This is a genomic window from Microcoleus sp. Pol8_D6 (assembly GCF_036700965.1).
Classification (GTDB): Bacteria; Cyanobacteriota; Cyanobacteriia; order Cyanobacteriales; family Microcoleaceae; genus Microcoleus.
This window is the reverse complement of sequence record NZ_JAUBPW010000019.1, coordinates 1-57,671: the sequence shown is the minus strand read 5'-3', so window position 1 is coordinate 57,671 and position 57,671 is coordinate 1. Positions and strand designations below refer to the sequence as shown.

Genomic DNA, 57,671 nt, shown 5'->3' with positions numbered 1-57,671 from the left:
CACTTCCCGCAATGTCGCTTCTGCTTCCACCTGCGCCCGCGCAACTTGCAGTGATGCTGTCAAGAATACCTGCCACTCGTCGTCATTTTGAGGCAGCCTTTCCTGTTGCTGGCAAATCGTTTCAACAACCGCTTCCACAGCAATTTTTGCCCCAACTTCTGCGAGTGCTGCGGAGCCCGCACCATCGGCAACCGCTGCCGCTAAAACACCGTTTGGCAAGAGACGCCAGCAGTGGGCATCTTGACAAGGCTGCGATCTTTTTTCGTGGCTCGTACCTATCACCGATGCCGCTACAACTTGCCAATTAAAGGATGAATTCTGCATTAATAACTCTTTAACTCAAAACTTCGTAAATTCACAACTATGCAAAGTCTGGACGGGTTTATTTATCCCTAATTAGGTAGGGCGATGCACACCACACCTTACTAACTATGTAGGGCTATGCACACCGCACTTACCGCTGGTCACTTACTAATGACCAATGATCAATGAGCAATGACTAATACCTAAACAGTTCCCCATCCGGGTGGTGGCAATGCTACTTGTTCATCAATTTTTGAGTGAGAAACTCTCTGCATACTAGCCGAAAGCCAGATGAACATCTCTCTAAAGTCTAGTCCTCTCAATTTTACAGGCGTGCGCTCGACAATTTGCGCCAGACGGGTGATATTAGCACCTTCCACTCCGACTGCAAAAAATGCCACGCGCTTATTAATTTCTTCCTCTTTAATCCGCTGTGCTGCTATTTCCACAACATCGTCTGATTCACCTTGAGGTTCGCCGTCGGTAATCATAAATACCCACGGGCGGTAGTAGGTAATGCCGTTGTTGCGGTATTCGGATTTGCGGGCCGCAATGGTATCTAATGCTAGCTGAATCCCTGCGCCCATGTGGGTTTGTCCTTGAGCTGTCAGCAGTGGCGTCTCGAACTGGTCGGCGGTCACGAAGTCTTGCACGACCTTGATATGATTGTCAAATGAAATAATCGCGACTTCGACTCGCTTTTTAGCTAGTTCGTCTTTAATTAGGTCATTCCTAAAAATTTCCAGCCCCTCATTCAAGGCATCTATGGGTGCGCCTTGCATGGAGCCGGAGGTGTCCAGCAGGAGGACGCAGGGACAGCGCGGCTCTGGGTTTTCGGCAAATTCTACGGCTTCGTCTAGTCTCATGGTTCGGGGTTGACCTGGGAGTGGCTCGATTTCTAGGTTTGTTACTTTACTGTATCAAGTCAGTAACAAAATTAAGTGCAAATTGCTAGGGCGATCGCATTTTACCATTTACCTGAATCGATTTTTGATTTTTGATTGTATATTTTAGATTTGAGAATAGGATGTCTGCCGTCAAAAAAATAAATTTCTTCCTGCCTGTGGTAATATAGACTAATAGTATTACTGCAAAATAAGGATAAATCTTATGATTGCAACAGTTACACAGAAATTAACCTTTGACCAATTCCTTGTAGAATGTCCAGAAGATGGACGCTATGAACTGGTAAATAGAGAAATTGTAGAGATGAATGCGACAAGAAATCATGATGATATTGCTGATTTTACGTCTGACTCATTTAAAGATCAAGTTAAACGGCTAAGTTTAAATTATGTAGTCAACAATACCGCCGTTATCAGAACTGTAAGTAAAGCCGGCATCGAACAAGGGCGGAGACCTGATGTCAGCGTAATCGATCGCGATTTGTGGCGATCGAACCGTTCGGCTTATGCTGCATTGCGGGAACCAATTCAACTGGCAGTGGAAGTAACATCAACAAATTGGGAGGACGATGATATAGACAAATTGGACGAGTATCGGCGCCTCGGAGTTCCTGAGTATTGGATTGTTGATTATTTAGCAATTGGCAGCAGGGAATTTCTGGGAAATCCCAAAGTACCAACTGTATTTGTCCACCTTTTGGATGCAGAGGGCAACTATCAAAGAAGCGCGTTTAAAGGCAGCGAACGAATTGTGTCCCGGACTTTTTCCGAATTAACGCTGACAGCAGAAGAGGTGATGAATGTTTAACTTCCGTTAATCCAGCTAGCCAGACTATTCTACATAAAAAATCACTGAAAATATGAAATCTGTTTCTGAAAAAAAACTTTCCGATCAAAAAGCTATTAGTCCTTGGAGTTACAAACCTTGGTGGTGTCAGCCTTGGTCGATTCTTTTAACTGGTACTAGCCTGATTAGCGGTAGTTGGTTTTTATTGAAAACTGTTTGGATAACTGTTTTAGTCGCGATTCCTTTATTAGCTTGGATGGGTTTTTTCTTGTTAGTTTGGCCGAGGTTAATGCTGTCTAGCGGAGTTTGGGATTCCGATGCAGATTAGGTTTTGGTGGTGCACACCCTACGTTTAGGTTTTGGTGGTGTGCACCCTATGTTGTGGGTAAGGTGCGCGGTGCACACCCTACCTTTGAGTGTTTCGCAGTCTAGGTTTGCGGGTAATAGTCTTGAATTGCTTTTACTTCCATCGGGTGGGATTTGAGCGATCGAATTCCCGCTGCTGTCGCTTTGGCACCGGCTATTGTGGTAATAATCGGGATTTTGTAAGTCAAAGCTGTGCGGCGGATAAAGATGCCGTCGGCGCGGGATTCTTCGCCGGAAGGCGTGGTGATAATTAGTTGAATTTTCTCATTCTTGATCGAATCCAACAAATTAGGCCGCCCTTCGTGCAGTTTCAATTCCAAATCTACCTGTAAACCTTGCTCTTGCAAAACTTTGCGTGTTCCGTGAGTTGCGACTACTCTGAAACCCAATTCTAAGAATTCCTTGACAACGGGTACAACTGCTAGTTTGTCCCGATCGCGCATCGAAACCAGCACAGTTCCCAACAGCGGCATCATTTGTCCAGTACCTAATTGAGCTTTGGCAAAGGCTTTGCCAAAATCGGTGTCAATTCCCATGACTTCGCCGGTCGATCGCATTTCTGGCCCTAACAAGGTATCAGTTCCTGGGAACTTAGCAAAGGGCAATACAGCTTCTTTTACCGAAACATGAGTGGGTATAATCTCTTCAGTAAAACCCAAAGCTTCTAGAGTTTTACCAGACATGACTCGCGAGGCTATTTTTGCTAAGGGAACTCCGATCGCCTTGGAGACAAAAGGTACTGTTCGAGAAGCTCGCGGATTAGCTTCCAAAATGAAAACTTGTTCCCCTTGAACAGCAAATTGAATATTCATCAACCCGATTACTTTCAGGGATTTTGCTAATTCTACAGTCCAGCGGCGGATTGTTGCCAAAGCTGCGTCAGAAAGCGTTTGGTAAGGGATAGAACAAGCAGAGTCGCCGGAGTGGATTCCCGCTTCCTCGATGTGCTCCATAATACCGCCAATAGTCACATTGCCAGTTGCATCGGCGATCGCATCTACATCAACTTCGATCGCGTTCTCCAAGAACTTATCAATTAAAATCGGATGATCGGGTTCTACTAGCACGGCATAGGTCATGTAACGTTCCAATTCCGTATCGGAATAAACAATTTCCATGGCTCGCCCACCTAACACGTAACTTGGCCGCACCACTACCGGATAACCGATCCGCTGAGCTACTATTAAAGCATCCTCAAAACTGCGCGCCAAACCGTTAGCAGCTTGCTGAATATCCAATTCCCGCAGAATCTTTTCAAATCGCTCCCTGTCTTCAGCAGTATCAATTGAATCCGGCGAAGTTCCCCAGATTTTTGTTTGTACATCGGGGTGATTTTCGAGAGCTTTTTGTAAAGGAAGCGCCAACTTCAGCGGGGTTTGTCCGCCAAATTGAATAATTATTCCCTCTGGATTTTCGGCTTCGATGATGTTGAGAACATCTTCTTTTGTTAGCGGTTCAAAATACAGGCGATCGCTCGTATCATAATCCGTCGAAACCGTCTCCGGGTTCGAGTTGACCATAATTGTCTCAAAGCCGTCTTCTCCTAGGGAATAAGAAGCGTGACAGCAGCAGTAATCAAACTCAATTCCCTGTCCGATCCGGTTCGGCCCGCCACCTAAAATCATCACTTTTCGTTTGGTAGAAGGCAAAACTTCCGACTCCGGCGCGAGACTGTGACCTACAGGCGAAACTTTCTTTTCTTCATCGCCCAATTCCCAAATTGCCGCTCCCGCTTCGTAGGTGGAATAATAATACGGTGTAAACGCTTCAAATTCAGCGGCACAGGTATCGACTGTTTTGTAAACCGGAATTACGCCTAACTGTTTGCGGTAAGCGCGGACTTGATCTTCCGATGTTTTGGTGGCGTAAGCAATTTGGCGATCGCTAAAACCCGACTGCTTTACTTCAAACATTGTCTCTTTTGTCAACTGTTCCAACCGCGTTCGTTTCAAGAACTTCTCAGTTTCCAGCAATTCCTGCATTTTATCCAAAAACCAAGGGTCGATTGCTGTGAACTCGAAGATATCTTCCACCGACATTCCCATCATCATCGCGTGGCGAACTGTAAAAATGCGATCGGGATTTGGCGTCCGCAATCCGGCGCGAATTTGTTCCAAACTCGGCAACTTTTCCGGTTTGTCGCACCCGAAACCTGCGCGGCCTGTTTCCAATCCCCGCAGGGCTTTTTGGAAGGATTCATTGAAGCTGCGCCCGATCGCCATTACCTCGCCAACAGACTTCATTTGCGTTGTCAAAGTTGGTTCTGAACCGGGGAACTTTTCAAAGGCAAATCGGGGAATCTTCGTCACCACGTAGTCAATTGTCGGTTCAAAAGACGCCGGAGTTTTCTTGGTAATATCGTTGGAAATTTCGTCTAGGCTGTAACCTACCGCTAATTTTGCCGCCATTTTTGCAATGGGGAAACCAGTTGCTTTCGAGGCCAAGGCGGAGGAACGGGAAACCCGAGGATTCATTTCAATAACGATGAAATCTCCGTTGACAGGATTGACGGCAAATTGAATATTGGAACCGCCGGTTTCAACTCCGATTTCGCGGATAATTTTCACCGAAGCATCCCGCAGGCGCTGATATTCTTTGTCTGTGAGAGTTTGCGCCGGGGCGACGGTGATAGAATCGCCGGTGTGGACGCCCATCGGGTCGAGATTCTCGATAGAACAAATAATCACCACATTATCTGCCAAATCCCGCATTACTTCGAGTTCGTACTCTTTCCAACCAATCAAAGATTGTTCGATCAAAATTTGCGATACTGGACTGGCATCAATCCCGCCTTGTGCCATTTCTTCAAACTCTTCTTGATTGTAAGAAATGCCGCCTCCCGTGCCGCCCATTGTAAAAGCAGGACGAATAATTAACGGATAACTGCCGATTTGGTGACCAATTGCTTTGGCTTCGTCTAGAGTGTTGGCAATTCCCGAAGGGCAAACTGCGACCCCAATTCGCGCCATCGCTTCCTTAAATAATAGCCGATCTTCTGCCATTTCAATTGCTGGCAACTTAGCACCAATCAACTCGACGTTGTATTTTTCTAAGACGCCATTTTTAGCGACGGCAACTGCTAAATTTAGCGCAGTTTGACCGCCCATTGTCGGTAAAATTGCTTGAGGTCTTTCTTTAGCGATGATTTGTTCGAGGATGGCTGGCGTTAGAGGTTCGATGTAAATGCGATCGGCAGTTTCCGGATCGGTCATAATCGTTGCAGGGTTGGAATTCACCAACACTACTTCAAAACCTTCTTCTCGCAAAGCTTTGCAAGCTTGTGTTCCTGAATAGTCAAATTCGCACGCTTGACCGATAACAATTGGGCCGGAACCAATGAGAAGAATTTTTTTTAAGTCTTGACGACGGGGCATAGGTTCGTAATTAGTAATTGGACAAGGTGGAGGATTAATTTGATATTTTGCATCAGTCTTAGAAACAGGCTTTCTAAGCTGTTCCCCCCAAAGCTTACTCAAAATAGTGCAAGTTTTGTTGTTAATTTGAAATTGTGCACCATTATCAGCATTTTGGAAGCACAACCTCGCAACTCCGGCTGACAGACACCCCCAGCTAACCCGAAATATTGATGAGAAAAGGGTGCAGTCGATCGGTAAATCAAGACTATTTTAAGTGTTGCGGTCAAATCGTGTTCTAAAATACACAATCCCTGTATTCCGCCGGATTAATCATTGTAGACACACTCCAAGAACCCTTCTTCGTGTCAACTTAACGTCTAACCCAATCACAGACTGTTGTTTGAGTATTAAATCTAGATCCCCCCTAGCCCCCCTTAAGAAGGGGGGGACAAGATTCTTCTCAAAGTCCCCCTTCTTAAGGGGGATTTAGGGGGATCTAGACTGGGTTAAAAGCGAGATTTATCAATGGTTTCAGGCGATTGTTGACACCAATGGGTTCTTGGAGTGTCCCTAGCGTATTTCAGCCTATTGTTAAGCTTTGCGCAATCGGCGAATGAGTACGCTTATAACTTGTCCGGGCTTTGCACCTAGCTGTGGTGGGCTCCAATCCCCGACGGCGGCAAATCCCAGTCGGTACAAGGTGTGGATGATGTCTAACACGGCTGCGCGGGAACCGACAACCGTTATCCGCACGACTTCCTGTTCCGATACTGCTGAGTCGTCATTTGGACGCGCGGACAAGTTATGGTCAGGTACGAATTCCCGTGACATAATATGGTCTCCTGGTTTTTGGTTTTCTAGGAAAACCCAAAAACCCAGCCGCCCCGCACGTTAACACAGAGCAGGGCGGATACAGAGAGTGTTAAAATTCTCCATTAGCCTCCAGACTGCTGCTATCAGTTTGGCGGTTAGCTGTCCATTGCTGTTGGTAGCAGCTTTGGGCAGTGCAACTAGATTTTTGAGCGACGCGGGCTGCTTCCTCTTTGAGGAAAGCAGCCTTAATTTCACAGCGTACCCACAGATCGGGACCGCCGTCAATCGATTTAAGATTTTGGATTTTAGATTGAGATTTTCCTCCAACAACTCTCGCACTCTCCCCCCCTCCCACTCTCCCCCTCTCCCTCAATCCAACCTACTAGATGAGGGAATGCGCCGAGGAAGAGGTAAAATATGGAATCGTTCCAAAAGCTTAAAATCAAAAATCTAAAATACAGATATGCCTAGAACACAAGTGCGAATATTCCGTGCACCTGCTGCTTGATGGCAACCACATCAATTTTAGATTTGAGATTTTAGATTGTCCTCCAACAACTCTTCCTATCTCCTATGCCTAGAACTCCCAGCGAATATTCCGTGCACCTGCTGCTTGAAGGCGGCCACCGCGAAGAAGTACGTTTCGCAACGCTGCAAGATTTTCAAAAGTGGTACAGCAGTACGCTGGTGCCGAAACAAGATTCAAGAGAATTTCTTAACGTCCCGATCAAAAATATTCAAGGCGAATACATGGTAGTTCGGCCTACCAGCGTTCTCGCAATTCGCGTAGAACCGATATTTACTTCTAGCGTCGAACGATTCGATGAATAAGGAAAACAATCAATTTAGTAGGGAAGATTGGAAATTGAGCAAGATTTTTCGCTATCAGCTATTAGCGATCGCCTGTTGCGTTTTGGCGATCGCTTTTTCGTTGCCCGCAGTTGCAGTTCCGTCGCTGCAACCAATTAGTATAAATCAATTGCAAGCGAGTGAATTGGAGTCGATCGCCTTTGACGCTCAAATCTGGGGCGAAAATGGCAAACCGGGCGATAAAGAATTGCTGTTAAGGTCGATCGACCACAGCCTCCGCTATCTCAATACATCGGCCGCCGCCACTGCTTACAGTCGCTATGCAGTAGCAGGAGTTACGCGCGATCGAGTTCGCCGTTCCCTCGATCGATTCCGCCAATTAGTTGTCAGTTCCACAACCCCAGCACAACTTCAGGAATCGGTCAAGCGCGAATTTGTATTTTACAAATCCACGGGGAAAGATGGCAAAGGAACAGTAGCATTTACAGGTTATTTCGAGCCGACTTATGCAGCATCTCGCACGCCTAATTCCGAATACCGTTATCCCCTGTACCGGATGCCACCAAACATGGCATCTTGGCCGAAACCTCACCCGACAAGGTTGCAATTAGAAGGCGAAGATGCTTTGCAGGCAAGTAAAGGATTGCTGCGAGGATTAGAATTAGTTTGGTTGCGCGATCGCTTCCAAGCATTTCTCGTGCACGTCCAAGGTTCTGCGAGATTGCAACTAACAGATGGTAGCGTGATGACCGTCGGTTTTGCAGGCAAAACCAGTCACAGTTATACAGGAGTTGGAAGAGAATTAGTTAAAGACGGAAAATTTACTTTAGAAGAGTTAAATTTGCCTAAACTCAAGGAATATTTCACTAATTTTCCGGCAGAGATGAACAAATATTTGCCGAAAAATGAAAGCTTTGTATTCTTCCGGGATACTAACGGAGTTCCAGCCACAGGCAGCATTGGAGTGCCAGTAACAGCCGAAAGGTCGATCGCCACCGATAAAGCTTTGATGCCCCCTGGTGCACTAGCATTAATTAGTACAAAACTCCCTTATCCGAATGTGGCGGGGCAACTCGAACAAAATGCCGTGAATCGGTACGTTTTGGATCAAGATACTGGCGGTGCAATCAAAGGCGCGGGGAGAGTTGACGTATTTATGGGAACGGGAGATTTAGCGGGCGATAGGGCCGGTTTTATCAACTCAACAGGAGAACTGTATTATCCACTTTTAAAGTAGATTAATTCTACTTCATGTGATTGTTTGCTGTGCGTCGCCATCCCGGACACGGCACTGCCGTGTCCCTACAGATATCGCCGGCAATCAATATATAATCTATTTTTGATAATTGCTATAAAATAGAAAATACCCCACCCTCCCAACCTCACAAATGCTCGACCAAATTCTGCAATTCTTCAAACGACTAATTCAGCGGCTGTTCGGAACCCCAACCCCACCCACCCCACCGCCGCGAAATACCGCCATCCGCCCAACCCTAACTGACGCGGAATATGAGTCGAAATTCATGGAAATCCTGGAAGGGGTGAATGCTGGCTGGAGTCGAGGCGATGTAGCGGGATTCTTAATCGCAAAACGCCTTAAAGATGGTGAATTGGCTGCTTGGTTGCGACGGTTTGGGAAAAGATTGTTAGAGGGCGAACATGATGAGACCGCTGCTACGGATGCGGTGGCATCGCTTCAGGAATTGGCCCAGCGGCTGGTTTTGTTAGGTAGAATTGGCAGCGGGGAATTGTCAGAGGTGGCGAGGCAAATTGGGCGGGAGATATTGACACGGTTTCCGCTGCCGGAGGTTGAGGAGGAGGATACAAAGGGGAGGGTGATTGAGGCGGTTTTTGTTGGGGATGGTTTGGGTTTTTCTGGGGAAGTGAACCGCAGAGGCGCTGAGACTGCGGAGGAAGAATTGGAAGTTAATGTAGATGCTGAGGCGTGGTGCGATCGAGGGAATGAGCAGTATAATTTAGGAAGATTTGAAGATGCGATCGCATCTTATAATCAGGCAATTGCTCTCCAACCAGACTACCACGATGCTTTGCACAACCGAGAGGTAGCGCAACGTAAGTTAGGCGAAATTCAATAGGCGAACTCGCTGGTATCCATAATTGTTGCTAGTAGTGCGATCGACATGATACTATTAATAATTAAAGAGCGCTTTCGGGGAGAATTATCATACATTTAAAAGAGAAGTTTGAGGAATTCAGTCCTCAGTACCAACTTAATTTGTCAGGTATGCGAGGCGCACCTACAAGAGGTTTATACTATTAAAAATAGTCCCAAATTATTGATCCAAAACCCACATCGAATGACACAAGTAATCGGCATTGACTTAGGCGGAACCGCAATTAAACTCGGCAGATTCGGCGAAGACGGCATTTGTCATCAATCCTTAACTGTTCCAACTCCTCAACAGGCAACGCCAGAAGCCGTTTTAGCTACAATGACCGATGCTATTTTACAACTGAATCCGGTCGAAAATGCTGTAAGTGCGATCGGCATCGGCACTCCAGGCCCCGCAGACGCCGCCGGCCGCATAGCCAGAGTAGCAATTAACCTCAAAAACTGGCATAACGTCCCCCTCGCTGACTGGGTGGAAGCTAAAACCGGACTGCCGACCATGTTAGCAAATGATGCCAACTGTGCCGGATTGGGAGAAGCTTGGTTGGGCGCAGGCAGGCACTTTAAAGACCTAATTTTAATCACTTTAGGTACAGGAGTCGGCGGTGCAGTTATCCTAGACGGCAAACTATTTGTAGGTCATCAAGGCGCGGCCGGAGAACTAGGATTGATTACTATAAATCCCGACGGCCCGGAATGCAACAGCGGCAATCGCGGTTCTTTAGAACAGTACGTTTCGGTGCAAGCAATTCGCCGGGAAACGGGTTTGGAACCTCTAGAATTAGCAAATTTAGCTAAGTCTGGAGATGCCAAAGCTTTAGAATTTTGGCAAAATTACGGGCGCTATCTGGGTATCGGTTTGGCAAGTCTCATTTATATTTTGACGCCGGAAGCTATTATTATCGGCGGTGGAATTAGTGCAGGTGCAGAATTTTTCTTGCCGAAGGTTCGAGAAGAAATTGAGCGGCGGGTTCTGCCGACTTCTCGCGAAGATTTGCAGTTATTGGTTGCTGAATTGGGCAATCAAGCAGGCATGGTAGGGGCAGCAAAATTAGCTTGGCAGCTTGTTCAATAGTTAAAATTTAAAAAAGCAGCGCATTTTACTGCGCTTTTTTAATATCTAAAATGAGGCTGCAATCTAAGCACTTTAGCTAAAAAAATAAAATGAATGTGAGGAGTTACTAAACATAGTCTCCGTTCATCCTTCAATGACTAATGACTTCTTCATGGCAGAGATTGTCCAGTCGTATTTTTAATGTATTCCTGAATTTCTTGATAAGTTTCCGGGTTGTTTTGGCGGAGGATAATAATATTAGTTGCGCTGTCAGGCAGGCAAAAGCTTAGCCGACCGTTCTGTTCGCAAGCAAAAGAGCTAATTCGACTCATATCGATCGCAAATTCTTTGCGGTCATAATGAATTTTAATCCACGAACCTCTAGAATTGCGATCGATGGTTTTTTTGAGGTAATCGAGAACTTGCTTGTAAGCCTCATAATTGCCTTGGGGATTGAGGATAATCGGCTGACTGCTATTAGGCAGCCAAAAGGTGAGACGCTTGTTATCCAGTTCGCTAGAAAAAGCACTAATAGTGTCAAGGTCAATTATGTATGTACTTTTCTCATAAGTAATTTTGCTCCAATAAGCCACAAAGCCTCCTCAAACCTGTGTTTCCTGGTATTTTAGGATAGTTTGACAACTCCTACCATTTTAGATTTTAGATTGTAGATTTTACATTGGGCATGACTGATGACTATCTGGGTTGGGAAGTTGCCTAAAGTTGCATTCTTTTGGAAAACTGGTATCACCCTTGAAATCCGTAAAAAGTTAAGTAAAAATATCAGATTTTTACCTTCTGCCTTCTGCCTTCTGCCTTCTCCCTTCTGCCTTCTCCCTTGCGGTACTAGCCCCCCAGCCCTAGTATAGGGGTTGGGGGGTGAGGTCTTTCACTCGTTGAGAATGCTGCCCGATATCTAGTCCGATAAGTGCGACCCCTATCAAATCCTATTGGTCTGTTGGGCGGGTTTTGTAATGTCCATTGTCGGGGCGATTTGAATATTGTCTATTCTAAACCGCCCCTACAGACATCTAATATATCAGAACTAATCGATCGCACATGATATCAGATCAGTTTGCGACAACTTTCCCGGCCACCAAGTCGCGACCCTCATCTTCTAAAACATCCTGCTTTCCCTGGATGCTAGCGGCCTGGATAAACCCTTGAAACAATGGGTGGGGGGTGCTAGGTCGAGATTGGAATTCGGGGTGAAATTGACTGGCTATGAAAAAAGGATGGTTGGGCAATTCGATCATTTCTACCAATCGGCCGTCTGGAGATGTACCGGAGACGGCATAACCTGATTCTAAGAAAAGATTGCGGTAGGCGTTGTTGAATTCGTACCGATGGCGGTGCCGCTCGTAAATCACTTCTTTCTGATAAAGTTTGAAAGCTAGCGTGTCTGGGTTGACACGGCACGGATACAAACCCAGTCGCATTGTACCGCCCAAATCGACTACATCTTGCTGTTCTGGCAATAAATTAATTACCGGATTTGATGTATCCGGGTCAAATTCAGCGCTGTTGGCATCCTCTAGTTTGGCGATGTGGCGCGCCCATTCAATCACAGCACACTGCATCCCCAAACACAATCCTAAAAAGGGTATTTTATGGTGTTTGGCATATTCGATCGCCGCTATTTTGCCGTCCACTCCCCGAACCCCAAAACCTCCCGGTACAAGAATGCCGTTGATATCTTTGAGATAATTATCGAGGTTTCCCGATTCTAAATCTTCTGAGTTAATCCAGTGCAAATTTAGGTCGCAGCCGATCGCAATTGCTGCGTGCCGCAAAGCTTCGACCACCGAAAGATAAGCATCATTCAACCGCACGTATTTGCCAACTAAAGCAATATCAATTTTGTGATTGGGACTGTAAAGCCTGTTGACTAAAGTTTGCCACTGATGCAAATCTGGCTGGCGATGTTCCATTTGCAGCAAATTGAGCGTTTGTTGGGCCAAACCTTCCTGTTCCATCATCAGGGGTACTTCGTAGATACTTTTAGCATCTTGAGATGTGATGACGCATTCTTCCGGGACGTTGCAGAATTCCGACAATTTCTGTTTCATGCCCAAAGACAGCGGGCGATCGCACCGACAGACTAAAATATCTGGTTGAATGCCGATCGACCGCAATTCCTTCACCGAATGCTGAGTCGGTTTAGTTTTCATCTCCCCAGCCGAAGGAATCCAAGGTATCAGCGTGACGTGCATATACACAACATTTTGCCGGCCGACATCCTTGCGAAACTGGCGAATTGCCTCCAAAAATGGCAAAGATTCAATATCTCCCACCGTTCCGCCGATTTCCGTAATCACGATATCGGGATTAGTATTTTTGGCTACTCGGTGAATTCGCTCTTTAATCTCATTAGTGATGTGCGGAATCACCTGCACCGTACTCCCCTGATACTCGCCGCGGCGTTCTTTGTTGATCACCGCTTGATAAATGGAACCCGTGGTGACGCTATTGAGGCGAGACATGGAAGTATCGGTAAAACGCTCGTAGTGCCCCAAATCCAGGTCAGTTTCTGCACCGTCTTCCGTCACGAAAACTTCTCCGTGCTGAAACGGGCTCAGAGTGCCGGGGTCAACGTTAATATACGGATCTAGCTTCAAAATCGAGACAGAATAGTCCCGCGACTTCAATAGGCGGCCCAAGGAAGCACCGACAATACCCTTGCCGATGCTGGAAACCACGCCGCCAGTCACAAACACAAATTTGCTCATAGGATTTTCGACTTTAGATGTTTCTGTTTCTAGTTAAGGTAACACTCAACTCTAAGAGCTAAAATCAAAAATTGTCCAGCAGTGTTTGACCATTTATCAAATACGGCTGGGGATAGGACGAGTGGCCCACGACCTTGATCGGCCGGTTTGCAGGGGTTTTGAGCTGGTGGGCCAATTTCAAAACGGTTGATTGTTCATCAGTGCGCTTTGGGCTGATGAACAGTCAAGGGCGATCGATCTTCTGAGAAAACCACCTTCACCCAGACTTTTTTCCCTTCCTCACAAATATGTCTGTAACCGATCTGTCACATCTGAGACACTGGTCAAATCTAAAACTGCCTCTCCTAAATTCTCTAATTGTTCAGCGGATAACTGACTGATGCGAGTTTGAATCTCCGACGACAACGGGCCGACACGGCGCTCCAACAGCCGCACAACTAACTCCAACTTTCCTTGTTTGATGCCTTGTTCGAGGCCTTGTTCGAGGCCTTGTTCTCTCCCAATTCTGGTAGCTTTGGTAATTGCACCGCGCTGGTCTTGAATAAAAATTTCTCGCCTTTCTAAATCTTCCAATTCATCAGGATCGAGATTCGCTTCATTCGCAATTGCAAAAGCCTGCCGCAGTTCCGGCACATTTCCCAACTCTTCGGGAACCGACCGTAAAATTTGAGCAGTTTTCATGAAATATATCCACTTATCTGTCAGCGTTTCTAACTCCTGTAATGTCTTGTCAAATTTTGGCAACTCAACAAACACAAGTTCAAATTCATCAGCTAGATAGTCGGTTGAAAAACTTTTTTCTTTAAAAACAAAGCGCGAAATCACTGTTTCTAAGTCTTCAAACATTTGAAAATCTGTAATGGTCAGAGCAATCACAGGGTTTAACAAGCTGTAACCGCTTCCTGTGGTTAGCTGCATTGAATAAGCTTTAGTGGCATTGTATAAAATCCGCTTCTCGAATGACTCTACATTCAATACTTGCATTTCAATAATTACCGTTTTGTTGCCATCAATCTTAGCTTTGACATCCAAGTAAGTATCTTTGAATCCTTTGATTTTGGGAGCTAAATAGGGATCGATAATTTCTAAATCTTCGATGACTGGCTGTGCTTCGTAGAGCATGGCATTTAAGAAACTAATCAAAATGTCCTTACTCTCAGCAGACCCGAATATTTTTTTAAAGGCAAAGTCGGTTTTGGGATTGATAAAATTCATGGCAATTTCAATTTATTATAGCTTGAGAAGTTGAGGTTAGAGTTATTTAATTATTTAACTATCATACAATCTTCTAGGTTGGGTTCGCGGACGATCGCCCCAACCGACCTCACCCCAAGACGGATGGAAGCCCACAGCAGTCTAGACAAAAGTTCCAGTCCCCCATTAGCGCCTGTGGAGTCAATCTACAATCAGCCCTACGCGCTCAGTCATTTTTCCCAGAAAGCTAACTCAGGAACGTTTCGCGAAGCGTAAAGTCATGGTAAATAAAGCACCTCAAGTCTGCTAAAAAAAACAGCTATGAAGTTTGTCTGCGTTCTATCCCCTCAACGGTTGCTTTCTACTGGTATGGCATTGCTCGCAGCCATCGAGTGTGGCGCGTGGCTCGCTCCAAATACGGCGCAGGCAAAGGCTCCTGGACAAAATTATTCCTCTGTGTCGCCGAAAATCCTCGCTAGTAACGATGTTAATTGCAATGGCGGACGATCGCCCGAAACTCGCTGTCCAGTCGGCGGTTTGTTCGTCAAAACTCCCAATATGACCTCAGAACAAGTCTTTCCTCTCAAGCAGACTGAAGTTAAAGCGAAAATAGCTGGCAATATCTCCCGCGTCGAAGTTGTTCAGAAGTTTGAAAATCCTTTTCCTGAATCTATAGAAGCTGTTTATATATTTCCTTTGCCCGACGAAGCGGCGGTGGACGATATGGAAATTAAAATAGGCTCACGAACTATTAAAGCTGATATCAAACTGCGCGAGGAAGCTTTGGAAATTTACGAACAAGCCAGAAAGCAAGGCCGGACTGCTGGTTTGTTGGAACAAGAACGTGACAATATTTTTACTCAGTCTCTCGCTAATATCAAACCGGGAGAAAAAATTGAAGTTACGATTCGCTACACGGAAAGTCTCAAGTTTGCCGGCGGCGATTACGAATTTGTGTTTCCCATGGTGGTAGGGCCGCGCTATATTTCGGGAAATACGATCCCCCCCAACCCCCCCTTAGCAAGGGGGGGCTATAGTTCTGCTGCAGATCGCATTAACCCGCCTGTTTTGCCTCCAGGAAGGCGATCGGGTCACAATATAGCTGTTTCGGTAGAAATAGATGCCGGAGTTGCGATCGGCGATGTCCGCTCTACTTCCCATCAAATTACAACTGACCGCAGCGGCAATATTGTACAAGTCCAATTAGCCAATTCAGACACAATTCCCAATAAAGATTTAATTTTGCGCTATCGAGTCGCGGGCGAAAATACTCGGGCAACTATTTTGACTCAATCGGACAAGCGGGGCGGTCATTTTGCTACTTATCTGATTCCGGCTTTAAACTACAAAACTAATGAAATTGTACCCAAAGATGTCGTGTTTCTGATGGATACTTCTGGTTCTCAACAGGGCGAACCGCTGGCAAAATCTAAGGAGTTGATGCGCCGCTTCATTCAAGGGCTGAATCCCAACGATACTTTTACTATTATTGATTTTGCCAATACTGCGACAGCGCTTTCAACAACTCCTTTAGCAAATACTACCGAAAATCGACAAAAAGCAATTAATTATATCGAAAAGTTGCAGGCTAACGGTGGCAGTGAATTGCTTAACGGCATTCAAACAGTGATGAATTTTCCGGCGGCTGTAACGGGAAGGCTGCGGAGTATTGTATTAGTTACTGACGGTTACATTGGTAATGAAAATGAAGTGCTGGCTCTGGTTCAGCGGAGTCTGAAACCGGGAAATCGACTTTATAGTTTTGGTGTCGGCGGTTCGGTGAATCGGTTTTTGATTAACCGTTTGGCGGAAGTGGGAAGAGGCACTTCTCAGGTAATTCGTCAAGATGAACCGTCGGCAGAAGCGGCAGAAAAGTTTTTTCGGGAAATTAATAGTCCGGTATTGACTAATATTCAAATTAGTTGGGAAGGCATGGGGGAAAAACCGCAGATTTATCCGATCGCGCCCCCAGACTTGTTTGCGAGTCAGCCGCTGGTTTTGTTTGGCAAAAAGACCGATCGAGCCTCCGGCCAACTTCGCATCCGCGGCACTCTTGCGGGCGGCAAAGCTTACGAGCAAGTTTTACCTGTTAATTTTGCTCAATCCGTCGGCGGGCGACAGCGGGAGTCAACTTCAGTCGCAGCAACGGCTACGGATTTTGGCAATCCGGCGGTAGCTCAACTTTGGGGGCGATCGCGCATTAAAGATTTAATGAATCAAATGTTTGGTGGTGAGACTAAATCTCTGGTGGAAGCTGTGACTAATACTGCTCTGACTTATCGCTTGCTGTCGGAATACACGGCTTTTGTGGCTGTGAGCGAAGAAGTGCGAGTCGAACCTGATGGATCTCGTCGTAGGGTGCAAGTGCCTGTGGAATTGCCGCAGGGTGTCAGCTATGAAGGTATTTTCGAGTCGGAGGGGGCAGAGCCAACTAGAGGCGGCACTCGCAGCGTTACCTCGAATCGCAACTTGGCGCCGATAAGTCCAGCTCCTGCTATGCCGCGGCAGCCCGGTTACGGTGAGCTGCCCGCCCCGAAGCCTTTGGCTTCTCGCCTTCAAGTAGTTAGCGCCGAAGGGTTGGATGCCGGGGCACTGGCGGCTTTGACTCAATACCTGCAATCAGTTAATCTCCCGGCGGGGGTTAGCGGTGAAACGGTGTGGGAGTTATCGGTGCAAGACGGCCACGTTGCCAGATTGGCGATCGACACTCAAACCTCGACGCTGCAACCAACAGACGCCGTAGAGACTCTCAAGAGGGCCTTGAGTTCCTGGCAACCTCCTGCAGGATTCAAGGGCACGCTGCGCCTGAAGTTGCGAATTACGGTCGAGCCTTAAGCAACGAGTATCTATGTCAAGAAACATTAACTTTTAATTCAAAAATACCGAAAGCGCGATCGCTACCGCGAGGAAGATATAAAATCTTTATTAAGAGATTGCCTTTAAACAGAAAGTGATGTTAATGAAATTTATACCGTTTGAGGCAAATGCTAAAACAGTTTCCTTTCTGAAACAACCTTAACAGTAAAGATTTCTGGATCGAAACCCCCCAATCATAGAAGGTATGATGCCCTATGGAAGTTAGTGAACTGCTCAACAATTACGAAAAAGGAGAAAGAGACTTTACTGGAGCCGACCTCAGCGGGAAAGACCTCAGCGGAGCAATCTTAATCGGAGTCAACCTTTCGCGAGCTAATCTTTCCGGGGCGAACCTCAGCAGAGCGTTTCTCACCAAAGCAACACTCAAAGATGCACAGATGCAAAGAACAAATCTGACTTTTGCCAAAATGGGCGAAACCCAACTTTCGGGTGCAGATTTGACAAAAGCTAATTTGAGTGGAGCTTTTTTGGTAAAAGCAAAATTGCCCAGAGTAAAGTTAAGCGGCGCAACTTTAACTAGCGCCAACCTGCGGGGTGCTGTGTTGTGGAATGCCAATTTGTGCAGCGCCGACTTGCAATTAGTTAACTTGCTGGGCGCGAATCTGACGGCAGCTAATTTTAAGTGGGCCAACCTTTATGGTGCAAGGCTCAATAGTGCAAAACTTTTTGGAGCTCAATTAACAGGAGTCAGTCTGCGGCGAGCGCAGTTGACAGGGGTGAATCTCTGCGGTGTAGATTTGAGCGGCGTTAACGTGAGCGAAGCTAAACTAATGGGAGCTAATTTGGAAGGCTCGAATTTGGCGGGCGCAAATTTCAGCGCGGCTCAGTTGCGTGGGGTAAAGTTGGCGGGTGCAAACTTAACCGGGGCTAAGTTGAGGGGAAGTTGTTTGAGAGGGGCAAATCTGAATTGGGCAAAGTTGTGTCAAGCAGATTTGATGGCAGCAGATTTGAGCGAGGCGACGTTAGTAGGAACTAATTTAGATAATGCTTTGTTGGCGGGAGCTATTTTGCCGGAATCTACTAGGCGCTATTTTTCCTTAGCTGGGGCTGGCAGAGTCAATTCTTGGGAAGTTAATGAGATTAATGGTTGATTGTTGACTGATGACTATGACAATTAATTTTGGGGTGGTGCTGGTAACTGCGGCATCGGAGGCGGAGGCGGAGAATCTGGCGAAATCTCTAGTTGAAAACAAGCTGGCTGCTTGTGTGAGTTTGTCACCAATTCGCTCGATTTATAGTTGGCAAGGCGAGATTCATTCCGAGCCAGAGTGGCAGTTGGTGATTAAAACTGATTTGGCTAAATTTGAGGCTTTAAAAACAAAAGTTCAGGAACTCCATTCCTATGAAGTTCCCGAAATTATTGCTATTCCTATTATCGCTGGCAGCGATGCTTATCTCAATTGGCTGGGACAATCTTTAAGTTTGTAGTCAAGATTTTAGTCCTAAATTATCCAATGAAGAGGGACGGAATTCCATACTAAAAATGGTCAGAAACCTAGGAATTATGACTGGTAGGGCCGATGACGCCGATTTTGTGGCGAAAACTTAGTTCGCCGCCGAACCAGCCTGTAATGCCCAGCAAGGTTGCCACGACGATCGATATGGCTAAACCTGTGTATACGATCGGCTCAGCCGGATTTCCTTGTCGCAACAGCAAGTTAATCAGGGTAAGTACCATAACCGCCACATTGCCGCCCATGTGCAACCAACCGGCACTGCGATCGCGCACTCTTTTAACTTTGAAAAAATCTAAAAAGCCCGTGATTGCTGCCAAAATCCCCGCAGCAAAACCCACACCCATCAGCCACAGCGAAGCTCTGGCCCAAAACGGATCGCTTGTGAGCCAATAACCGATGTCCGTGCCCGCGGCTCCTACTAAAAAGGCTACCGGAAAGATGACGATGATGGGGTGGATGGGATGGCCTGCAACTGAAAGCGTACTCGTAATGCCGGCGTCGCGATACTCTCTGTCATCACTTTCTAGAATCGGCGGAATATTCGGATAGGGGGTACTATTTCTTTGATTTGTTTCCATGATTTCTAGCGATAAATTTTGTACAACAAAGCCGTTTTTATTGGATTGAACTTAATCCCAAATCCGTTCGCCATTTTCGTCAACGCGGGCCTGCCGAATTACGTCAGAAATTTCCTCGGCGTCTTTGACGTGGTGCAGGGCTTTCTTTTCCCCATCCGGTTCTTCTACGATCACATAAGTTGGAACTGTAACAACATCTCCCACGATGTCGGGTACGTGGTCTACCGCCAGTTGCTGCGCTTTTTCTTCAATGGTTTGGGGTTCGTCGGAAATACGATCGCCCGGATTGACAGTGCGCTCCATATCTCTGCCCGGTTTGTCGATACTCATAAAAACCTCTCTGGTATTTCTAATTTTTTGCTGACTCTAATTCCTACTATTGAACGAAAAATATCCCTGCACAAACATCTCCCGACGGGTGGAAGTTTCAGTTAGGGCGATCGCAGGCAGCCTCTTCCTGTAGGTAGAGGTTTTTCGATTTGTTCGGAAAAAACTAAGCTAAAATCTAAGCATGATATTTTCCTTCCCTTTGAATTTCCCATGAAAAGTTACGATTGGATTGTTGTCGGCGGTGGCATTACTGGTGCGGCACTGAGTTACGAACTGGCAAAAAAAGGTTTTGCTGTGCTGCTTTTGGAACGAGATGCTACCATGCAAAATGCTACTCGTTTTAGTTATGGTGGCTTGGCTTATTGGTCAGGGACGACTGATTTAACTCGCCAATTGTGTCGGGAAGGTATTGAACGCCACCGCAATTTATCGGCCCAATTAGATGCTGAGACGGAGTTTCGCGAGTTGGATTTGTTGCTGACAATTGATGCGGGCACTGATGCCAAAAAAGTGGTGGCTAATTACGCGCATTTTGCGATTGTGCCGCAGTTTTTGAGTGTTGCAGAAGCTGGCGAGTTGGAACCTTTGCTGAATAAAAGTGCGATCGCCGGAGCTCTGACTGTGCGTCACGGTCACATTTCGCCGACTGCCACAAATAAAGCTTATTGTCAAGGGTTTCTGCGGTTGGGAGGAACTATAGAATTTGCTGAAGTAATTGGGTTTATAGAAGAGGGCAATCGGATTTCGGGAGTCAAGACGGCACAGGAAAGTTATACCTGCCAAAATACGGTTATTTGTGCTGGAGGTTGGAGTCGGAGTTTGCTGAAAGCCGCGGGTGTTTCTGTGGGAGTTTATTTTACTCGCACGGAGATTTTGGAAACTGCACCTGTGGATTTGAAACTCAGGACTTTGGTGATGCCTGCGGTATTAAAACGTTTTGAATTGGAAGCTAAATCTAGTAAAAATGAGGTGGATTTTCTTTGGGATGAACCTGGTAAAGAGTTACAGCCACCGATTTTAGATTCGGGTGCAATTCAATTTAATGATGGGAGTTTGCGGATCGGGCAATTGTCGCGCACTTTGAGCGATTTGAATGCTAAAGTCGATCGCGAAACCAGCGACACGGCAATTCGTGCAGGAATCAGCAAGGTTTTGCCTGATTTGGCAGGTTTACCGGCAAGTTGGCACGAGTGTAGTGTGGCCTTCAGCGCTGATAATTTGCCTGTAGTGGGGCCGATTGCCGATCGCCCTGGATTGCACGTTTTTTCTGGTCTCAGCAATCCTTTGACTATTGTACCTGCTTTGGCTGAGCGATTTGCGAAGGCGGCGGGGGGAGAAGAAGATAGGGCGATCGAACTTTTGTCTCCCAATAGATTTTGCTGACAATGACTAATGTTAACTGTTAACTGTTAGCTGTTGGCTGTTATCGTCACCACAAAAAGGCAGCGTGACAATAAATGTAGTACCTTTGTCGATCGCACTTTCCACACTTATTGTACCGCCGTGCAGGTCAACGATGTGTTTGACAATGCAGAGTCCCAAACCCGATCCTTTAATCTTGCCTACATTAGCACCCCGTTCAAACTGCTGAAATAGTTTTCCTTGATATTCCGGTGTCATCCCAATTCCCTCATCTCGAACGCACAAAATTATCTGTTGGTTGTTGCAGCTTAGGTCTAAACTTACCTTCCCACCGTTTGGAGAATATTTAATAGCGTTTGAAAGCAAATTAGTCAGAAGGTGATGCAGTAGTTTGGCATCGAGATTGGCGTGCAGCGGATTTGTGTGACTGCGGAAATGTACTAGGTGTTTGTCGGTGACGATAGGTTGCAGTTCTTCTAAAATAGAATTGCATAAATCCGTCGCATTGATCGGATTTAAGTTTAAGGAAATTTTCCCAGATTCTGCTTTGCTAAGCATTAAAATATCTTCCAGCAGCCCACTCATATTACTGACGGCTTTTTTAATCCGATCAATATTTTTACTGCTAATTCCGGGGTTTCTCTGCAAGTCACTATCTTCTAACATTTCAGCCGATAACTGTATGGTAGTTAAAGGAGTGTTTAAATCGTGGTAAGCCATTGAAATAAAGCGCGATCTATTTTCGCTTTTTTCTGCTGCTAACGCCATTAATCTTTTCAACATAACTGCTTCTTGATGTTTGCTCAGTGCTATCTTGATAGTGGCGTGCATTTCTCTTTCTTTAAAAGGTTTGAGTAGGTAGCCGTAAGAACCAGTATTTTCGGCTCGCTGCAAAGTTTCGTCGTCAGCATAGGCAGTTGTATAGATAATTGGTATATCTAATTCTTGATTAATTATTGCTGCTGTTTCTATGCCGTCAATGTCGCCTTTGATAACTATATCCATTAAAATTAAATCGGGTCTTAGTTCGTGGGCGCGCTGGATGGCATCCGCTCCTGAAGAAACTATATCTGCGATTTGATATCCCAATTTCTCTAGTTTTGGGGATAAATTTTTAGCAATTAATAGTTCGTCTTCGACAATCAAAATCTTAATTAATTTTTCGGCAAAACTCATATTGTTACAATCTTTGAAAGTAGTTTAACTCGTTAAATTTTAAGTGAAAAGATGTACCAAATTCTCTGGATATTTCGATGGTTCCTTCTAACTGCTCGGTTAAAGTGCAGACAACTTGAAACCCCATCGAGTGAGTTTTCCGAAAATATAAGTTTTGAGGAAAGCCAATGCCGTTGTCCTTAACTAAGAGGTTGATTTCGCGATCTCCCGTTTGATAACATTCTACACTAACTGTACCAGTTGTGCCATCAGGAAAAGCGTGTTTCAGCGTATTTGAAACCAATTCATTGGCAATTAAACCGCAGGGAGTAGCGGTTTCAAGATTTAGGGAAATTGGCTCAGCTAATACCTGCAACTGAATTTGGTTGTTGCTAATATTGTAAGAGTGAAACAAATTACTTACCAAATCTTCGAGATATTCACCAAAATTAATTTGCGCTAAATTAGTCGAACGGTACAGTTTTTCGTGAATCAGAGCCATAGAATAAAGGCGATTCTGACTTTCTTCAAACATTTTGCTTACTTGCGGGTCGGCAACTGTGTTCGATTGCAATTCTAACAGACTAGCAACTACGCAGAGGTTGTTTTTGACGCGATGGTGAATTTCTTTGAGCAAAATTTCTTTTTCTCTGAGGGAGTTTTTCAAATTTGCTTCCGCCTGTTTGCGGTCGTTCAGTTCAGCTTGCAGTTGCTGGTAAAGTAGAGATTGCTGAATGGCGATCGCCAATTGATTCACCAACTGCTGAAATAAATTGATTTCCCATTCTTTCCAATCACGAGGCCGATCGCATTGGTGGGCAATCAGCAATCCCCAAAGTTTGCTGTGCTGAATAATCGGCACTACTAACTTTGCCTTAACTTGAATTTGTTTCATAAACTCCATCACACAAGGTGTAATGCTGGGAGAATCTAGTTCGGAAATTGCAGAAATTCGCCCTTGCAAATAAAGCTGATAACTGTCAGGGGGAAAAACCTCTTCGCCAAAACATCTATCTACGAGTTGGCTGCATCCTTCTGCCACGGCTTCAGCAATGACTCGCCCGCCGCTTTTGGGTAAAAGTTGATAAACCAAAACTCGATCTGCTAATAATACTTGCTGGAGTTCGGCAACCGTGGTGTTGAGAATTTCCTCTAATTGCAAAGACTGGCGGACACGACGGGCGATCGCCTCCACAAGCCGTTCTTGCTCGAACTGCTGCCCCCTAGCGAGTTCGGCGTATTTAGAATTGCTAATATCAGCGGCATAACCAATAATTTCGATCGGAATGCCCATGCTGTCAACCAATAATTTTAGTTCCGTCCTTAGCCAGCGGTAACTTCCGTCTTGGTGTAGAAAACGATACTCGCAAATGCAATTTTTTTCCTCGGACAAATCCAAAAAATTCACTAGAAATTGTGGTCGATCTTCAGGGTGAATCCGGCTCGACCAAAATTTACAATCTGCTAACAATTCTTGGGGATCGTAGCCAACGATTGTCTGAACGTTGTCGCTGATGTAAGTAGTACAAAAATCCCCCGTCGGTGCGGCGGTAAAAATTACCGCCGGATTAGAACCCAGCAAAAATTGCAGGCGTTCTTTTAACTGCTGAAATTCCATTTCTGCTCGCTTACGATAACTGATATCTTCGATCGCCCCCATACTGTAGAGAGGAATGCCCTCGCGATCGCGGATCAGCGTCACCGTCAAGTTTGCCCACATCAGCTCGCCATTCTTCTTAATCAAGCGTTTTTCCCTTTGGAAGCGAGAAATCTTGCCGCAGATCAACTGCTTGACTTCCTCTACATCTGCGTGTATATCTTCTGGATGCGTGAGTTCACTAAAAGTCATGCTAGCCAACTCCGAATCGCTGTAGCCCAACATCTGGCGGTGAGCTTCATTCACTTTGATCGTGCGGTAGTCGCGCACGCTTGCCAAACCAAGCGCGATCGGAGCATCGTCAAATAAGTTGCGAAACTTTTCCTCACTCTTTTGCAATGCAGCTTCTGCGTGTTTGCGAGCGGTAATGTCTCGGGCTACCCACATCACCCGATCACAATCCAGTGGCGAAATACTGGCATCAAACCAAAATAATTTGCAGCCAATTTCCATCCTGTATTCAACTCTGTGGGTTTCCCCAGATGCCAATGTTTGGCGAATGTGGGTTAGGGCAAAATTAGCTTCCGCTTCTGGGAAGATTTCGGCGAGGGTTTTGCCCAGCACTTCCGGAGCAGGTTTGTACAGCAGTTCGGGAGCCGTGGGAGCGATTTTGAGGTAGCGACCGCTTGCGTCGAAAACCAGCACGATATCCGTCATGGCGTTAAACAGCGCCACCAGTTCGGCTTCGGAGTTTTGGAGTTTTTCTTCGGTCAATTTGCGATCAGTAATGTCGGTGTCAGTGCCAGTCAGGTGTAATGCCTTGCCAGAAGCCGATCGGATCGCGCTGCCGCGAGCAAGTATCCAGCAGGTGCTGCCGTCTTTACGCAGCATCCGGTGTTCTACTTCATAAATTTCTGTCACACCCTCTAGATAAGCCTTTACTGCTTGCTCGACTGCAACTCGATCGTCGGGATGAATGTGAGACGCCCAATTTTCCATGCGGTTAGGAATCTCTGTGTCTTGATAGCCCAACAAAGCTTTCAAAGACGGAGCAATGTAGATTTCGTCGGTTTCCAAATTCCAGTCCCAAACCCCCACTTTGCCTGCAGATACTGCCATTTCGTACCATTGTGTCCGCTGCTGCACTCTCCGTTCTAACTCTGCATTGAGCTGCTGCAAAGCGATTTCTGCTTGTTTGCGATCCGTGACATCCCGCCCTGCAGCTTGATACTCGACGATTTGTCCGCTCTCGTCGAATATCGCCCGATCGATCCACTGCTGCCAGCGAATTTCCCCGCTCGGCAAAATTACTTGGTGCTCGCAGGTAAAAATAGGGTTGTCGGGAGACACAGAAGTATATTGCTGTTGAAAAATTTCTCGGTCTGCTTCTGGCAGCAGGGACATGAAGCATTTGCCGAGTAAGTCGAACGCCTGCAGGCCGAAATAACGGCAGTAAGCTTGATTGACAAAAGTTATTTTACCGTCTGGGAGGTAGCGGCAAATCAGTTCGGTTTGGTCTTCCACAATCGCCAGGTAGCGCGCCTCGCTCTGCCGCATGGCATTTTCGGCATTTTGCCGATCGCTGACTTTTTCTAGTTCACAATTGCCTTCTAACAGTTCGCATTGTTCCTGGAGTTTTGCCACTTCTTGATTCAGTGCCTCGAGCCAGCTATACATTGCTGGGCGAATACTTTTTTCGCTAACTATACCTACTGGCTGACCCCGTTCATCTACAATTGGCAAGCAGTCGATCGAGTATTGACAAAATAGCTTAAATGCGGTAGTAAGATCTGTAAATTCTGATTCTTGTAAGACAATTAAATTCCGCCTCATTGCGTCGGCAACTTTCATGCCTTGCCATCCATATTCGGCCGCGGCTAAGTTCAGCACATCTTCCGGGCTTAGCAGTCCGACTAGCTGATTTTCATCGACAACTAAAACGCAACTAATAGATGCTTTTACAGTTTCGTTTGAGTCGGGAAATGCAGGTGAATGAGGCAGTGGGCAAGGGTCGATCGTCCGACGCATCAGGGCGATCGCCTCTGGGAGCGAAGTTGAGGGATCAACCGTCACAGGGTGGCGATCGACAGCTTCGTCGGGCGATCGTAAATTTGCCGACAAATTAGCAAGTTCCATTAGTCTTGGTCAAAAAGTATTGCTAATTAACTTTAGCAATACTTTTAGTCATCAGCCATATGACTGATGACTGATGAGCTGCCTGATTTTCGGCCAATGAGAATATAAGTTTTCATTACCCCTTTGCCTTTAACTTCAATCATTCCTCGCTCCTGAAATAAATAGTTATTTTTCAACAATTTATAAGTAGTTTCGCTCACTTGAATCCGCCAAGGCAAACCCTGAGATTCCATGCGGGAAGCAATATTTACCGTGTCACCCCATAAATCATAAATAAACTTCTTTATACCGATTACTCCGGCAACAACCGGGCCGCTGTGAATGCCGATGCGGATACTAAAATATTTATTATGGCTAGCATTAAATCGGGCTATTTCTGCTTGCATATCTATGGCCATTTGGGCGATCGCCTCTGCGTGGTCTGCCCTGGGTTCAGGCAGTCCTCCTACTGCCATGTATGCGTCGCCGATGGTCTTAATTTTCTCTAAACCGTGCCGTTCGCACAAAAGGTCGAATCCAGAGAAAATCTTATTTAGGAGATCCACAAGTTCGATTGGATTCATGACGGCAGACAAAGCAGTAAACCCCACAATGTCGGCGAACAAAACACTCACTTCTGGAAAGTATTCGGCAATAGTAGTTTCGTTTTGCTTGAGGCGTTCTGCTATTGCCTTGGGCAAGATATTTAACAGCAGCTTTTCTGATTTTTCTTGTTCTTCCCGCAGGGCATCTTCTGCTTGCTTGCGTTCCGTAATGTCGTGGTAACTCCAGACTCTGCCGATAATTGTATCTCCCAGCCGCTGCGGTTGCGAATAGCGTTCAAAAAATCTGCCGTCTTGAAATTCCAACAAGTCGTAACTTTCGGCTTCTGGCTGCTCGTAAAGTGATTGTATTCTCTCTTGAAATGCTTGAGGGTCTTTGAGTTGGTTCAGGACAAAGGCGATGGTTGTGGGGTCGTCTCGCAGTGCCATCACTTCATTAGGTATGCCCCACATTTCCACAAATTGTCGATTGAAAGTGACGATTTTTCCGCTTCTGTCAATCGCTAAAATACCGTCCGCAGTAGAATCAAAAGTTGCTAGCAGGAGGGACACAGATTTTCCTAGGGCGTCTTCTGCCATTTTTCGAGCAGTAATATCTCGCAAAATAGCTCGAATTGCTACTAGCGAACCTGCCCCAAATTTACAGCTTATGCTGCCTTCAAGCAAAATTTTTTCCTGATATTTAGTAATAAATGTGAGTTCAATAGAGTCGGGATATAATGTATTTTCATTTACCGTTTTTTGGGTAATAGCTTGATACAATATATCCAGAGACTCTGGGGAACTGTTCGGATGAATGATATCAAAAACCGTCATTTGAGCAATTTCTTCTTCGGTGTAGCCCAGAGTTTCCCGCCAAGCCCGATTTACATACAAAAAATGACCGTCGGCTCCAATACTTTGAATTAAGTCAGTAGCATTTTCAAATAAGTCTCGCAGTTGTTCTTCGCTTTCCCGCAAAGCTATTTCCGCTTGTTTGCGCTTGATAAATTGACCGAGTTGGCTGCCGATGGTTGCCATTATCTGGAGCAATTCTTCATCAAAACACTGCACTTCGCGGCTGAATAAAATCATCACCCCCAACACAGATTTTGCAGAATTTTCCGGGTCGTAGTCGCCCACAATTGGAAAACCAAAAGCTCCGTGCAGTCCTTCTTCAGCAGCGATTTCGCGGCGTATACAACTGTCGCTTTTTGTGACATCGGCAATCCAGTGAGAGGAACCGCTGGCCCAAACGACACCGGGTAATCCTTCGCCAAACGCACAAGTCATTTGTTCGGTAAATTCGGCAAATTTGGGGAGAGAAACTGAGCGTTTTGTCCAACTGGCGACGCAGCGAAGCAAATTGGGGTCGGAAACCGCAGTTATTCTCTTAGTTTCTGACAGCAGTTTTTCCCCAGATTCTGGCATCCAAAGTTCGGCAGTATCCCATCCCAAGCTGTCACAAATTATGGGGAGAATTGCTGCTATAGCTTTTTTGATTGTTTCGGATGCCGACAGGATGCGAGTGGTGACGTACTGAGTTATTTGCCGCTTGCGGGCCCGCTGTCTATCTGTGACATCGCGGCCGATGTACACGAAATCTTGAAGGGCGGGCCCAGAGCCAGAAATACCTTTAATATCACTTGAAATCGCCGTACAGGAAAACGAAACTGTTAGCTTTTCTCCGGTTTTTGCCGTGCAAATTAATTCGGCGTTAGTTTGAGATTGCTGAGGCTCCTCTTGGCTGACTGCTTGCAAAGAGGAGCCAAATGCAGCAAGAGCGTCTATTTGCTGACCTACTAATTCTGATTCGCTGTAACCGAACAAATCTTGAGCCGCTTGATTGACTTTTTTAATCTTTCCCGATGCTGTTGTTACCAACAAAACTTCGGCCATTGAAGTAATAATTTTTTCAACATAATTATTAGTAGCCGCTAAGGTACTCAATAAAATATCCATTTCATTGGTAGCTTGCACTAGAGTTTGTTCTAAAGCCATCCTGTCGCTTACGTCTTGAAAAAATATAATTAATCTCTGATAATTCTCGTCATTGGTGAACTCCACGATATACATATCAAAATAAAGCCGCGAACCATTTTCTAATAGTCGCGTCATCGCTTTTAATTCAAAATTGGGCAAACGTTTTTCAAAAATATCGATTAAAATTTCTTCAGTTCCCACCAATTCTGGAAAGGGAATGCGGACATCGTTGCCGGCGACTACTTCGTCGGGAGAGTCGGCAAACCGCTGCACTTCCAGGGATATTTCTTGGATTACAAAGTTTTTATCCAGTGCTAGGTACTCCAAGTGGTGGGGAACTAACAGTTTTTTTAACAAGGTTTTCATGTGAGGTTTTTAGTATTGAAGGCGCCCTCTGGATGTAATTATATAAAATTTATTTATTTATCGCTGTTTTTCAAAGGGAATTCTGACTATAAAGGTAGTGCCTAGCCCTATCTCGCTGGAAAATTCGATTTGACCTCGGTGCAATTCTACGCACTGCTTGACTATGGATAAACCCAGTCCTGTACCGGGTATTTTTCCGACATTTTTGGCTCGATAATAAGATTCAAACAGTTGTTCTTGGTCTTCTATAGGAATGCCAATGCCTGCGTCTTTAATTTTAAATATAGCTTCTTCATTATTCTGACAATTTAATTCAAAATAAATAGGGCTGTCGAGGGGCGAATATTTTACAGCATTTGACAGCAAATTTGTCAATATGTGTCGCAGCAATTTTGGATCTAGTGCAGGCAACTCTTGCGTTTCCTGCGATTCGGTATCATTTTGTTTCGCGGGCGTAACTAATTCTTGATAAATAAAGTTAATTGTATGATTTTTTCCATAACTAATTTTAATTGATTCTACTAACTCGCTACAAAAGTTTTTTAAATCAACTGGTGCGGGATAGAATTCGAGTTTTCCTGCTTCGGCGCTGCTAAGCAACCGCACGTCCTCTAATAGCTGAGCCATTTGTTGAGATGCTGATTTAACGTGTTGCAGGTATTGTTGTTTTTCCGCGTGGGTGATTTCGTCCCCGTAGTCTTGGAGGATTTTAGTAGCAAATAATACGGTACTTAAAGGATTGCCGAATTCGTGAGCAATCATTGAGAAAAAACGAGATTTTACCTGTCTTAGTTCTTGCTCTTTTGCCAAAGAGCCGCGAATTTCTATTTCTTGTTGTTTGCGTTCTGTGATGTCCCTGCCTATATAAATAAAATCGTAAAGTCCCTCTAGTTCTGTCTGAATTGCCGAACAGGAAAATTCTACCCAAATTTCTTCTCCTGCTTTAGTAGTGCAGACTATTTCTAGTTCTCTACGTAGCTCTTTCTGAGACAAAATATAGCGGTGGCGAGCTTGGTAAATTAATGTGTCTTCGAGTAATATTAAAGATAGGGGGTTGCCGATCAATTCTGCTTCGCTATACCCAAATAACCATTGAGCCGATTGATTGATTGTTTTGATATTTCCTAATGTTGTTGTCACTAACAAAGCATCGCCCATCGAACGAATAACTTTATCTATATAATCTTTAGAAGCTGCTAAGGCGCTAACCAAAAGATTAGCTTCATTCGCGCTCTGAATCAACGATTGCTTCATCACCATCTTTTCGGTAGTATCTTCAATCAAAATTAGCAATTTATTTGGCACATCTTCTTCTTCTTCATATTTGATAGCCAACATATCAAAGTATAAAGGGCGGTTCGGGTCGGCAAACCGAGCGATACCTTTGATTTCAAAACCCGGCAGCCGTCCCATAATGATAGACATGAGGATATTTTCAATGCCAATCAGTTCGGGAAAACTGATGCGAGCATCTGCACCGGGTATTGCCTCGCCCGGAGTATCGGCATAGTGCTGCACTTGGGCGGAGGTTGCCTGAATGATAAAATGGTGATTGACTACAAAATACTGTGTTTGTCGCGGCCCTAACAGCTTTCTTAACAGGGGGTTCATACTTGTTCTACCATTGTGTAAGCTAGTTTGTAGAAAATTTCGTCAACGTCTTTGCCTGTTTTAGCAGATGTCGTGCAGACTCCTATTACTTTGTCTTGACCTATCGAATGGGATATTTCCACTAGCATCGCTAATTTTTCCTCGTCAATCAAGTCTACTTTGTTCAAAGCGACGATAATTGACCCTTTAGGATTGACTGAAGAAAAAAGCTGAATGTGTTCGGAGATTCGCTCAACTGTTTCGGAGCGGCTGACATCGGCAACGATTAAAACGCCGCTAGCTCCCTGCAAGTAAGTCGGTGCTATTCCTTTGAATTTTGTATGCCCTTCTAAATCCCAAATCAGCAACTTTGCAGTCACGTTGTCCCGCTGTTTTACCCCTTCTAATTCTACGATTTTGCTGGAAATTTTTACTCCCACGGTGGAGAGGTATTGGTCACTGAATTGCCGATCGACAAAACGGCGGATCAGGCTGGTTTTGCCCACGCCAAAATCGCCGATCATACACATTTTTTTAGATATAGTAACTGACATAATTATTTACTGTTTATGGTCTTAGTTATTGGTTCAAATACGACGCATCTGCTTAAAATCCGTGGTTGATTGGGTTCCACGTCGGCAGGAGGATGGGGGATGCCAACCGTTTGGAGGCGCTTTGGGTCAGCACCTTGCCGCACTAAAGCATCTCGCACGGCTGTGGCACGCCTGAGCGACAACTGTTGATTTGTAGCAAGTTCTCCACTTTGATCGCTGTGCCCAATTATCTTAATCTGTTTTTGAGGATATTGATCCATGAATTTTTTGACAGTGGCGATGATTTCTTCATCTGTTGAGTCTAATTTTGTCGTTCCTTGCTCGAAGTAGATGCGGGTTGTAATCTTCAGCGGCTCTAATTTAATCGTACTGATGACCGACTGAACACCGGGAATTTGCTTCAGGGACTGAGCTATTTTCTGTGCGTCTGCACCGTCTCTAACTGTGCCCTCTACTGTAAGTTTACGATCGCCATACCGCGTAGAAATAGAAACGCCCTCTCTCTGGTTCAAAACGGCGGTAATCCGCTGCACGTCAGCCGCCGTCAAAACTGGATCTGGGGGGACATCTACAGCTATAATTCTATTATCTAATTGCAATTTCGGTGCAGTTGATGCGGCTATTTTTTCGGCTTGTGCCCGCAATTCTTGATTTGGCAACTTTCCGGTTAGCTTTAAAGTTTTGCCATCAACTGCCACATCTAAGCGGTAAACTGCTAATTCGGGAGTGGATGCTAAAGCTGCGATGGCATTTGCTTCGAGGCGGCGCTCAACGCTGCTGCGGTACTGATAAATTCCCCAAGGTACTAAGATTAAGCTCAATGCGGCTAAACTGATAGCAGCTAGGGCGATCGGGGGTTTTGTAGATTTTTCCGCTTGTAGCGGGTCGAATAAAGTTTTTATACACGGGTGCAGCGACTCCGGTATAGTATCGGGGTCGCCGTTAAACTCGTGAATTACTTGACCATAATTAAGAATGAGATTACTAACGGTTTGTCGTATTTTTTGGATGAACAAGTTTGGCGGTTCTCCTTTAATCACGACGGCCATGTAGCAATATCCCGCTACTTCTAGCAGAATTTTTGAGGCGCCGTATTCAATTTGATTGAGTTCGGAAGATTCTCCCGGCTGCACGATGCAGTCGTTAACAAAGCTGCGAATAGCTGTGAGCATTCCTGCTACCATTTCTGATTCTAACTGGTAGCTTTCTGAGTTTTGAACTTCGGAAATTATTAAGCCTGATGCTTTGTGAATTAAGAATGCGGCTTGGACGGTAAAGGGTACTGATTCTTGGAGGATTAATTCCGCTTCGGATACTCCTTGTACTTTGGAGCGAATTTTTCTCTGGAACCCTTCGACGCTGATGGCATTGGACACTTTTTCATTGATTGTCTTGATAGCTTCTGCCATGTATCGGGAAATTGTACTGCCAATTACGGGATAGAGCGCATCCACCATAGAGTCGCGTTCGAGTTTTATTTGGGCTGTAATCGCTTTGCCCATTTCCGGGGCGAGGGCTTGAGCGATCGACTCTTGGTCGAGGCGAATTTGCTCTTTAATCGCCAGACCGATTTCTGGGGCGATCGCCTTAGCAATATCCGCTGGCGAATTCACTATTTGTTGAGCAAGTGCGTCGGGAAGCAGCTCAGCTATTGCCGCACTCATTGCCGACTTGTTTTCCTGAGTTTTTGCCCTAATCACTTCGTCAATAATTGGGACGATCGCGTTGACAACTTCTTCTCTGGAATCAGCAATTTTGCGGCTGAGAATTTCTGCGATCCAAGGCAACATCAACTCAATCAACTCTTGGGGCTCGTAGATTTGGTGCTCTAATTTTTCTAATTTATCGTCGATTGTTGCCATCAGGTGGCGCACCCCCGGCAAATCGTTTTCTGCCAGCAGACTTTTCACTTGCTCGATATCCGAGATTTGCGAGCCGAACATGAGATTTTGCAGCCTTTCCATCGCGCTGTCGGCTTCATTTAACTCCTGTTTAATTTGACCTAATATTTCTCCTGGCTGCGATATCGGTGTCGGCTGTTCCACCAAGTTTGGCATCGATTGAAGCGAAGCAACCACCGGATCTAAATCTGCAGTTTCTGGTGAGTCTGAGACTGGGGAAACTATGGGATTATCGGGAATTTCCGAGGATTTTGACTCGGTTTCGGGAGGGGAAATATCTTGTTGCCGATCGAACTTGTGGGATTCTTGAGCCTGTCCTTCCTGTAGAGAATCTTTCCTTGTCCAGTTAGACAATTCTTGGACAGGCTGTGATTCCTCCTCCAAATCCGGCTGGGCGATCGCGGAAACATCTATAGTTTTAGCTGAGGAATAGCCTTTTTCCAGTTCAGAAGTGTTGAGTTTGTGAGTAGCGAATAGCAAACTTTTGAACTCGTCTGCAACAGGCGGGGCATCGCCAGACTGGGGTTTGCGAGATCCAGTTTCGGGTACACTCGCTGCAACTTCCTCTGGCGCTTGCTCAGAAATACCTAACAAATCCATCAACCCGCCGAGGGCCCCAGCTTGATTATTTTCGCCACTGCTGTCATCTTCGGGCTCTGCATTTTGCTGGTTGGAACCTGCAATAATTTTGAGATCGACTAACAGATTCAGCAAGGGTTCTAGCTGGGTTGCTGCATCGGCAGCGGACTCGTCAGGTTGAGAAACAAAACCCTCTAACTCATTTTCGTCAGCCGGATTTTCTTTCGGTAAAGCCATGCGTTATTATCCGTGATGGTGGCGCTCTGGCAACAGAAATTCGTTATTTAACTTATTATCAGCAACGCCTTTAAGTTCGGGTACAAATTCTGTTCCTTTGAGCCTCATGCCGAGTTCAAACAGAATTTCTGCCATGTCGTCTCTAGAAACTTTAACATCTCTGAGCATAGAAAAGCGACGGTCGAGTTCTTCAAAAACCTGTGTTTTCAAAGTGCGGGTTTCTTCAGATAGTCGCTCTCTGGTTTGGGAGAGTTCGTCGCGAAGCGAACGGGTTTGATTGTCAATAGCCTCGTCGAGGGCTTCAATGCTGCTGGATAATTTTCGGTTAACGCGATCGACTTGCTGACGGATGTCTGCGCTTTCTTCTTGGGTGTTTGAGGTGAGCGATTTAACTTTCTTCTCTAACGAATCAACTGCAGCCCTCATTTCTCCTGAAAGAACTGTTTTTACTTGTTCGATGCGAGTTTGCATATCTTGCTGCATCATCGACAAGTCGGAATCTATTTTATCGAAGCGATTGTCGTATTCTCTAAGCTGCGCTCCGAAAATTATATCCCGGATCTGGTCAATATTTCCCAGCCGTTCGCGCATTTCTTCTTTAGTTATTTCGGCCATGCTTGTACCTAGAATCTCCGGAGATTGTGAGTTTAAGAACTGTGCTAGTGATTTACTACCGTTGTTGGTGGGACTAGCTTTTTTGAGTGGGCGGGCTTTTATTTTTTGAACTCTCACCCCTGCGTCGGAGATGGGATTTTTTAGAGTCTTGACTCTAAATATCCTGAGATTCAAAATTTTGAGCCTGGTCTTTTCACCAAAAATGGCGGTTGGCGATCCTTTGCTTGCAGCAAGCTCAGAGAAGCGTAGATTTGCTGCTATACAGGACAGCGGGGTAGATTTTAATGTCTTGTACTGACATCTTCAATGATATCGCATCTTGACAGTGCCTCATACCACAGCGCTTGATCCACGGCAAAAAGCGGGCGGGGGCGGGCGCCCACGTCCTATTATATATAATATAACTCAAAAGCTGCACAGATCGCTCGCCGATCGGCTCCCAGGGATGTAGCCTTTGAGCACAAAGCACTTATACAGCCCAACTCGGCACCTCTGTACCCCTGGAAGCCTCTTCTCCTGCGATCGCCGAAAAATTCATAGGGCCCGATCGACAGCGATCAGACCCAATAATATGAGAGCTTTGTTTTTTCTAACAAACGAAATGTGTTTCCGGTGGAGAACTGTTACTTACTAGGGTTTACAACTTGTGCAGCTTTACTTTTAATCCGCAACGACAACTAAGTCTTACTTGACTGCGGTTTGGCTTGACTGCTCGATCGGCAGTTCGCCACTATTCCAAGTTGTGTTCGTTTAATTTCTGCTGCGCCTGGGAATCTAGACCGGAGACACCATGCCTATATCCTTGAACTTTCTTTCTAAATATAGTGACCTCCTTTCTCTTTCTGTCCCGGTGTCTATTATTAAGTTAGCATGGCTTTTCGGAGGAGTAAACCACTATTTGCAAAAGTTGATAGGTCTTTACATTACTAAGTATAATGATATGAATCTCCAAATAGATGTAAGTTAGCACTCACGCACTCGTAACCAAGAAACCTGGTTTTTCTACCCAGATTGAGGATTTTAAGCAAGTATTTTGGTTTAAAAACCGGGTTTCTGGACACCCGTGCGTAAGTCCTATAAATTCTATTGTTGCTACATCTTTACATACTTAAGTGTTTTTGTCATGTCTATTTCTCCTAAGTTTCTCAGTGGCAGCCAAATCCGCCAAACCTTCCTCGACTTTTATGCTCAGCGGAGACATAAGATCTTGCCGAGTGCTTCTTTGGTGCCCGAAGATCCGACGGTGTTGCTGACGATCGCCGGAATGCTACAATTCAAGCCGATATTTCTCGGACAGCGCGCCGCCGAATCACCGCGCGCCACGACTTCTCAAAAGTGCATCCGCACCAACGACATCGAAAACGTCGGCCGCACCGCCCGCCACCACACATTTTTTGAAATGTTGGGCAACTTCAGTTTCGGGGATTATTTCAAGAAACAGGCGATCGCCTGGGCGTGGGAACTTTCCACGGAAGTTTTCGGTTTACCAGCGTCGAATTTGGTTGTTAGCGTTTTCCGAGAAGATGACGAAGCTTTTGCGATTTGGCGCGATGAAATTGGCATTCCGGGCGATCGCATTCAGCGCATGGGAGAAGATGACAATTTCTGGCAATCCGGCCCGACTGGCCCCTGCGGCCCGTGTTCGGAGATTTACTATGATTTTCACCCAGAGAGAGGCGACAATATTGACCTCGAAGATGATAGCAGGTTTATTGAATTCTACAACCTGGTTTTCATGCAGTACAATAAAGATGCAGAGGGCAATTTAACACCGCTGCAAAATCAAAATATTGATACGGGCATGGGACTGGAACGGATGGCGCAAATCCTCCAGAAAGTCCCCAATAATTACGAAACAGATTTGATTTTTCCGATCATTCAATCGGCGGCGGAAATTGCCGGAATTGATTACCACAATAGCGATGAAAAAGTCAAGGTTTCGCTGAAAGTAATTGGCGACCATATTCGGGCTGTGGTGCACATGATTGCAGACGAAATTCGCGCGTCGAATGTTGGTCGAGGTTACATTTTGCGGCGGTTGATTCGCCGGGTGGTGCGCCACGGGCGGCTGATTGGAATTCAGGGCGAATTTACGGTGCGGGTGGCTGAAAGTGCGATCGCCCTTTCGGAAGCTGCTTATCCGAACGTGCGGCAGCGGGAAGCTCAAATTAAGGCGGAATTGGCAAGGGAAGAAGCGCAGTTTCTCAAGACTTTGGAACGCGGAGAGAAGCTGCTGGAGGAAATTGTCGATCGCACAAAACAGCAAGCAAACCAACAAATCAGCGGCCAAGATGCTTTCACTCTTTACGATACCTACGGTTTCCCCTTAGAACTGACTCAAGAAATTGCTGAGGAACAGGGAATTTCTGTGGATTTGGACGGCTTTGAAGCGGCGATGAAGGAACAGCAAACTCGCGCTAAAGATGCTCGCCAAACAATCGATTTAACCGTGCAGGGTTCTTTGGATAAGTTGGCTGAAACTATCCAGGGAACAGAGTTTGTCGGTTATGCTGAATTGTCGAGTTTAGCTGAGGTGGAAGTTATCTTGATTGACGGCAAATCTGTGGATGAAGCAGCCGCCGGCACTGAGGTACAAGTTGTTTTGAACCAAACGCCGTTTTATGCTGAATCCGGCGGACAAATTGGGGATAAAGGTTATTTGAAAAGCGGAGATAATGGTGATGGTTTGTTGGTAAGAGTTGAGGATGTCAAGAAGGAATCTGATTTCTTCGTGCATTTCGGCTTGGTGGAACGGGGAACCCTGAGAGTTGGCGATAGTATTACTGCGAAAATTGACAACAGCGGTCGCCGCCGAATTCAGGCTAACCACACAGCAACTCACTTATTACAATCAGCTTTGCGGAAAATTGTGGACGATTCGATTTCGCAAGCTGGTTCGCTGGTATCGTCTGAGAGATTGCGGTTTGATTTCAATTCTCCGCGCGCTGTCACAGCAGAAGAGTTGCAGAAAATTGAGGATTTAGTTAATAGTTGGATTGCTGAGGCGCACGCTGCGGTCGTTGCAGAAATGCCGATCGCCCTTGCGAGAGAAAAAGGCGCAACTGCGATGTTTGGCGAGAAGTACGGCGACGTAGTGCGGGTGATCGATTTTCCCGGCGTTTCGATGGAATTGTGCGGCGGAACTCACGTCAGCAATACCGCAGAAATCGGGCTGTTTAAGATTGTTTCCGAAGCGGGCGTAGCGGCGGGAACTCGCAGGATTGAAGCGGTTTCCGGTCAAGCTGTTTTGGACTATTTGAACGTGCGGGATAAGGTGGTGCGCGATTTGGGCGATCGATTTAAGGCGAAGCCTGAAGAATTGCCGAACCGGATTACTAATTTGCAGAATGAGTTGAAGGATACTCAGAAACATTTGGCTGCTGTGAAGTCGGAATTGGCGATCGCGAAATCAGACCAGTTGCTGAGTGCGGCGGAGGCGATCGGCGAATTCAAAATCATTGTAGCTCAATTGGGAGATGTGGATACGGAAGCGCTGAAAACTGCGGCGGAAAGGTTGCAGCAAAAGTTAGGAAATGCTGCGGTTGTTTTGGCCTCAATTCCTGAACCGGATAAGGTAAGTTTGGTGGCAGCTTTTAGTCCCGAAGTCAATAAGAAAGGATTGCAAGCTGGCAAGTTTATCGGGGGAATTGCTCAAATTTGCGGCGGAAAAGGCGGCGGGCGGCCTAATTTGGCGCAAGCTGGGGGACGCGATGCAAGTAAGTTGCAGGAAGCGTTGGAAAGTGCTCGCAATCTGTTAGTTGAAGGCTTGGGTTAGTCTGGGTTTTCTGTAGGGAAACGGTATTGCCATGTCGTAATTCGCCACCAAATTTAACACCAACTTTGTACAAACACGGCGCGGTGTCCCGCGCCCGACACAACAATGCCGTATCCCTACAACATCTGCGTCCATCCCCGTCCATCCGCCAACATCTGCGGTTAAAAACTCCCTCGATCAATACTTCGGACAGTTTTTGATTGCCAACCGTAGAATAAGGGTTTCAAGGCGGTTCCGCGATCGGCTACCAACGGAAAATCTAGGGTTTCAGACTATGAACTCAAAACTGTCCGGACTATGGTTGATTTCCCCCGCAAAAAATGTAAAATCATACCAGCATGGGGAGTCAAAAATGAACCAACCACGCCGCCAAGCCTATCTCACCCTGATTGAATCTCTCCTCACCTGTCCCAGCGAAGAACAAACCGCCATCCTGCAAGCCCATCTAAAATTATTAGACGATGATTTTGCCGAATATTTGCGAGAGTGGGCAACAGAAACCCTGCCCAACTTGGAGGCAGATATAGCCGAATATTGTGCCAATATTTTATACAATTTAAATCTAGAAATTTCAAGTCTTCAGCAAGGCAGTCACAGAAGCAACATAGAGATTGGGATTGCTTGTCTGGAAATAGGATTAACTATTTTTACCCGCGAAGCTTACTCAGAAGATTGGGCAAGTTTTCAAAATAGTCTAGGTATTGCTTACTATTCCAGAATCAAGGGAGACAGGGGAGAGAATATAGAAAGGGCGATCGCCTTTTATGAAGCAGCTTTACAAGTTCGCACCCGCCAAGATTTTCCCCAATATTGGGCCCAGACTCAAAATAATTTGGCACTTGCTTACCATTCCAGAATCCAGGGAGATAGTGGAGAGAATATAGAAAGGGCGATCGCCTTTGATGAAGCAGCTTTAGAAGTTTACACTCGCGAAGCTTTTCCCCAAGATTGGGCTGGGACTCAAAATAATTTGGCACTTGCTTACTTTTCCAGACAGGGAGACAGGGGAGAGAATATAGAAAGGGCGATCGCATTTTTTGAAGCAGCTTTACAAGTTCGCACCCGCGATGCTTTTCCCCAAGATTGGGCTGGGACTCAAAATAATTTGGCAAATGCTTACTATTCCAGAATCAAGGGAGACAGGGGAGAGAATATAGAAAGGGCGATCGCATTTTTTGAAGCAGCTTTACAAGTTTACACCCGCGATGCTTTTCCCCTATATTGGGCAAGGACTCAAAATAATTTGGGAAAAGCTTACAGTGGCAGAATCAAGGGAGACAGGGGAGAGAATATAGAAAGGGCGATCGTATTTTTTGAAGCTGTTTTAGAAGTTTACACCGGCGAAGCTTTGCCCCAATATTGGGCCCTGACTCAAAATAATTTGGCGGCTGCTTACAGTGACAGAATCAAGGGAGACAGGGGAGAGAATATAGAAAGGGCGATCGTATTTTTTGAAGCCGCTTTACAAGTTTACACCCGCCAAGCTTTTCCCCAATATTGGGCAACGACTCAAAATAATTTGGCACTTGCTTACTATTCCAGAATCCAGGGAGACAGTGGAGAGAATATAGAAAGGGCGATCGTATTTTTTGAAGCAGCTTTACAAGTTTACACCCGCCAAGCTTTTCCCCAATATTGGGCCCAGACTCAAAATAATTTGGCGGCTGCTTACAGTGACAGAATAAAGGGAGACAAGGGAGAGAATATAGAAAGGGCGATCGTATTTTTTGAAGCCGCTTTACAAGTTTACACCCGCCAAGCTTTTCCCCATGATTGGGCCCTGACTCAAAATAATTTGGCACTTGCTTACTATTCCAGAATCAAGGGAGACAAGGGAGAGAATATAGAAAGGGCGATCATATTTTATGAAGCAGCTTTACAAGTTCGCACCCGCGATGCTTTTCCCGAATATTGGGCAACGACTCAACATAATTTGGCAAATGCTTACGGAAACAGAATCAAGGGAGACAAGGAAGAGAATATAGAAAGGGCGATCGCCTTTTATGAAGCAGCTTTACAAGTTCGCACCCGCGATGCTTTTCCCCAAGATTGGGCAACGACTCAAAATAATTTGGCACTTGCTTACTATTCCAGAATCAAGGGAGACAAGGGAGAGAATATAGAAAGGGCGATCGCATTTTTTGAAGCAGCTTTACAAGTTCGCACCCGCGATGCTTTTCCCCAAGATTGGGCTGGGACTCAAAATAATTTGGCACTTGCTTACAGTGACAGAATCAAGGGAGACAGGGGAGAGAATATAGAAAGGGCGATCGCCTTTTATGAAGCAGCTTTAGAAGTTTACACTCGCGAAGCTTTTCCCCAAGATTGGGCCCTGACTCAAAATAATTTGGCAACTGCTTACTATTCCAGAATCCAGGGAGACAGGGGAGAGAATATAGAAAGGGCGATCGCATTTTCTGAAGCAGCTTTACAAGTTCGCACCCGCGAAGCTTTTCTCCAATATTGGGCTCAGACTCAAAATAATTTGGCAAATGCTTACTATTCCAGAATCCAGGGAGACAGGGGAGAGAATATAGAAAAGGCGATCGTATTTTATAAAGCAGCTTTACAAGTTCGCACCCGCGAAGCTTTTCCCCAAGATTGGGCTCAGACTCAAAATAATTTGGCACTTGCTTACTATTCCAGAATCAAGGGAGACAGGGGAGAGAATATAGAAAGGGCGATTAAATGTCAAAAAGGTGCTTTACAAGTTCGCACCCGCGATGCTTTTCCCCAAGATTGGGCTCAGACTCAAAATAATTTGGCAATTGCTTACAGGGACAGAATCAAGGGAGACAGGGGAGAGAATATAGAAAGGGCGATTAAATGTCAAAAAGGTGCTTTACAAGTTTACACTCCTACCACCTTACCCCTTGACTGTCTGCGAAGTGGGGGTAACTTAGGCTATTTAGGATTTGCCGAAAGTTTGTGGGAAACAGCCATCTTCGGCTACGAAAAAGCCATCGAAGCAGTCGAACAAACCCGCGAGTGGGTAACATCCCAAAACCGCAAACGACAAATCATCGAAAAAAACCTCGACATCTACGAAAACATGGTGCAATCCTGCATCAATCACCAACAATATGACAAAGCCCTGCAAACAATCGAACGCAGCAAATCCCGCTACCTAGTCGAACTCTTCACCAACAGCGAAATCTACCCCAAAACAGCCACCGACACCGAGAAACAGCAACTCCAAAACCTGCGCCGCCAAATCGCCGCCTCCCAACAACTCCTAGAAACAGAAACCCCATCTCCTCCTCCTCTTTCTCCCCCCCTTACCAAGGGGGGGCCGGGGGGGGTTCCCGAAGACTCTCCCTCACAACGCACAACCCAAACCCGCAGCCTCAGCCCCGAATATTTCCAACAACAAAAAGCCAAATTAGAAACAACATCACAGCAACTAACACAACTGCTGGAACAGATAAAACAGCGAGAACCAGAATTCACCCTAACTCAAAAAGTCGAACCCATCGACATCACCAAATTCCAACAAACCTTAGACACCGAAACAGCAATCATACAATGGTACATCGGCAATAACTCCAACTCCGACGATAGCTGGGGCGGGTCGGCCTTCATCATCACCCGCGACAGCATAAAACCAGTCACATATACCACAACCGAAATAGCCGAATTAGAAACCTGGAAAAACAACTATCTCGACGAATACCGCAACAAAAAAACCAACAAAACCTGGCAAAACACCCTATCCGAAGAACTCCAAAAACTCTCCGAAATCCTGCGGCTAAACGAGATAATCGCCCACATCCCCCCCAACTGCAAACAACTAATCCTAGTACCCCACCGCTACCTGCACCTATTCCCCCTCCACGCCTTACAATTCACCTCAGAAACCCGATTTAAACAAAAAACCAACTTTCGCGGCTACCTCCTCGACAGCTTCCCCGCAGGCGTGAAATACGCCCCCAGCTTGCAACTGCTGGAACTCGTAAAAAATCGCATCACCACCAGAAACTCCCCCCCACCAAATCAGCTACAACTATTTGCCCTCCAGAATCCCACCGAAGATTTATTCAACGCGGACATGGAAGTAGAAACCATCAAAACCCAATTCAATCCGCATCAAGTTTTACTCAGAAAACAAGCCACAAAAACCGCCCTCAACGAAAACCGAGAAAACCTCTCAAACACCCGTTACCTGCACTTTTCCTGTCACGGCGTATTCAACTTTGACTATCCGCTGCTGTCATCCCTAGTCTTAGCCGATTCCCTGGAACCGCAAACCTCACCCCCGCCCCCAGAGTCAAATCAGCCCGCTGAAAAACAGCGCTATGTCACCCTACGCAGCGGCAGAAAAGCCATCCCAGAACAATGCCTCACCCTGCGAGAAATCTTTGCCGATTTGCAGTTACCGCAGTGCAGTCTCGTCACACTTTCCGCCTGCGAAACCGGGTTAACCGACTCAACCGCAATGACCGATGAATACATTGGTTTACCCAGCGGCTTCTTGTATGCCGGTAGCATGAATGTTGTCAGCAGTCTGTGGGCTGTCGATGATTTTGCCACAGCAATTTTAATGATTAAATTTTATCAAGAATTGCCGCAGGCAGATTCAGTAGCAGTCGCTTTAAATGCGGCACAAAACTGGATGCGCGGGGTGAGTGAGGAGGATTTTCGAGTTTGGGTAGGATTGTTAAATTTAGATAAAAAATCTAGAGAAAGTATGGCATTGTGGTTAGCGTCTTCGAGTCATGAACAGCCGTTCCGCGATCCGAAATATTGGGCGGCATTCTGTGCGACGGGATATTAAGTTAGGCGTGCCATCAGGATTTTGTAGGGGCGGCTTTTACAAACAATATATAACGATGACTAACAATCTAGATAAACCCGCCACCCACCACCAATAACCCAAATCAACCTGAAATTTGCATCGAATGTTAAAATGTAGATGATGATTTTTCGTTTGGTGGGGGCGGGTTTGAGAGATTGTCGATTTCAGCCAATTATGGTTGGTGAAAGCCACCCCTACGAATTTATATTTTTATATCACGGGAGTAATTACAATGGAACCTGACAAAATTATCAATGCTTTTCTCCAATGGCTGCACGAAAATCCGAGTATTTTCATGCCGACAGCATGGCAAGATTTACCCGAATTAAAAACAGAAATGGGAGAATTCGCAGACGATCAATTGTTTCCTATTGCTATGGCTATCAGCAAGTGGTGTGCCCGTCATCAATTGGGAGAGGAATTAAAAATTGCTGCAGCCAAAAACAAAAAAGATTTCGAGGATGCGGGCGAACCCACCCCAAGTACAAGACGGCCAGGAATCAATATCACTCAAACCCTGCGTACCAGCATTGAAGATAGCTACAGAAAGCTTCAACAAAGCGCAGCAAGTAATCAATCAGATACCAGCAATGACTCCAAGTAGCACAATCTATGCCCCCAACGTTTATTTATTTGCCTTTCACCTCTGCAACGCCCTAGAATCAGAGTCTACTTCGCCTGTGGAATTCGCCAGTTTGTGGCAGAAGTGCGATGAGATTTTGCAAACTAAATTAGCAGTCACTACAAAATTTAATGACAGCTATTTGCACAAAAAAGAGGAACCTGTCGGCTTCCGAGTTAACCTGATTAATAAACAGTTTGTTGGCAACCGCAATTCCATTGCCTTTGCTAAGGAGATTTCGGTTGAAAATCAGCAAATTACTCTCAAGGGATTTGCCCAACCGCTGCGAATTGAGGACAGCTATGCCCTGGGTTTAAAAATTTTTGTTCCTGAAAAAGTTAACAGCATTAAAACACCTGCTGTCGATGTTAGCATCTTCAAGGAATTTAATCCCGATAACTGCTTGCTGCCGGATTTTGTGCAGAGTTATTTCGGGCAAACTCTGCTGCTTACAGCTTGGCTGAGTGTCGAACAAAATCAGGCGGCGCGGGCAGATTCGCAGTTTCTCCAAGCTTTAGGCAAACAGTGTCTGGAAAAGTTTATTTCCGGTAAAAATCTGCCGGATTTTTACCGTCAAAGCGAATTGTTCGGCAGTCCGATTTTGGAGTATGGTAATCCGAGTCAGCCCGATAGTTACTGTCACATTATTATCTGGTTTTTCAACAGTTCTGCAACTGATGAAATCTGGGATGAGACGCGGTACAGCGATTTTATGGATTTGTTTTTGTACCGAAATAAAATTCTTCGCGCTTATCACGACAGCCGCAAGCTTTACCTGGTGACTCGCGAGGAATACAAACAAATTGAACTGGATATTGACAAGACTTTTAAGTATTTGCAGCGAGATCAACCTCAGCAGAGGCCATCGAAAGGTGCGGGTTTAAAGGAGGAGGGATTAAAATATTTGGAAACTCAGATGATTGAGATGCCGCCTCGGGCTGTGAAGTATGCCCGAATGCTGATTGATTTGCAGTTTCGCGAAAATACGATCGCCATTAATGCCCAAAATTACCAAGATAAATTAAATCAAATAAGTCTTGACATCAAAGCAGCTAAAAAGTACAATGATAGTGATGCCAATTTAAGTTTCCTCGAAACATTCAGTAAAGAAACTTGCCCGCAGTTTCAAAGGCAGATTCAAGCAGATTTAGGCTATTTCAAACACGGTTCCGGCTTGCTAGACCAAGCAACCGAGGCAATTAGAGCTATTGTGGCGATCGAAGAAGCTTATCGGAATGCCAAACTAGAGGTAACGATTCAAGCTGTCGGCTTTGGTTTGGGAGTAGCCGGGGTAGTGGCTGGCAGTTCTCCTTATTTGATTAAACAAGACCCGCCGAATCAAATTGTTGCTTTGCCTTTGCCTTTCCTGAAGGTGGGAATTAATTCTTTTGCCTTCGTATTGTTGATTAGTATCGGTGCCGGGGCTCTAGTTTGGGGTGTGGTTATGTTGAGTGCCAATTCCAAGAATCTACTAGGTAAGTTCAAGAATCTACTAAATAGAAATAAACAGTTGCCCCCCCAATAATCCCGGTTCCGGGCGGGCAAATCACCCGCCCCAGAAAAAGATTGAGCTTAATATTGAGGTACAGATGGGTCTACTTCTTCACTCCAAGCAGTAATTCCGCCCTTAACATTAATCCCCTCAATTCCAGCTTCCTTCAAAATCCCCAAAGCCTTCGCAGAACGCCCGCCCATTTTGCAGTGTGCAATCAAGCGGTGGCCGTTCAACAATTCCTTGACCTTGGCAACACCTGCGCCGTGTTCGATATCCGGCAAAGGAACCAAAACCGACCCAGGAATTTGACAAATTTGATACTCGTTGGGATTGCGAACATCCAACAATACAAAATCCTTCGCACCGCTGTCGATTAACTCTTTAAGTTCCGTGACAGTCATCTCAGGAATTTGCGTTTGCTGACTTGCTTCCTGCGCTTTTGCTTGAGGAATGCCGCAGAATTGTTCGTAATCAATTAACTTTTCAATTACCGGGCGCACTGGATTCGGCCGCAGTTTCAATTGCCGGAACGTCATATCTAAAGCATTGTAAAGCAACAATCTGCCGCTCAAAGTAGTGCCTTGACCCAAGATAATCTTGATAGCTTCCGTTGCTTGGATAGACCCGACCACTCCGCACAAAACGCCTAAAACCCCGCCTTCTGCACAAGAAGGAACCATGCCAGGGGGCGGGGGTTCCGGGTACAAATCGCGGTAATTCGGGCCGCCTTCGTAGTTGAAAACTGTTGCTTGTCCTTCAAATCGGAAGATGGAACCGTAGACGTTGGGCTTGTTTAAAAGCACGCAAACGTCGTTCATCAAATAGCGAGTCGGGAAGTTGTCCGTGCCGTCGATGATGATATCGTAAGGAGTGGCAATGTCGATCGCATTTTCGGAACTAACGCGAGTTTCGTACAAATCAACTTGACAAAAAGGATTAATTTCTAAAATCCGATTTTTAGCGGACTCAATCTTCGGTTTCCCAACCCAAGAAGTGCCGTGAATTACTTGCCGCTGCAAATTGGAATGGTCTACAACATCAAAGTCTACAATCCCAATGCGGCCAACACCGGCGGCGGCTAAATACAGCAGCAGCGGCGAACCGAGACCTCCCGTACCGATGCAGAGCACGCTGGCAGCTTTGAGACGCTTCTGCCCTTCCAATCCAACTTCTGGCAGGATCAGGTGGCGAGAGTAGCGTTCGTATTCTTGTTTGTTGAGCTGGATCTCGTCCAGATTAGGATTTAGCATGATATTGTGTGTAGCGCAGATTTTGAATTATATCCTATCTGAATCTTTCGCATTTTTACGTGTTTGTTATTTTTACTAATTATTTCTTAATCTCGGTCGGTTCCACTGGGAGAATTTCCTCTGCTTGAAAGTTCCCCTCTCCGTCAAGACTCCAACTGCGGAGGTCTTCCCAACAGCCTTGTCGGACTGACACAATGATGTAAGAGTATTGGGCCCAGGCTAATGTCCGATCGCACTCTGAGGGCACTGCGGGACAATCCGTATGGGAATGATATATACCGATAATATCCAGAGTGCGATCGCGCCCGTGTTTCATCGCCCGCAACATATCTTCGGGCCTTATAGCATATCTGCGTCTTTCTGTCAATTCTTTTTGGTCAGGCCAATTCTCTTCAGCCTCAGAACTCCAAGCATTGTCAGTCGGCCAAACTTCTACCAAAGTTTTAACAGCGCCAGTAACTCGACCGAGCAACAAACCGCAGCATTCTTCAGGATAAGCGCTTTCGGCGTGGGTGCGGATGGATAAAATGTGAGAGTCGGAAAGTGCGATCGGCTGCATAGGATTTTAGTGTAGATTTTTTTGTAAAGTGCGATTCCCTGCGGGATAGCTACGCTTCACAGGCTTTTTTTTAATTGTGGAACAGGCATCTTGCCTGTTCAATACTGGCTTTTCTGGAGATGTCTATTGATTTGACATTCCTGTAGCTGTTTGCAAAACAGTTCTATAAGCAATAACAGCTTCAGTTTGGTTAACATATCCTACATATTGACTCAATACAGAAAAGTCTAACTCAGGCAAAAATTCACTCCTCGAAATTAACTCATAACCAGACTCCCGCAAATGATAAAGAGAAAATTGCTCGTTAGCCCAGAACCAGACTTCAGGAACCTGCAAACCGCGATACACCTCCAACTTGTCAACGCCGCCGCTAGTCAGAGCAATTTCTATCACAATATCCGGGACTTCTGCAAGTAAACCTAAACAGTAACACTCATCTGGTTCCGCACCCCGTCTCACAACTTCGCGGCGAAACGTAGCACTTCCGTAACCGTTGAGATTAATGAGTCTTTCAACCGCATAGGTTTCTATCAACCGGGCAATAATTTTTTTGAGCCTTTCGTGTTCTGGCGAAGTCGTCATGATAATTTCTAACGTTCCTTCCAAGTAAGTCATCCTGGGGAATTCATCGACAAACATATCAGAAAGCTGCTCGTATTGCTCCCAACTCACATCATATAAAATAATGCGTTGTTCGGTAGCCGGTTCGAGAGTTTTTGGATCTAAAAGTAACATAATTAATTACCTGCACTTAAATATCTAAAGGTTAGATTTTTAGGCTCTTTCTCACTCTTCTTCTCTGTGTCCTCTGCGCGCTCTGCGGTTCATAAAAAAATGTAGGGTGCGCCGCAGCGCACCTTACGGATGAAGTTAATTAATGCAATCAAGTCGGAGTTTGCTGCAACTCAGGGCGTTCATCTGGAACGATCGCACCTTCGACAGGACACACCTGCAAACAAATACCACAGTCAATGCAGGTATCAAAATCAATCCAAAACCAATCAGTACCCTTGACATTTTTGCCGGGGCCGGGGTGAATGCAAGCAACCGGACAAGCGCCGACACAATCAGCAATTCCCTCGCAAATATTCGTAACAATAGTGTGTGCCATAGTGTTCTCTCAAAAGATTTTAGGTAGATAGGGAATTAGCAATTAGCAATTGGCAAAACCTTCTCTCAATCAGCAGGATACATAATATCATATCCGGTGATTTTTAACCAATTACCAACTACTAATTACCAATTACCAATTAGCCTAATTTACCGTTTCAATTGTTGGCAATCCTTCGGCATTTACCCAAGCAATTTGAGCAATTCGTCGATCGCGCGCGTATTCCCGCGCCGACTCTGCTGTCTCCCGACTCTCTAAATCTATTTCTACCCGAACTAGGTGAGTAGACTCTCGGAGTTTGCGAGCGTAAGCAAACGCGGCGGCACTAGCTTCAGGAGTTTGAGCCACAACCAACCAGTCGCTAGCTGGCGTCTGGGTGGGCAATTGCCCCTCTGTCAGCAACACTTGATGCAAATCTTCAATATTCAGACAAAACCCGATGCCGGGGGAATTTTGCTCTTGGGGATCGAACAGTCCCAACAGTTGGTCGTAGCGTCCCCCTTGTCCTAAAACTCGCTGTCCTGTCTTGCTGCTGCTGACAACTTCAAACACAATTCCAGTGTAGTAGTCAAATGTTTGAATTAAACTCAAATCGAGGTGAATGTGAGATTTGAGATTGGGAATTTTTGACTGACATTGGTGCAGCAATTCGATCGCAGATTTGAGATTATTTAACGCGGCTTGCTGCGGCAAATCTAAATCCAGCTTGGCAACAATTGGCAACACTTCTTCTGGGCGACCGCGCAAGTCAAATAAAAGCAGAGCTCTTTCTCGCAATTCCGTTGACAGCGGCAAAGTTTCCAAGGCAATTCGATCGAGATTGGCGATCGCCCCCCGAACTTTTTGGCGCACGTTTGGCGGAAACGGTTCCAGCAATCTTGCAGTCAAGCCCGCTTCTCCCAAAACCAAATGCCAGTCATCAATTTCCAAGCTCTGCAAGCACTCAGACAGCAGCAGCAGCACTTCCGCATCCGCAACCGTCCCCCCCGCGCCGAGCAGCTCTACGCCAGCTTGATAGAACTCCTGTTGCCCGCCTGAGCCAGTATCTGGACCTTTGCGGAACACGTTAGCGTTGTAGTAGAGTCGCTGAGGCTGCCAGCGAGTCCCGGCCATCCGCATTGCAGCCGCGCGGGCGATTGATGCTGTCAATTCCGGCCGCAAACCCAGTTCTCCATCCTCGGCGTCTTGCAGTTGAATTAAGGTTGATCGGTCGATCGCGCCCCCCGCCATCAATGTCTCCAGCCTTTCTAGAGTAGAAGTAATAATCCGGTGATAGCCCCAGCGGTGAAAAACCTGCTGTAAGCGCCGTTCGATCGAAATTTTTTGAGCAACGTCAAGGGGCAATAAATCTCTTGCACCGGATGGGGGTTGGTGAACCATATCAATTTTAGATTTTAGACTTTAGATTTTAGATTGGGCTTAGAAGCTTAGCTTTATGGACGGTGTTAAAGTCTAACGAGGCAAGCTTAACATTTGACTTTAACAAATTAAGGTGTCATATCCATTTTAGATTTTAGATTTTAGATTTTAGATTGGGCTTAGAAGCTTAGCTTTAGGGGAGGCTGTTAAAGTCGAATCAGGCAAGCTTAACCTTCGACTTTAACAAATTAAGGCGTGATAGCGTTTTGGTTTGCATGGGAATAATCATTTTCCCCGTCAGTGCAAGCGTCGCGCTCTTTCTGGAGCAGCCGCGATCGCGGGACGATCGCACTGACGGTATAATTCCGATGTCACCGGCTTTGATCTCACCAAGTCTTGATTGTTTTGATCGAGGTCACTCCACTGCTGTACATTTCACCATTTTCTCAAAATTCAAGACTCACAAATCACCACTTCTCACTTCTTCTTACCGCCAAACAAACTTGCAAAAAATCCTGGTTTCTCGTCACCTTTTTTTGCTTTGGCAGAAGCTTGTTCCAGCTTTTTCTTAACCTCCAAAGCCGTCGGTTCTTCAGGATTTGATGCCAAAGCTTTGTTCATCTCAAGTTTAGCCATTGTGGCTTGATTTTGTTCCAGGTAACACATTGCTAATAAAGCGTGGGCCTTGCTGTGTTTTGGCTGGCGCTTCACGGCTTCTTTCAACTCTAAAATTGCTTTGGCGTAACTTTTGCTGTCCATGAATCCTTGAGCTCGGCGGCAATAGGCTTCAGTCTGCGAGTCTGGGGTTGTGGTTGTGGTTGGAGTTGTGGTTGGGGGTGGGGGTGGGGGTGGGGTTTCATCTTTTATTGGGGTTGCATCTTTTATGGGTGTAGCCGCACCACCGCCAAGGCGCTCTTTTCGCAGCAGGTAAACCATATTGAGTTCGCTAATTTGAGCGATCGCATCTTCGGTTTCCTTAACTGATTCGTACTGCTTGAGAGCGAGTTTGCTAACTGCTGTTTTGTAAGCTTCTTCCCAATTTTGAGCGGTAGCCAACTGTTTGGCTGCTTCGCTTTCAATTTGCATTTTCGCCTGTTCTTTAACGACGCGCTTGGCGATGGCTCCTAATAGCAGGCTGTATTCTTTGCGATCGCTTTCCTTGGAAAATTTGTTGTAAGCCGGATTGACTACTTTTGACAAAAATTGGTTAGCCCAATCTTTATCGGCTTGGCTTTCAAAAGAGCAAGTATCCGAATGCAACCGGCGGGCGATTTTCATGTAGCGCTTGCGGATGTCGTTAAACTCGGCGTCTAAGGGAATTCCCAAAATTGCGTGCTGATCTGTAAAGTCATACTTGAACAGCCCTTTTGTCATTTCAAAAGACATAACTTTTACTCTTCCTTTCCTGGCTTTTCACTATTCTTTAATGTAGCTTGAGTCAAGGGGTTCTGACCCCCGTACTACCCCCGATCTATTGCTGGGGGGCGCTACTTCCAAGAAGATAAGGGAGGAACTGCTAGCAGTGCGCTGCTGAGTTCGGCGTGTATTTTGCCGTTTGTGGCCAAAATCCGACCCGAGTTCATCTCAAAGGGACTGCCGTCATAAGCGGTAACTTGACCTCCGGCTTCGGAGACGATCACTACACCGGCTGCTACGTCCCAAGGGGAGAGTCCCCGTTCCCAGTATCCGTCCGATCGCCCCATCGCCAGGTGTGCGAGGTCTAAGGATGCGGAACCGCTGCGCCGCACGCCTTGGGTGAGGTGGGTGAGGTGACAGAATTCGGCATAATTATTGTCTGCTGTTTCCCGCCGATCGTATGCAAAGCCAGTGACTAGCAAGCTGGTTCTCAATTCTGAGATTTGGGAAACTTTGATCGGCGAACGGTTGCAGGTTGCTCCCAATCCTTTGCCTGCCCGAAACAATTCATTATGAAAAGGGTCGTAAATTACTCCAATTTGTGGTATTTTGTCGATTAAAAGTCCGATCGACACGGCCCAAAAAGGATATTGGTGAGCATAATTGGTTGTGCCGTCCAAAGGGTCGATCGCCCACAGGTATTTGCTGCTGGCATCCCCTAATTTGCCGGATTCTTCGGCGAGGATGGCGTGGTCGGGTACGTGGCGGCCCAGAATTTCTAAGATGACGGCTTCTGATGCTTTGTCGGCTTCTGTGACTAAATCGCCCGATCGACCTTTTTCTTGAATTTTTTCTAATTTTCCGCAGAAAGATTTCAGGGCGGAACCGGCGGCTAGGGCTGCTTCGGTGGCTATTTCTAAGAAGTTTTGCAGTTGATTGTCTGTCATTGGGAATTGGGAATTGGGAATTGGGAATTGGGAATTGGGAATTACTTCCAATGACAACTGTCAACTGCCAACTGTCAACTGTCAACTGACTACTGCCGATTTTGCTGGCGAAATTCTGCGGGAGTTTGGCGCAATGCTCGTTCTGGATTCCACAGGCCTTTACCCATGAGTCTCGCCCATTCTTGAGCGTTCACGAGTCGCTGCTGGTATTTGGTGTTGGGCGATCGCACTGAGGCCAGGGCATAACCTTCTTTGACTAGCTGTTCGTTGAGCAAATTTTTATCTTGCCACAAGTAGGCTAGTTTGCGATCGAACTGGTCTTTCTCTTCGATATCGGATTCTAACAATACCTGTTTTCCCGTAGTTAGCTGTTCTAGTCTTTGTTTGGCTGCTTCTCCCCAAGGCTGCTGTTTTAAATCCGGCGCATCAATACCAATCAGCCTGATTTGTTCTAATAAGGCTATTTTGTCGGCTGTACTGATAACTTCGATTGTTTGCCCGCTGATGGCCCTTTCTACTTTGGCCATCGTACCTTGGGGCATTTCTGGTTTTTGGCAGCTAGCTAACAACAGACAAAGGGCGATCGCACATAATCGATAAAGCATGGATAATTGGTAGTTGATAATTTATCAAGTTGCCTCACTCTTCATCCAACGGCAAACCGGCTTTAACTTTACCTTTGCCGAAGTAGCGGCCGAATTGCAGTTCGTACACTTCGTCTTCGTCTTGCGTCTCTACCTCAATGTTGGAACGGGGATAGCTGACGCACAGCAGGGCATAACCTTCTTTTTGCAGTTCCACAGACAGCCCCATTGCTTCTGGCTGGTGCAGTTCCCCCGAATTGACGCGCACCGCACAGGCGGTACAAGCACCGTTGCGGCAGGAAAATGGTAATTCTACTCCTTGATTTTCGGCACTTTGGAGGATATAGCGGTCTTCGGGTACTCGCACGGTGTGGCGATCGCCTGTCTGTCTGTTATGAATTTTAATTGTGTAAGAGTTAGTCATGGAATTTTAGATTTTAGATTTTAGATTTTAGATTGGGGTTGGTGCGGCAAGATCCTTGAAATAAATGGGTTTGCGACCCCGGCAGGAGAACCCAAGCCTACCCGTTTCACACCCTACCCATATTAAACAGCAAATTTATGTCGTTACCCCTTCCCAAATCAGATTTGTTCTGCTAAGATAGTTTAGCTGTGGCTAAATGAATGAATTTAGCCCTGGAGAGGTGGCCGAGCGGTTGAAGGCGCACGCCTGGAAAGTGTGTTTAGGGCAACTTAACGAGGGTTCGAATCCCTCCCTCTCCGTTAAACAAGCTGTTTAGGCAAAAAAAACAGCTTGCAAACAAAATCTCTGATATGAGATAAATACTTTGATTAGAGCGAGATCCCTTGAATTATTTTATAAAAACCCAGGGATCTCGCTTTTATATTTTTGAGTGTAAATTACGGGCGATCGCCCCGAGAATAAACGCCCCGATATAATGCCAATAGTAGAAAACCATAGTGACCTACACCAATCGGCACCTTTTGCAGCAAAGCGTCGCTTTCTGCTGGATCAATTGCTGTGTGAATATCAGTCTGGGAATTTTAGATTTTAAATTTTAGATTTTAGATACAGGTAATTTATATCGAACTTAGCATCAGCGAGATTTGCCCCTCTGAACGAAGTACCCTCAGCATTTCTAATCTCTCGAACAATCGCCGAGAAAGACACAAACGCAAACCAAAGATACAGCAGCGACAGCAAACCAAAACACATACCCCAAAACAGTTTGTTAGTGCTCAGAAAAGCACTCGCCGTTGCACTGAACAAAAAAGCCGCTGCGTAAGTCGCCACACTTCCAGCCGATACGATCGCCACCTGTGCAAATTGGCTACGAATCCGGCAACTCACAAAAAACATTAACACCCCGCCGATCGACATTCCAGCAATAGCAGCCTGGGAATTATTATTAGTTGCAGTGCCAGCATAGAAAAATCCCAATAAAGCTCCTGATAGAATAGCAGAAATTGTTCGTGCCACTCCACCTGCTTTTGAGGTTTTTGGCTGTTTGCTGGCGATCGCCGAAGCGAAACCAGCAGCGCTCAAAACCCCGTACAGCAACAGAACAAAAGGCCAACTGGGAGAGTCCGGTAGTTGTCCTTGGGCTCCCAGAATCATTCGAGTCAGAACATCGCCCACAACCAAACAAATCGCGATCGCCCCAGCACTCAAAACAGCAATCTGTCGCCGAGAAAGCCCGATTTTTGCACCGATAAAATTCGCACCCGCTAACTGAGCATTTCTAAAATTGCAGCCTCGAACATCCGCGCCACTAAAATCAGCACCGTTAAGAAGTTGTCCTTGGAACGATCGATTTCGTAAAATTTGATTGCTAAAATTATGGCAATCCGAATACTTCATATTAGTAGAGGATGCTGGAAAATATATAAATCTGTTAGTGTTTCCGTCCCCAATCTAAAATCTAAAATGGTATGACTTATCGGCCCACGTTCAAACAAATTTGGCATATTCTCGGTCTCGGAATATTGCTCGCACCAATACTACTCTACAACATTCCCTACTTTTTGCGTCCCCAACAAACCAACGAAGCCCGATCGCTCTTTCAAGGAATAGCCTACCGCAGGGAATTTCGGACTAATCCGCGTCCCACCCTAATTCACATTGTTAGCATCGACCTAAAAGCGCCGGGAATAGGAATTTTTGTCACTCCCGGAAACCCAACAGCCGATTTAACAGAAACCAATGCCCGCACTGCTACTGAATTCCTGAAAGAATTTAAATTGCAATTAGCAGTTAACGGCAATTTTTTTTATCCCTGCATCGAGGAAGCACCTTGGGATTACTATCCCCGCAGTGGCGATCGAGTAAATAATGTCGGACACGCCCTTGCCAAAAGCCAAGCTTATTCTCAACCACATTCAGGCTTTCCCGCCCTTTGTTTTGATGCCAAAAACCGCGCTCAAATAATCGAAAACGGCACTTGTCCTTCGGGAACAGCCTATGGAGTTGCCGGAGATACTTTGCTGGTGAAAAATGGCAAACCCGTAACACAAAGCCAGGAAGAACGCAAACAGGATAAACCCTATCCCCGTGCAGTCGCGGCGATCAACAAAACAGGCGACAAGTTGTGGTTAATTCTGGCAGACGGCAAGCAGAGGCTTTACAGTGAAGGGCTGAAGTTGAGCGAAATAACTGATATTTCGATGCAGTTGGGAGCCGAGACAGTGCTGAATTTAGATGGCGGCGGGTCGGTAACTTTTGCAGTAGCATCGCCGTCAGGAGCGAAACTGTTGAATGCTCCGATTCAGAATAAAATTCCCATGCAGGAACGTCCAATTTCCAATCATTTGGGATTTTACGCGCGAGATAATAATTATGCCTCCGCATACTCAAATAAATAGGGGACTGATTGCCTTCATTACTAATACAAAAGTTCGCTTAAATACCCACAAAATTTGTTGTTCAGCAGTAAAGTTTTTTTAAATCTGCCCAAAATCCGGGAATAATTGCTAAAATTGTAAAGAAACGTAACAAAAATATATAATTGGTTTATGAAAATTAGCGAAATCCAAGCAGCGCTGCAAAGTTCAGATTCTCAAGAGAGGCTGCGGGGGGTAACGGCTCTGAGAAACTGCGATTCTGCGGTGGCGCTGCCGATGTTGCTGAGCAAAGCGGACGATCGCGAGTTTATGGTGCGATCGTTCGTGGCGATGGGATTGCGGCAGATTCAAACTGCGGAAGCTTTTGCGGCGCTGTTAAAAATGATGCAGTTTGATCGGGATCCGAACGTGCGAGCAGAAGCCGCTAACTCTTTGTCAAGGTTCGGAACCGAGGCAATTTCTCATTTAGTTGAAGCTTTTCGCCGCGATGACAATTGGCTCGTCCGCCGCAGTATCATGGCTCCGCTGTACGAAATGCAGTGTACTGATGCAATATTTGAAATTTGTGCGATCGGTCTTGGCGGCGAAGATTTACCAGTTCAGGAAGCAGCAATTGACGGATTTGGTCTGCTGGCAAATACCCAGAAGCAAGAAGAGGCATTGCAGCAATTATTACCTCTACTAAGTTCGGATTACTGGGGAATTCGGCTGCGAGTTGCTCGCGCGCTGAGCAGATTTGACAATCCTCAAGCTCGCGCTGCTGTGAGCTATTTGGCCAAAGATCGAGATCATCGGGTTGCAGGTGCGACTTTGGAAGCTTCGCTTTAAAAACAGTCAATATAAATAGTTATACAGCCTTATGAAGGGGAGTTCCGACCCCTTCTGTCAAAACTCAATATTATTGTGGAACGGCCTGGAGAACCCGTTGCTAAATTAACTTTTTCTTTTCGCCATTTTTCTACTGTTTTTTTAACCGCTTCTATTTCCTGAAAACCTACCAGAATCACAGCAGTTTCAAATTCTACGCCCAAAGCTGTGCTGACTTTAAGGATTTCCACAAAAATAGCGCATTGATAATCTGTGTGTTCATATTGCTTAAATCGCTCAGCATTAATTCCTAGTATCGGGGCCAGTTTTTGTTTGCTAATTTTTGCGGCTATGCAAGCTTTAATTAAAGTACCTGGCAACTTATTGAAAGTATGAACTTTGATCGGAATTTGCTGGGTTGCACTGAACAAGTCGCTCATATTCAGCAATTTCTGACTTTAGGTCGTCCACTTGATTCGGATCTGAATCTCTATGAAACTGCCATCGCACAGGTTCGTCTTTCAAACTCTCATTACTATTCAATTCAGCTGCAGACTGCTAAAATCGCAGCAACTAATCTAAGGTGTGCTGATATTGTTGCTCATTTTTGATCGTCATGGTTTCCATCTTGGTAAATTTACAGCAATAATGCCTGTACGTGTATTTTTTTTTGTATCAAATTGAAAGAATTCTATCTAGGATGTCCTCGAATCATTAGCTGGGTAGTTGGCTGGAAAAATTTCACCTCTCTACTTGTTTTTCTGTTCGGCACGCCGCAGTCTAAAATTATATAAAGTAGGAGCAATAGATTTCAGGTAATCTCTATCAACCGTTTTTTGGCGCGGATTTTGTAACGCTGCCGGGTGGCCATTTAATTGCTCTGGATATGCAGCCTCTGTTTGGCGGCGATGCTGACTACCAAGCTAAGTGTACTGGGTCGATCGAACAAATTTTTCAAGCTCATCAACCGCACCTTCCCTAGAGTGGCGACTTTCCAGAGGAAGCTAAGCAGTTTTTCTCGTTGGCGTTTCTGTGGGATCGCCCCAAGGAAACGGAAATTGTGGCAATTCCGGTTTTTGGAGGGTTCAAAGACTATCTGGCGGCTTATTTCGATTTGGCCGATCGCGCCGAACAGATGACATGGGGCGCAAAGTTAGATAGTATCTAACAAGCTCAACTGTGCTATCTGCGCTATCGTGCCGAAAAAACCCTGGGTCAGGGAATGTTTAAGCGGTTCTACGGCGAGGAATGGACCGAAGAGTATATTCACGGATTTTTGTTCAATTGGGAACAGAAGCTGGCACAATTGGTAAGTAACAAGAATTAATTTTAATAGAAGCTTCAGCCACTACACTTATTAGTGTAGGTTGGCATGAGGAAAATGCCAATGGTCAAAAAAAATCGCAATGTAGTTAGTTCCAATTCAGAAAGTAAAGTCAAAGTCGGACTTTCGCTGACTTCTTCTAGTGCCGATCGATTAAACGTGATCGCTCGCAAGCTCGGAATATCAAGGTCGGAACTCCTAGAACGCTTGGCACAAGGCGCTCTGGATATTTCTAAGGACAAGACGGAAGTTACTGTCACTTGGAAAAAAGGTGAAGAAACGGAGGTAGAGGCAGCCCACTTGCAAGGGGAAACAGCCGAAGAAACCGAAATTAATGAGGCTGTAACGGCAGAAACTCTATCGGACTCGGTGAGTGTAAAGCCAAATACGCTGCAAGAAAGTTACGAAAGTTTACAGCAGCAGTTGAGTGAACGCGAAAGTTCGATCGCTTCTTTGCAGCAGCAATTGGCTACCGAAAAGCAAAATCTCGAAAGCCAATTAGCCGAAACAGTAGCGAAGTCGAGTTACGAAAGTTTACAGCAGCAGTTGAGTGAACGCGAAAGTTCGATCGCTTCTTTGCAGCAGCAATTGGCTACCGA

At 45.8% G+C, this 57,671-nt stretch carries 46 protein-coding genes, 1 tRNA gene and 1 pseudogene (1 of these 48 running past the window's edge); 20 read left to right on the top strand and 28 right to left on the bottom strand.

Features of this window, described 5'->3' with window-relative positions:
* Window positions 1-324: the 5' end (the start) of a PP2C family serine/threonine-protein phosphatase gene (locus QUA10_RS10490; protein WP_333080290.1), read on the bottom strand. It extends 450 nt beyond the left edge of the window; only the first 324 of its 774 coding nucleotides appear in the window; its start codon is at window positions 322-324; the stop codon falls past the left edge of the window.
* 182 nt (window positions 325-506) lie between these two features.
* The gene (locus QUA10_RS10485; RefSeq protein ID WP_333080292.1) at window positions 507-1,169 is read right to left on the bottom strand and encodes a VWA domain-containing protein; all 663 of its coding nucleotides are present in this window, start codon (window positions 1,167-1,169) and stop codon (window positions 507-509) included.
* A 244-nt stretch (window positions 1,170-1,413) separates the two neighbouring features.
* On the opposite strand from QUA10_RS10485, the gene QUA10_RS10480 reads away from it, so the two are divergent.
* Window positions 1,414-2,016, top strand: coding sequence for a Uma2 family endonuclease (locus tag QUA10_RS10480; RefSeq protein WP_333080294.1), 603 nt, complete (start codon window positions 1,414-1,416; stop codon window positions 2,014-2,016).
* A 52-nt stretch (window positions 2,017-2,068) separates the two neighbouring features.
* Window positions 2,069-2,323: a DUF6737 family protein gene (locus QUA10_RS10475; protein WP_333080296.1), complete on the top strand. Its 255-nt coding sequence runs from the start codon at window positions 2,069-2,071 to the stop codon at window positions 2,321-2,323.
* Between the two features lie 100 nt (window positions 2,324-2,423).
* Here QUA10_RS10475 and carB read toward each other — a convergent pair whose 3' ends face one another.
* The 3 genes from carB to QUA10_RS10460 form a co-directional block, all read right to left on the bottom strand.
* Window positions 2,424-5,735, bottom strand: a complete 3,312-nt coding sequence (gene carB, locus QUA10_RS10470) for a carbamoyl-phosphate synthase large subunit (RefSeq protein WP_333080518.1) — start codon at window positions 5,733-5,735, stop codon at window positions 2,424-2,426.
* Window positions 5,736-6,308: 573 nt separating this feature from the next.
* A complete protein-coding gene (locus tag QUA10_RS10465) occupies window positions 6,309-6,548 on the bottom strand; it encodes a hypothetical protein (RefSeq protein ID WP_333080297.1) in 240 nt (79 codons plus the stop codon).
* A 91-nt stretch (window positions 6,549-6,639) separates the two neighbouring features.
* Window positions 6,640-6,885, bottom strand: coding sequence for a hypothetical protein (locus tag QUA10_RS10460; protein WP_333080298.1), 246 nt, complete (start codon window positions 6,883-6,885; stop codon window positions 6,640-6,642).
* Between the two features lie 218 nt (window positions 6,886-7,103).
* Here QUA10_RS10460 and QUA10_RS10455 point away from each other — a divergent pair, with 218 nt between their 5' ends.
* The 4 genes from QUA10_RS10455 to QUA10_RS10440 all read left to right on the top strand — a co-directional run bounded on the left by QUA10_RS10455 (window position 7,104) and on the right by QUA10_RS10440 (window position 10,546).
* Window positions 7,104-7,361, top strand: coding sequence for a hypothetical protein (locus QUA10_RS10455; protein ID WP_333040861.1), 258 nt, complete (start codon window positions 7,104-7,106; stop codon window positions 7,359-7,361).
* Window positions 7,354-8,577 carry a murein transglycosylase A gene (locus QUA10_RS10450; RefSeq protein WP_333080299.1) on the top strand — a complete coding sequence of 408 codons (1,224 nt, stop codon included), beginning with the start codon at window positions 7,354-7,356 and terminating at the stop codon, window positions 8,575-8,577. The genes QUA10_RS10455 and QUA10_RS10450 overlap by 8 nt, the downstream gene beginning before the upstream one ends.
* Window positions 8,578-8,728: 151 nt before the next feature.
* Complete coding sequence (locus QUA10_RS10445) at window positions 8,729-9,436, top strand: tetratricopeptide repeat protein (RefSeq protein WP_333080300.1); 708 nt, start codon at window positions 8,729-8,731, stop codon at window positions 9,434-9,436.
* A 222-nt stretch (window positions 9,437-9,658) separates the two neighbouring features.
* The gene (locus QUA10_RS10440) at window positions 9,659-10,546 is read left to right on the top strand and encodes an ROK family protein (protein WP_333080301.1); all 888 of its coding nucleotides are present in this window, start codon (window positions 9,659-9,661) and stop codon (window positions 10,544-10,546) included.
* Window positions 10,547-10,695: 149 nt separating this feature from the next.
* Here the strand turns inward: QUA10_RS10440 and QUA10_RS10435 are convergent, their stop codons facing one another.
* The 3 genes from QUA10_RS10435 to QUA10_RS10425 form a co-directional block, all read right to left on the bottom strand.
* Window positions 10,696-11,118 carry a hypothetical protein gene (locus tag QUA10_RS10435; RefSeq protein ID WP_333080303.1) on the bottom strand — a complete coding sequence of 141 codons (423 nt, stop codon included), beginning with the start codon at window positions 11,116-11,118 and terminating at the stop codon, window positions 10,696-10,698.
* A gap of 477 nt (window positions 11,119-11,595) precedes the next feature.
* On the bottom strand, window positions 11,596-13,254 hold the full coding sequence (locus QUA10_RS10430; RefSeq protein WP_333080304.1) for a CTP synthase: 1,659 nt from the start codon (window positions 13,252-13,254) through the stop codon (window positions 11,596-11,598).
* Between the two features lie 279 nt (window positions 13,255-13,533).
* Complete coding sequence (locus tag QUA10_RS10425; RefSeq protein ID WP_333080306.1) at window positions 13,534-14,469, bottom strand: Rpn family recombination-promoting nuclease/putative transposase; 936 nt, start codon at window positions 14,467-14,469, stop codon at window positions 13,534-13,536.
* Between the two features lie 30 nt (window positions 14,470-14,499).
* On the opposite strand from QUA10_RS10425, the gene QUA10_RS10420 reads away from it, so the two are divergent.
* The 4 genes from QUA10_RS10420 (at window position 14,500) to cutA (ending at window position 18,753) form a co-directional block, all read left to right on the top strand.
* Window positions 14,500-14,724, top strand: coding sequence for a hypothetical protein (locus QUA10_RS10420; RefSeq protein WP_333080308.1), 225 nt, complete (start codon window positions 14,500-14,502; stop codon window positions 14,722-14,724).
* 45 nt (window positions 14,725-14,769) lie between these two features.
* Window positions 14,770-17,283: a VIT domain-containing protein gene (locus QUA10_RS10415; RefSeq protein WP_333080310.1), complete on the top strand. Its 2,514-nt coding sequence runs from the start codon at window positions 14,770-14,772 to the stop codon at window positions 17,281-17,283.
* A gap of 236 nt (window positions 17,284-17,519) precedes the next feature.
* Entirely contained in the window at window positions 17,520-18,416 is an 897-nt protein-coding gene (locus QUA10_RS10410) for a pentapeptide repeat-containing protein (protein ID WP_333080312.1), read from the top strand.
* A 16-nt stretch (window positions 18,417-18,432) separates the two neighbouring features.
* On the top strand, window positions 18,433-18,753 hold the full coding sequence (gene cutA / locus QUA10_RS10405; protein WP_333080314.1) for a divalent-cation tolerance protein CutA: 321 nt from the start codon (window positions 18,433-18,435) through the stop codon (window positions 18,751-18,753).
* Between the two features lie 67 nt (window positions 18,754-18,820).
* Here the strand turns inward: cutA and QUA10_RS10400 are convergent, their stop codons facing one another.
* Window positions 18,821-19,360 (bottom strand): DUF2231 domain-containing protein, encoded by a 540-nt coding sequence (locus QUA10_RS10400; protein WP_333080316.1) that lies wholly within the window; start codon window positions 19,358-19,360, stop codon window positions 18,821-18,823.
* A gap of 51 nt (window positions 19,361-19,411) precedes the next feature.
* A complete protein-coding gene (locus tag QUA10_RS10395; RefSeq protein WP_333080318.1) occupies window positions 19,412-19,690 on the bottom strand; it encodes a hypothetical protein in 279 nt (92 codons plus the stop codon).
* A gap of 210 nt (window positions 19,691-19,900) precedes the next feature.
* Here QUA10_RS10395 and QUA10_RS10390 point away from each other — a divergent pair, with 210 nt between their 5' ends.
* Window positions 19,901-21,073 carry an FAD-binding oxidoreductase gene (locus QUA10_RS10390; protein ID WP_333080319.1) on the top strand — a complete coding sequence of 391 codons (1,173 nt, stop codon included), beginning with the start codon at window positions 19,901-19,903 and terminating at the stop codon, window positions 21,071-21,073.
* A 12-nt stretch (window positions 21,074-21,085) separates the two neighbouring features.
* Here the strand turns inward: QUA10_RS10390 and QUA10_RS10385 are convergent, their stop codons facing one another.
* The 7 genes from QUA10_RS10385 to QUA10_RS10355 are packed head-to-tail and all read right to left on the bottom strand — an operon-like array spanning window position 21,086 to window position 34,286.
* Complete coding sequence (locus QUA10_RS10385) at window positions 21,086-22,228, bottom strand: ATP-binding protein (RefSeq protein WP_333080320.1); 1,143 nt, start codon at window positions 22,226-22,228, stop codon at window positions 21,086-21,088.
* A gap of 4 nt (window positions 22,229-22,232) precedes the next feature.
* A complete protein-coding gene (locus QUA10_RS10380) occupies window positions 22,233-25,940 on the bottom strand; it encodes a PAS domain S-box protein (RefSeq protein ID WP_333080321.1) in 3,708 nt (1,235 codons plus the stop codon).
* 44 nt (window positions 25,941-25,984) lie between these two features.
* Complete coding sequence (locus tag QUA10_RS10375; protein WP_333080322.1) at window positions 25,985-28,810, bottom strand: adenylate/guanylate cyclase domain-containing protein; 2,826 nt, start codon at window positions 28,808-28,810, stop codon at window positions 25,985-25,987.
* A gap of 57 nt (window positions 28,811-28,867) precedes the next feature.
* Window positions 28,868-30,421 carry a PAS domain-containing sensor histidine kinase gene (locus QUA10_RS10370; RefSeq protein ID WP_333080323.1) on the bottom strand — a complete coding sequence of 518 codons (1,554 nt, stop codon included), beginning with the start codon at window positions 30,419-30,421 and terminating at the stop codon, window positions 28,868-28,870.
* A complete protein-coding gene (locus tag QUA10_RS10365) occupies window positions 30,418-30,954 on the bottom strand; it encodes a Rab family GTPase (RefSeq protein ID WP_333080324.1) in 537 nt (178 codons plus the stop codon). Before QUA10_RS10365 ends, QUA10_RS10370 begins: the two co-directional genes overlap by 4 nt.
* Window positions 30,955-30,956: 2 nt before the next feature.
* Entirely contained in the window at window positions 30,957-33,671 is a 2,715-nt protein-coding gene (locus QUA10_RS10360; protein WP_333080325.1) for an OmpA family protein, read from the bottom strand.
* Between the two features lie 6 nt (window positions 33,672-33,677).
* Entirely contained in the window at window positions 33,678-34,286 is a 609-nt protein-coding gene (locus QUA10_RS10355; protein WP_333080326.1) for a hypothetical protein, read from the bottom strand.
* Window positions 34,287-35,409: 1,123 nt separating this feature from the next.
* Here QUA10_RS10355 and alaS point away from each other — a divergent pair.
* The 4 genes from alaS (at window position 35,410) to QUA10_RS10335 (ending at window position 45,003) form a co-directional block, all read left to right on the top strand.
* Entirely contained in the window at window positions 35,410-38,061 is a 2,652-nt protein-coding gene (gene alaS, locus QUA10_RS10350) for an alanine--tRNA ligase (RefSeq protein WP_333080327.1), read from the top strand.
* Between the two features lie 352 nt (window positions 38,062-38,413).
* Window positions 38,414-42,835 (top strand): CHAT domain-containing tetratricopeptide repeat protein, encoded by a 4,422-nt coding sequence (locus tag QUA10_RS10345; protein WP_333086236.1) that lies wholly within the window; start codon window positions 38,414-38,416, stop codon window positions 42,833-42,835.
* 253 nt (window positions 42,836-43,088) lie between these two features.
* Window positions 43,089-43,460: a hypothetical protein gene (locus QUA10_RS10340; protein WP_333080330.1), complete on the top strand. Its 372-nt coding sequence runs from the start codon at window positions 43,089-43,091 to the stop codon at window positions 43,458-43,460.
* Complete coding sequence (locus tag QUA10_RS10335; protein ID WP_333080331.1) at window positions 43,447-45,003, top strand: hypothetical protein; 1,557 nt, start codon at window positions 43,447-43,449, stop codon at window positions 45,001-45,003. The genes QUA10_RS10340 and QUA10_RS10335 overlap by 14 nt, the downstream gene beginning before the upstream one ends.
* A 47-nt stretch (window positions 45,004-45,050) precedes the next feature.
* Here QUA10_RS10335 and moeB read toward each other — a convergent pair whose 3' ends face one another.
* The 9 genes from moeB to QUA10_RS10290 all read right to left on the bottom strand — a co-directional run bounded on the left by moeB (window position 45,051) and on the right by QUA10_RS10290 (window position 52,563).
* Complete coding sequence (gene moeB, locus QUA10_RS10330; RefSeq protein WP_190743852.1) at window positions 45,051-46,223, bottom strand: molybdopterin-synthase adenylyltransferase MoeB; 1,173 nt, start codon at window positions 46,221-46,223, stop codon at window positions 45,051-45,053.
* Between the two features lie 79 nt (window positions 46,224-46,302).
* Complete coding sequence (locus tag QUA10_RS10325) at window positions 46,303-46,782, bottom strand: M67 family metallopeptidase (RefSeq protein ID WP_333080332.1); 480 nt, start codon at window positions 46,780-46,782, stop codon at window positions 46,303-46,305.
* A gap of 123 nt (window positions 46,783-46,905) precedes the next feature.
* Window positions 46,906-47,517 (bottom strand): Uma2 family endonuclease, encoded by a 612-nt coding sequence (locus tag QUA10_RS10320; RefSeq protein ID WP_333080333.1) that lies wholly within the window; start codon window positions 47,515-47,517, stop codon window positions 46,906-46,908.
* A gap of 148 nt (window positions 47,518-47,665) precedes the next feature.
* Window positions 47,666-47,893 carry a ferredoxin family protein gene (locus QUA10_RS10315; RefSeq protein ID WP_333054336.1) on the bottom strand — a complete coding sequence of 76 codons (228 nt, stop codon included), beginning with the start codon at window positions 47,891-47,893 and terminating at the stop codon, window positions 47,666-47,668.
* A gap of 144 nt (window positions 47,894-48,037) precedes the next feature.
* A complete protein-coding gene (locus QUA10_RS10310; RefSeq protein ID WP_333080334.1) occupies window positions 48,038-49,273 on the bottom strand; it encodes an ATP phosphoribosyltransferase regulatory subunit in 1,236 nt (411 codons plus the stop codon).
* A 456-nt stretch (window positions 49,274-49,729) separates the two neighbouring features.
* Complete coding sequence (locus QUA10_RS10305) at window positions 49,730-50,638, bottom strand: tetratricopeptide repeat protein (RefSeq protein WP_333080336.1); 909 nt, start codon at window positions 50,636-50,638, stop codon at window positions 49,730-49,732.
* 101 nt (window positions 50,639-50,739) lie between these two features.
* The gene (locus tag QUA10_RS10300) at window positions 50,740-51,555 is read right to left on the bottom strand and encodes an inositol monophosphatase family protein (RefSeq protein ID WP_333080337.1); all 816 of its coding nucleotides are present in this window, start codon (window positions 51,553-51,555) and stop codon (window positions 50,740-50,742) included.
* Window positions 51,556-51,644: 89 nt separating this feature from the next.
* Complete coding sequence (locus QUA10_RS10295; protein WP_333080338.1) at window positions 51,645-52,160, bottom strand: thermonuclease family protein; 516 nt, start codon at window positions 52,158-52,160, stop codon at window positions 51,645-51,647.
* 34 nt (window positions 52,161-52,194) lie between these two features.
* Window positions 52,195-52,563 carry a 2Fe-2S iron-sulfur cluster-binding protein gene (locus QUA10_RS10290; RefSeq protein ID WP_333040827.1) on the bottom strand — a complete coding sequence of 123 codons (369 nt, stop codon included), beginning with the start codon at window positions 52,561-52,563 and terminating at the stop codon, window positions 52,195-52,197.
* Window positions 52,564-52,777: 214 nt separating this feature from the next.
* Between QUA10_RS10290 and QUA10_RS10285 the strand changes: the two genes are divergently transcribed.
* Window positions 52,778-52,862: transfer RNA gene (locus QUA10_RS10285), tRNA-Ser, on the top strand.
* Window positions 52,863-53,151: 289 nt separating this feature from the next.
* Here QUA10_RS10285 and QUA10_RS10280 read toward each other — a convergent pair.
* Window positions 53,152-53,961, bottom strand: coding sequence for a pentapeptide repeat-containing protein (locus tag QUA10_RS10280; protein WP_333080339.1), 810 nt, complete (start codon window positions 53,959-53,961; stop codon window positions 53,152-53,154).
* 71 nt (window positions 53,962-54,032) lie between these two features.
* On the opposite strand from QUA10_RS10280, the gene QUA10_RS10275 reads away from it, so the two are divergent.
* Window positions 54,033-54,962: a phosphodiester glycosidase family protein gene (locus tag QUA10_RS10275; protein ID WP_333080341.1), complete on the top strand. Its 930-nt coding sequence runs from the start codon at window positions 54,033-54,035 to the stop codon at window positions 54,960-54,962.
* Between the two features lie 150 nt (window positions 54,963-55,112).
* Entirely contained in the window at window positions 55,113-55,769 is a 657-nt protein-coding gene (locus tag QUA10_RS10270; RefSeq protein ID WP_333080343.1) for a HEAT repeat domain-containing protein, read from the top strand.
* Window positions 55,770-55,798: 29 nt separating this feature from the next.
* On the opposite strand, the gene QUA10_RS10265 is transcribed toward QUA10_RS10270, so the two are convergent.
* Window positions 55,799-56,188 carry a hypothetical protein gene (locus QUA10_RS10265; RefSeq protein ID WP_333080344.1) on the bottom strand — a complete coding sequence of 130 codons (390 nt, stop codon included), beginning with the start codon at window positions 56,186-56,188 and terminating at the stop codon, window positions 55,799-55,801.
* Window positions 56,189-56,556: 368 nt separating this feature from the next.
* Between QUA10_RS10265 and QUA10_RS10260 the strand changes: the two are divergent.
* Together QUA10_RS10260 and QUA10_RS10255 are read left to right on the top strand one after the other, a co-directional pair.
* A pseudogene (locus tag QUA10_RS10260) lies at window positions 56,557-57,075 on the top strand (hypothetical protein).
* Window positions 57,076-57,135: 60 nt separating this feature from the next.
* Window positions 57,136-57,671 (top strand): ribbon-helix-helix protein, CopG family (locus QUA10_RS10255; RefSeq protein ID WP_333080345.1); only part of this gene is annotated, 536 nt, incomplete at its 3' end.

What these genes read in the sequence shown, in the direction of transcription:
- QUA10_RS10485 (WP_333080292.1), bottom strand. Translation starts at nt 1,169, where the DNA reads ATGAGACTAGACGAAGCCGTAGAATTTGCCGAAAACCCAGAGCCGCGC.
- QUA10_RS10480 (WP_333080294.1), top strand. Translation starts at nt 1,414, where the DNA reads ATGATTGCAACAGTTACACAGAAATTAACCTTTGACCAATTCCTTGTA.
- QUA10_RS10475 (WP_333080296.1), top strand. Translation starts at nt 2,069, where the DNA reads ATGAAATCTGTTTCTGAAAAAAAACTTTCCGATCAAAAAGCTATTAGT.
- carB (WP_333080518.1), bottom strand. Translation starts at nt 5,735, where the DNA reads ATGCCCCGTCGTCAAGACTTAAAAAAAATTCTTCTCATTGGTTCCGGC.
- QUA10_RS10465 (WP_333080297.1), bottom strand. Translation starts at nt 6,548, where the DNA reads ATGTCACGGGAATTCGTACCTGACCATAACTTGTCCGCGCGTCCAAAT.
- QUA10_RS10455 (WP_333040861.1), top strand. Translation starts at nt 7,104, where the DNA reads ATGCCTAGAACTCCCAGCGAATATTCCGTGCACCTGCTGCTTGAAGGC.
- QUA10_RS10450 (WP_333080299.1), top strand. Translation starts at nt 7,354, where the DNA reads ATGAATAAGGAAAACAATCAATTTAGTAGGGAAGATTGGAAATTGAGC.
- QUA10_RS10445 (WP_333080300.1), top strand. Translation starts at nt 8,729, where the DNA reads ATGCTCGACCAAATTCTGCAATTCTTCAAACGACTAATTCAGCGGCTG.
- QUA10_RS10440 (WP_333080301.1), top strand. Translation starts at nt 9,659, where the DNA reads ATGACACAAGTAATCGGCATTGACTTAGGCGGAACCGCAATTAAACTC.
- QUA10_RS10430 (WP_333080304.1), bottom strand. Translation starts at nt 13,254, where the DNA reads ATGAGCAAATTTGTGTTTGTGACTGGCGGCGTGGTTTCCAGCATCGGC.
- QUA10_RS10425 (WP_333080306.1), bottom strand. Translation starts at nt 14,469, where the DNA reads ATGAATTTTATCAATCCCAAAACCGACTTTGCCTTTAAAAAAATATTC.
- QUA10_RS10415 (WP_333080310.1), top strand. Translation starts at nt 14,770, where the DNA reads ATGAAGTTTGTCTGCGTTCTATCCCCTCAACGGTTGCTTTCTACTGGT.
- QUA10_RS10410 (WP_333080312.1), top strand. Translation starts at nt 17,520, where the DNA reads ATGGAAGTTAGTGAACTGCTCAACAATTACGAAAAAGGAGAAAGAGAC.
- cutA (WP_333080314.1), top strand. Translation starts at nt 18,433, where the DNA reads ATGACAATTAATTTTGGGGTGGTGCTGGTAACTGCGGCATCGGAGGCG.
- QUA10_RS10400 (WP_333080316.1), bottom strand. Translation starts at nt 19,360, where the DNA reads ATGGAAACAAATCAAAGAAATAGTACCCCCTATCCGAATATTCCGCCG.
- QUA10_RS10395 (WP_333080318.1), bottom strand. Translation starts at nt 19,690, where the DNA reads ATGAGTATCGACAAACCGGGCAGAGATATGGAGCGCACTGTCAATCCG.
- QUA10_RS10390 (WP_333080319.1), top strand. Translation starts at nt 19,901, where the DNA reads ATGAAAAGTTACGATTGGATTGTTGTCGGCGGTGGCATTACTGGTGCG.
- QUA10_RS10385 (WP_333080320.1), bottom strand. Translation starts at nt 22,228, where the DNA reads ATGAGTTTTGCCGAAAAATTAATTAAGATTTTGATTGTCGAAGACGAA.
- QUA10_RS10380 (WP_333080321.1), bottom strand. Translation starts at nt 25,940, where the DNA reads ATGGAACTTGCTAATTTGTCGGCAAATTTACGATCGCCCGACGAAGCT.
- QUA10_RS10375 (WP_333080322.1), bottom strand. Translation starts at nt 28,810, where the DNA reads ATGAAAACCTTGTTAAAAAAACTGTTAGTTCCCCACCACTTGGAGTAC.
- QUA10_RS10370 (WP_333080323.1), bottom strand. Translation starts at nt 30,421, where the DNA reads ATGAACCCCCTGTTAAGAAAGCTGTTAGGGCCGCGACAAACACAGTAT.
- QUA10_RS10365 (WP_333080324.1), bottom strand. Translation starts at nt 30,954, where the DNA reads ATGTCAGTTACTATATCTAAAAAAATGTGTATGATCGGCGATTTTGGC.
- QUA10_RS10360 (WP_333080325.1), bottom strand. Translation starts at nt 33,671, where the DNA reads ATGGCTTTACCGAAAGAAAATCCGGCTGACGAAAATGAGTTAGAGGGT.
- QUA10_RS10355 (WP_333080326.1), bottom strand. Translation starts at nt 34,286, where the DNA reads ATGGCCGAAATAACTAAAGAAGAAATGCGCGAACGGCTGGGAAATATT.
- alaS (WP_333080327.1), top strand. Translation starts at nt 35,410, where the DNA reads ATGTCTATTTCTCCTAAGTTTCTCAGTGGCAGCCAAATCCGCCAAACC.
- QUA10_RS10345 (WP_333086236.1), top strand. Translation starts at nt 38,414, where the DNA reads ATGAACCAACCACGCCGCCAAGCCTATCTCACCCTGATTGAATCTCTC.
- QUA10_RS10340 (WP_333080330.1), top strand. Translation starts at nt 43,089, where the DNA reads ATGGAACCTGACAAAATTATCAATGCTTTTCTCCAATGGCTGCACGAA.
- QUA10_RS10335 (WP_333080331.1), top strand. Translation starts at nt 43,447, where the DNA reads ATGACTCCAAGTAGCACAATCTATGCCCCCAACGTTTATTTATTTGCC.
- moeB (WP_190743852.1), bottom strand. Translation starts at nt 46,223, where the DNA reads ATGCTAAATCCTAATCTGGACGAGATCCAGCTCAACAAACAAGAATAC.
- QUA10_RS10325 (WP_333080332.1), bottom strand. Translation starts at nt 46,782, where the DNA reads ATGCAGCCGATCGCACTTTCCGACTCTCACATTTTATCCATCCGCACC.
- QUA10_RS10320 (WP_333080333.1), bottom strand. Translation starts at nt 47,517, where the DNA reads ATGTTACTTTTAGATCCAAAAACTCTCGAACCGGCTACCGAACAACGC.
- QUA10_RS10315 (WP_333054336.1), bottom strand. Translation starts at nt 47,893, where the DNA reads ATGGCACACACTATTGTTACGAATATTTGCGAGGGAATTGCTGATTGT.
- QUA10_RS10310 (WP_333080334.1), bottom strand. Translation starts at nt 49,273, where the DNA reads ATGGTTCACCAACCCCCATCCGGTGCAAGAGATTTATTGCCCCTTGAC.
- QUA10_RS10305 (WP_333080336.1), bottom strand. Translation starts at nt 50,638, where the DNA reads ATGTCTTTTGAAATGACAAAAGGGCTGTTCAAGTATGACTTTACAGAT.
- QUA10_RS10300 (WP_333080337.1), bottom strand. Translation starts at nt 51,555, where the DNA reads ATGACAGACAATCAACTGCAAAACTTCTTAGAAATAGCCACCGAAGCA.
- QUA10_RS10295 (WP_333080338.1), bottom strand. Translation starts at nt 52,160, where the DNA reads ATGCTTTATCGATTATGTGCGATCGCCCTTTGTCTGTTGTTAGCTAGC.
- QUA10_RS10290 (WP_333040827.1), bottom strand. Translation starts at nt 52,563, where the DNA reads ATGACTAACTCTTACACAATTAAAATTCATAACAGACAGACAGGCGAT.
- QUA10_RS10280 (WP_333080339.1), bottom strand. Translation starts at nt 53,961, where the DNA reads ATGAAGTATTCGGATTGCCATAATTTTAGCAATCAAATTTTACGAAAT.
- QUA10_RS10275 (WP_333080341.1), top strand. Translation starts at nt 54,033, where the DNA reads ATGACTTATCGGCCCACGTTCAAACAAATTTGGCATATTCTCGGTCTC.
- QUA10_RS10270 (WP_333080343.1), top strand. Translation starts at nt 55,113, where the DNA reads ATGAAAATTAGCGAAATCCAAGCAGCGCTGCAAAGTTCAGATTCTCAA.
- QUA10_RS10265 (WP_333080344.1), bottom strand. Translation starts at nt 56,188, where the DNA reads ATGAGCGACTTGTTCAGTGCAACCCAGCAAATTCCGATCAAAGTTCAT.